Below are 56634 nucleotides of genomic sequence, written 5' to 3'. Positions count from 1 at the left end.
GCACAAGAACCCGGGCCGCTTCTTCAACGACCCGACCGCGGTCAATCCGCAGACCGGCCAGCTATTGTATCCGCCGCCGACGCCGCCAGCGCCGCCGCCGGATCCGCGGGTGCTGGCGTTGCAGGCCAAGGCACAGGCCGATCAGCTCGCCGTCGCCCATCGTGCGCAAATCGAGCAGCAGAAGGCACAGGCCGATGCGATCCATCAAAAGCTCAAAGCCAAAGCGGAGATCGAACTGGCCAAGATCAAGGCCGAGCTCGATGCCCAGATCAAGGTATTCGACGCGCATCTGAAGGCGGCGACGGAGGCGCGCAAATCGGAGCGCGCCCATATGTCGGGTGCGCGAAAGGCCAGGGACGGCCACCACTATGTTCCGGACCCGAAGCGGCCCGGAAAATTCCTGATGGTCGTTCATCATGTCTGACGTTTCCCTGGTGCCGGTGGACCATCAGCCGGATTTCGACGATGTTACTTTGATTCCGGTCGAGCACGATCCATTCGACGCAGGTGGCTTGGGTCCGCAATCCGGAACGAATTTGCCCGCGGCGGGTGCTGAGACTGACCGGATACGAGTGGGTCAACAATACGCGCAGTATGCTCCCGGGAGGCTGAGCATGCCGCCGCTGCCTCCCGTCTTCCTGCCGGGTACGCCCGAGAATGACGCGTTTGTCAGCTCGACAATCAAGGCCGGTCGCGCAGTCGGAATCGGCAACGTCCTGAATAGCGATGATGCGAGCAGACCGCCCGCCGGATCTCGCCCTGTTGATCAGACACCATGGTCGGGCGATCATGGTCAGATTAAGGATGCGATAGGAGCTGCGGCGACGGGCGATGTCAGGATCTCGCCGACAGACGAGGTTTGGTCAAGGAGCCTTGACGGCAGCTGGACAAACCACGGGCCCGCGGGCACCTTTGCGGGTTCTGGTCAGCCCAGCGGTAGACGAGGAAAGGATAAGGACCGGCGATGACCGAGGATGAAGCGGACGACATGCAGCATATGCTGAGATATACGGTCCGGATACTGATCAAGCATCCAAGCATCGATCCTGCGCGCATAACGTCGGTCCTTGGCCTGGAGCCTAGATACACGGCAATCGCTGGCGGTGTACGAAAGACCCCGACGGGGACTATTCTTTCCGGCGTGCATAAAGTCAGCGGTTGGGGGCATTCCTACGATGTCGGAGGAAAGCGACCGTTCTTCTCGGATGTTGGAGAAGTGTTGGTCAAACTGGAATCTCATAAGGCCTTTCTAGCTGAGATATCCGAGGGCGGCGGCACCATTGAATTGATCATACACTTGTCCGGGGAGATGAACATCGGCGATACCTTGTCGTGGCAGGACATGGCGCGCCTTTCCGCTCTGCACGTCAACCTGGGCATCGAGGTCTTTCCAAATTCCTGATGCGCTGGCGCCAGCGGGGTGACGTCGGCACCACGATTGCGTGACCGGTATGGCCTTTGGCGAGGTAATGACAGATTGATACTTTCGGCATGTGGTTTCCGATGTCATCCCGAAGATGCCTCGATGAAAATTATTGAGGCGGTGTGGGAAGCTGAACATTGATAGCGCCGGTGACAATCCCGACAACGATGGTGGTGCAGGCGCGAGCGTAGGACAGTGTCACGATCGTCGCGCATCAGGAGCGGCCAGGCAGCAGCACGCGCACAATGCTGCGATGAAGCGGTATACCGCGAACGATCTGGCCTTACGCGCAATGTCCCCGGCTTCATCCCGCTTGGCGGCGCTGGCAAATGAAATGCCGCTCGAACCTGTCGAATACGATCCTCTCTCTGGAGAACCTCCGCAATGACGATTGCCGATGAATCAAGACTTGATCAGGCCGTCGGCCGTGGTGTCAGGGCCGAACGCCTGCTTACCGACGAATTGCTGGTCGAAGCATTCGCGACCCTCGAGCAGGCCTACACGACCGCGTGGCGATCGACGACGATCGACGATGCGTCCGGTCGCGAGAAGCTGTTCCTCGCGATCAACGTGGTTGGGAAGGTGCGTGATCACCTGACCGCTGTGGCCACCAACGGCAAGCTGGCGAAAGCCGAGCTGAAAGAACTGGCCCAGACGGCGGAGCGAAGGAAGCGGTTTGGCATCCTGTGAGATGCGCTTGACAGCGTTCTTGTTATGTTCAATTCTGGGTTGCTTGGTGTTTCTCGTGCGAGCCTCAGGATGAATCTCTCAACATTGCAATGGTGGGCGGCGTTCATCCTGGACGTCCTGATCAAAGCCGCACTTATCTATTGGCAGGCTGCTCTCGTTACTCTTGGCATGATTACTCTTCAGGGTTTCGTGCCTTTGATCTCCATCATTTTGATGGCTGCATCGCTTTCGAGCCTTCATTTCCTTTGCCTCTTCTTTGGCAACAGGTTTGTGGGATCGCTTCAAACTGCGACCGTTCAGCGCAGCCGTCCCCTGAAGTTAGTGCTCGTGCTGATCTTCGCCAACCTCTTCTTCATCGTGAGTTTCGCTGCGGTCTTGTCCGTCTCGGGCAATGTCCTTGATCACATGCTCCTGAGCGCGATCGTGGCTGTCACCAATCTGGTGCCAATTCTGCCTGTCGCCGCCACCGGTGGTCTCCTGGATATCGCCAAGTCTCAAGCTTGATCGACTGCTGTCGATCTCTCCGCTGCAGTCTTCACTGGCCCCAAACTTGTGCCTGCAACTCATCACAGAGCGAGCCTGCAATGGATCCGACCACCCAATCTCCGATGCGAATAACCGTGCCGACGCCATTCTCCGACGGAATCGATATTCCGATTCCGAGCGGTCCGCACTTCTATTCCAACAAGACGTGGATCGGTCGCGTGTCTGATGGGATTGCGCCGAGGCAAGCATTCGAATCCCTGTCGCGGCATGCAACGCCTGGCCAAGACAGGGGCAGCGTCGATGGCGGCACGATGGACATCCCGATCTGGGGGCCAGTCCGGCAGATCGTCGACCCGGATCGCTTGATGATCGTCAATACAACGCAGCCCGGCCACGAGCTTTATCCCGGAAATGTGCACCGATCCATCGTTCAGGACGGTGATGATCTCTACGTCATGACACATGGATACGGCACGGGTAAGTTTCCTTTCGCGAACGAGATCGTCGCGCCGCTGCTTTGGAAATCTGTCGATTCCGACATCCGCCACGAACTCAATCCCGAGATCCAGCCTCCCGGCTCAGCTACAACATTGGTTCGTGACTCGGTCGCGCACAGCGGGGTTCCGATTTCCTTCGTCCAGCGCGGTGGCGACCTCCGCGGCCGCAAGAGGTGCAATTAATATCGATCACTTTGCAAGCACCGCCCCTCCGATGGGGACCTCAGACAGCGATGATCAACCGTCGATCTCACCACCGCAGCCGGACCGGCCTGTCCGCTATCTGGGTAGCACACGCGTCCGGTACTGACGTTCGGGATGGAGACAGCCGCAGCCGCGCTCGGCAATCTGCGCGTATTCGGCTCTCGAGTCGTCACACGGATGGCGTCTCGCTTCGGCGCAAAGAAAAAGATGCGATGCGTGTTGACACGTCGGGCAACTCACTAGCATAATCTCACCATCGAAAGTTTTGAGCCCGCGCCGGAAACGTCGCGGGTTTTTTCATGACGCCGACCCTGCGCGACACGCAGGCACCACGGCGGAGACGAAGGCGGGCCGAACCGGAAGCGTGCTTCCGCGCCATCGTGCAGCCGAGCGCTCAACCACCCAAGATCATCACGTCCGTTCATCACGATGCCGAACGCGTCCGCCAATCGGCGGCGCTGCCGCATGCGTTGTCGGACAGCACAAGGACCAGCACATGGCTTTGCCTACCAACACGGTGACGACCTACCAGGCGATCGGAAACCGTGAAGATCTCAGCGATATGATCTATCGAATCGATCCGACCGACACCCCGTTCATGAGCGGGGTCGACAAGGAGAAGGCCTCTGCCGTCAACCACGAATGGCAGACCCAGGCATTGGCGCCGGCCTCCAACGCCAACGCCCAGCTCGAGGGTGACGATCCCACTGCCAACGCGCTGGTGCCGACCGTGCGGCTCGGCAATCTCTGCCAGATCTCCTACAAAATGGCGCAGGTTTCGGGCACGCAGCAGGCGGTCGACCATGCCGGCCGTGACAACGAGCTCGCTTACCAGGAGATGTTGCGCGGCCTTGAGCTCAAGCGCGACATCGAGACGATCCTGGTCGGCAGCAGCCAGGCGAAGACTGCCGGCTCGACCAGCACGCCGCGCAAGACGGCGTCGGTGTTGTCGTGGATCGTGAGCAATACTTCGAAAGGAACCGCGGGCGGCGCCGCCGACCCGGCCGCAGCCGACGGCACCGGTACGCGCACCGACGGCACTCAGCTGGCGTTCACCGAAGTGCGGCTGAAGACCGTGCTGTCGTCGATCTGGACCAATGGCGGCAAGCCCGGCACCATCATGACCGGCGCCTTCAATAAGCAGGTATTCTCGACCTTCACCGGCCGCTCGACCGCGATCGAGGAGGCCAAGTCGAAGAAGATCGTGGCTTCGGTCGACGCCTACGAATCCGACTTTGGCAAGCTGAAGGTCGTCGCCAATCGCTTCCAGCGTCCGCGCGACGTTCTGGTGCTCGAGATGGACAAGTGGGCCGTCGCCTATCTCAACGGCCGCAATATGATCTCGATCCCGCTGGCCAAGACCGGCGACTCCGATCGGCGCGTCAAAGCAATCGTGATGGAAACGGTGATCGAACAGGATCGGGTGCGCCGAAGCGACATCGACGCCGTCGTGGTCAAGACCATCGCGACAGTCTTGACTTCATTTGGATTTGAGGAAGGTGACCGACGAGAATTGCGCGCGGACTTTCAGCACCTCCGGCGATGGCGACGGAGCGTGGAGCAGGCGCAAAGCTATACTTTCAAGGCAGTGATCACCGTGATCGCTACCGGATTCCTCGGCGCCGTCTGGCTGGGTATCAAGGCCACGCTTGGAAAGTAATCCGTGTTGCAGCCGGAGTGGGTGCATCTCTCTCCAGACTGGAGAGCCAAGTACGCGTGGCGGACGATAGAATCTCGAGGTGCTAGGAATGTACAGGATACGCGCGCTTGATCCGCAGGACGAAGAGGTCACGGATGCGCTCGTCGAGCTTCATCAGTTGACTTTCTGCGATGGGACGCGCGTGCCTGACTTCGAACAGGGGTATTGGTGGCTCGCCTTTCGTGGACTCAAGCCGATTGCATTCGCGGGCGTCGTTCCGTCAACCCATGTTGCCAACGCCGGATATCTGTGCCGTGTTGGGGTGGTGATGCCGCACTGCGGCCACGGCCTGCAAGTGCGGCTTACTCGCGCGCCGGAAGCGCGAGCGAGGCGGTCGGGCTGGAATGCGATCGTCTCGGACACGACCGACAATCATTTCTCGGCCAACAACTTCATCCGGCAGGGGTATCGGCTTTTCCAACCTGCCTCGCCCTGGGCATGGCAGCACACGCTGTATTGGCGGAAGGAGCTCGTCTAGTTCCTGCGAGGTGGAATTGACCGTTGCCGACAGTTTGACGACGTAGGACGCCCGGTGGCGTTTCTGGTTCGTAGGTCGCCCCCTCGGTAAGCTGCGGTTGTTAGCCGGAGCTTGGCCGCGCATCGAATTTTTTGTGGGAGAATGCTAGGGTGCCCTGTCCCGCGCGGACGAAACATGGCCGAGAGCGTTCCCGTCACTGGATGCCGGTGGCGGCAGTTGAGAGCTCTGTGCCTTGAATTCGCAGGACGCAGGCTTGCGCGTCTTGATCTCTGGTGATCGCTCGATAAACTGAGCCAAACGACCCGTTGCGCGAATGTTTCGGAGATCGAACGAAGGAAGAGACCATGGTTGAGGTTGGCCGCGGGCTCAACACCAAGATGCCGCCAGGGTCAGATCGGGATCATTATTCGCTCATGGTCGCGCGAGCCCGAGCGCTGGCACCGGCTCTGCGTGAACGGGCAGCGCGGACCGAAGAATTGCGCCGTTTGCCGCCCGAGACCGAGCGGGATCTACACGATAGTGGGCTTTTCCGAATCCTGCAGCCCAAGCGCGTCGGGGGCAGCGAGCTCGACTATGTTGCGCTGGTCGATTGTGCCGACGCCCTGGGGCAGGGCGACGCCTCGGTCTCCTGGAATTTTGCCAATCTTGCGAGCCACCACTGGATGCTGGGTATGTTCGCGTCCGAGGCGCAGAGCGCTGTGTGGGGCGAGAATCCCGATACGCTGATCGCGTCTTCCTTTGTTTTCCCGGCAGGACGGGCCAGGAAGACAAGTGGCGGTTATTTGCTGAGCGGTCATTGGCCGTTCTCGTCCGGTGTGGAAGCGTGCGGGTGGAACATGCTCGGGAGCGTAGTTGCCTCGGATGATGAGGCCGACGGCGTCGAGTATCGGCTGTTCCTGTTGAACCGACGGGACTACAACATCGACGACACGTGGAACGCAGCGGGTTTGCGCGGAACAGGATCGAACGATGTGCGAGCAACTGACGCATTCGTTCCCGAGCACATGACGGTTGCCGTTAGCGATCTTGCGGGTGGCGCAACGCCAGGCAGTGTCGTCAATCCGAACGCGCTCTACATGCTTCCCGTTTTCTCGTTGTTTCCCTATGTGCTGTCTGGGGTCGGTCTGGGAAATGCCCAGGCTTGCCTCGATGACTACGTCGAGATCGCGCGACACCGTGCCTCGACATATAATCGGGCCAAGCTCGGCGACCTGCAAAGTACACAGATCAAGATCGCCGAGGCTTCTGCGAAGATAGATGCCGCACGACTGATCATGCGCACGAGTTGCGCTGAGGTGCTTGCAGCGATTCGGTGCGGTGATATCCCCAGCATTGCAGCGAAGACGAGGCTCCGGCGCGATGGCGCGTTCGCGGTCAATTTGTGCACCGAAGCGGTCTCTCTTCTGTTTGCAGCGAGCGGGGCGCGCAGCCTGTTCACCTCGGGAGCGTTGCAGCGCCAATTTCGCGATGCACATGCAGTGAATTCGCATCTCGCCTTCAATTTCGACGCGGCCGGCACCAACTATGGGCGAGTAGCTCTTGGGCTACCGTCTGAAAACCTGACACTTTGAGGCTGGCCGGATGTCTGACGCACCCAAACGTCCGCCGGACCCGGCCAGCGAGCTCGCAAGCGACAGCTCGACAATCGATCCCCGTGACTTCCGCAATGCTCTCGGTATGTTTGCGACCGGTGTGACGATCGTCACCGCGATGTCGACCGAAGGACGACCGTACGGAATTACTTGCAATTCGTTTGCGTCGGTGTCGCTTAACCCCCCACTTGTGTTGTGGAGCCTGGGGATGTTTTCGCAAGGATTGCCGATCTTCCAGAATGCCAGCCATTTTACGATCAACGTTCTTGACGCGTCGCAGCAGACGCTGGCGATAAAGTTTGCCAGATCATCGGGTGACAAATTCGCTGGTGTGAGTTGGTCACCAGGTCTAGGGAACGCTCCCGTGCTTGCCGACGTAGTCGCAAATTTCCAATGCCGGGCTGCCAACCGCTACTACGGCGGCGATCACGTCATTTTCCTTGGGGCGGTGGAGGCCTACGGCTACAACCGAAACGATCCGCTGCTGTTCGCGCAGGGAGGTTTTGGCCGGTTCCTGGCTGACGATGACGGCAACGCATCATGAATCGAAAGATGCCCATCAAGCGAACTCGTTCCAAGCAGAGGCGGCTGTCGGCCGACGATCGTCGCAGTGAATTCGTCACCAAGGCGACAGAGCTTTTTGCGGAGGAAGGATTTGGCGGCGGCACGCGTGCTCTTGCTCGCAGGCTCGGTGTGACGCAACCGTTGCTTTATCGCTACTTTCCGAGCAAGGACGATCTCATCAAGGAGGTCTACCGCAAGGTTTATCTCGAGCCGCTTGAAATCGGCTGGGAGAAATTGCTCTCGGATCGGTCGCGTCCGCTCCGCATGCGGCTGCAGGAATTTTACGAGGTCTATACGGGCGCGATCTTCAACCGAAGATGGTTGCGGATCTATCTCTACTCAGGACTGAAGGGCCTCGATATCAATCGTTGGTATGTTGGCATGGTCAAGGACAAGATCCTGACACGTATTCTCAGGGAGTGCCGCCACGATGCCGGCCTCGTGACGCAGGCCAGGCCCAGCGCGGCCGAACTGGAGCTGGCCTGGGTGTTTCACGGCGGCATCTTCTATTATGGTGTACGCAAGTACATCTACGAAGCGCCCGTCCTGGAGGACAAGGCGCAGATGATCAGTGATGCGCTGGATATCTTTCTGGCGGGATTTGCGAGAATGGCGGAGAGCGCGACCGATCGTCGGGGGACGTCGATCAAGGTCGTCGGCTGAGCAGGATTACTTTGCTGCCATCTGATCCCGATACCAATCTCCAATCTCGCTCGCCGTCATGAGCGCGACGCCGTCATGGCCAATCACGTAATCGAGCAACGCCTCCAGGTATTTGATTCGATGTGGGACCCCCGTGATGTAAGGATGCACCGAGATTGCCATGATCCGCGCGTTCTCTGCGCCTTCGAGATATAGCCGATCGAATTGGTCGGTACAGCGCGTCAGGAACTGCTCCGAGGGCAGATGCTGCAGCGCGTGAATGACAATATCGTTGGTCTCGACGGAATAGGGAATCGTTGTCACAGTTCCGTGCGGTGTTGCGATGTCCTGAGGAAGATCGTCGATCACCCAATCGGCCACGTATTCGATCCCGTTGAGGCGCAGGAGATCCAGTGTTTCTTCGGTCTCGGTCAGGCCGGGACTTTCCCACGATCGCGGCGGCTTGCCGGCAAATGCGGCGATCGTATCGACAGCACGCTTGATCGCATCCGCCTGGTTCTCGATCTTGTGCATGGGGCCCTGCACGAACCCATGCCCCATGAATTCGAAGCCCGCCTCGCGCGCTGCCGACGCTACGCGCGGATAGCTGTTGCAGACGTTGGCGTTCGTGGCCAGCGTCACCGGTATCTTCCGGTCCGTGAGGGCCTTGAACTGCCGCCAGAAGCCGGCGCGCATGCCGTATTCATGCCACGACCAGTTCGGCACGTCAGGCAGCAGCGGTTGGCCCATCGGTGGACTCAGCACGGTGCGTGGCATCGAATTTTCGATACGCCATTCCTCGACGTTGAGGATGACCCAGACAGCAAGCTTTTTGCCATCAGGCAATGTCAGTTTCGGTCGGTCGATCTGAGCCTGGTACGGAATGCGATCAGTGAAAGCCACGTCGAAACTCCCTTCGTCACGCGGATGATCCGGTGGCGGCGTTGATCCGCGGCAAGACCTTCTCGGCCATCAGGATCATCGATTGACGGCCGAGCTCGCGATCCTTCCAATCCTTGCCGGCATAGAGCAAGGTTCCGAAGGTGCCGATCTCTTCCTGGAACGCCAGCAGTTGATCAGCCACGCTTTCGGGCGTGCCGTAGATGATCAGCCTGTCGCAAATCGACTCGAGGGTGACCTCCGCGTCGGGTTGATCCCGCCGCGTCTTGAACAGTTCGAGCCGGCCGCCGCGCTTCAGCTTCGTGAACAGCTGGTGATAATAGTACACGTAGGGGCTATCGGGCGACGTGGCATAGGCCTTCGCCGTTGCTGCGTCCTTTGCCACAAACACGCTCTTGGCGACGCGCCAGTTGGCGGGGTCCGCTGCCCGGTTCACACGCGCGCAACCCTCGACATATTTGGGCCAGTGGCTCTTCACCCAGGCAGGCATCAGGAAGTTCGCCGAGATCGGATCCCAGCCGCGCGCGGCGGCTTCCGTGACGCCTTTTGAGAACGGCGCGACCGCGGTCACCACGATCGGCGGGTGAGGGGTTTGCAATGGGCGAGCTATCAATCCTTGGCCGATGTCCTCGATCAGGGTTCGCTCGACCAAGACATTCCAATATTTGCCCCGCAAATCATAGGGCGGCTTGCCAGCCCAAATCCCCAGAACCTGATTGATCGCCTCGAGGAACATCGCATTGCGGTCGGCATCGAGATTGCCGAAAACTTCTGCATCGGACAGCAATCCGCCGGGGCTTATTCCAAATATGAAGCGGCCATCCAGCATGTGATCGAGCATGGCGACGGATGCGGCGACCGCTGCCGGATGCGTGTTCGGCATGTTGATGGTGCCGGTTCCAAGCTTGATCTGCTTGGTCGCGGCTGCGAGCCAGGCAATGAACGCAATGCTGGAGGTGATGTTCTCGGCTTTGTCGGTGACGTGCTCGCCGACATACGCCTCCGTGTACCCGAGCTCATCCGCGAGTAGGAAGGCCTCCCGATCCTCCTGGAGCGATTGCCGCCAATCCTTTTCGAGAGGATGGATCGGCATCGTAAAGAATCCGATCTTCATGATCCGCCTCCCTCCGCGTTGAACTTTAGTTGGCAAGGAACCTGCTGCCTTCCCAGGGCGAAGACAAGCCCTGCCGCACAAATAATCACTCGATAAACAAACTTGACCTTTGAAGGAGCCGGCCCTCTAATCGGGCAAACCAAAATTGGGCCGGGAGGCCACGCCACATGAAAGCTGCGGCTTTCGCCTACACCCGCGCGACCAGCGTCGTGAATGCGCTGGAGTTGCTTGCCGCGTACGGCGACAAGGCGAAGGTTCTGTCGGGTGGCCAGAGCTTGATGCCGGCCATGAACTTGCGGCTCGTCTCCCCGGACATTCTGGTCGATATCGGTGGCCTCGCCGAGCTGCGCGGCATCGCCGTGAGGGCAGGCGTGCTGATCGTTGGCGCGCTGACGCGGCATGTCGACCTGCTCAGGTCGCCGGAGATTGCGCTGCACGCGCCGCTGTTGCGGGATGCCGTTGCCCACGTTGCTCATCCTGCAATTCGCAATCGCGGAACGATAGGCGGGAGCCTCGCGCATGCCGATCCGGCATCGGAGTTGCCGGCCTGTGTTATCGCGCTTGACGCCACGATCGTTGTTCGCGGTCCCTCCGGCGAGCGCCGGATTGCTGCGACCGAGTTTTTCAAGGGCATCTACGAAACGGCGCTGTCGCCGGACGAATTGCTTGTCGCGATTGAGGTGCCCGTCGCGGGCCAGGGCTCGACATTTTTCTTTCAGGAGTATGCCCGGCGACATGGTGACTACGCCGTCGTCGGACTTGCTGCACGTGCTGTTGTTGCAGCCGGCAGGTTTACTGATCTCCGGCTCGGCTTCTTTGCGATTGGCGATCGGCCTATGCTAGCCGCGGCCGCAGGCAGGTTGATCAATGCCTCAGTGACCTCTGCCTTGCTTGCAGAAGCTGCGACAGCGTTGGCCGTTGAACTCGATCCACAGGAGGATCAGCAGGCGACCGCGGCAATGCGGCGACATCTTGCTGCGGTCTTGCTCCGGCGCTGCGTGGCCGCATTCCTGGCGCGGCCCGATCTGGAAGCGGGAGTTGCCAGGTGAGTGCCCCAGTGTCGGTTTCGCTTCTGGTCAACGGCGAGCCAATCGATGCCTTTGTCCTGCCGCGGCTCAATCTCGCTGACTTCCTCCGGGAGAACCTGAGGCTGACCGGCACCCATGTCGGTTGCGAGCACGGCGTTTGTGGTGCCTGTACGGTCCGGCTCGATGGCGAGATCGTCCGCTCTTGTCTGATGCTGGCCGTCCAGGCGCAGGGGGCGTCGGTCGAGACCATCGAGGGGCTGTCCGACAGTGGTGAAATCGCCGACCTTCAGGCGGCATTTCGCGAACGCAATGCCTTGCAGTGCGGCTATTGCACGCCTGGAATGCTGATGACGGCACAAGACTTGCTGAAGCATATGCCCGTGCCTGATCGCCAGGCGATCCGCGAGCATCTTTCCGGCAATTATTGCCGCTGCACCGGCTATCAAGCCATCGTGGATGCGGTGGAGGCAACAGCCAAGACGCGCGCGGAGCGGCCGGCATGACCGTGACCCGTGCTCCGGCAGAGACACTTTCGGTGCTCGATCGCCCGAATTCCTATATCGGCAAGACGGTGCCACGGCCGAACCTCGACAGGTTGCTGCAAGGGCGTGGACAATACGTCAGTGACCTGGAATTGCCGCGGATGGCGCATGTGGTCTTCCTGCGATCGCCCTATGCTCACGCCAGAATTGTGGCGATCGATGCCGACGCGGCACGGCGCATGTCAGGCGTTATTGCCATTGTCACAGGTCGCGAGCTTGAGGCTGTCATCACGCCATGGGTCGGGGTGCTCTCGCATCTGAAGGGATTGAAGTCGGCGCCGCAGCACGCGATCGCGGTCGATCGGGCCTGCTGGCAGGGTGAGGCGGTCGCCGCGATTGTCGCAACCAGCCGTGCGGCAGCCGAAGATGCGATGGAGCATGTTGTCGTCGACTACGAGGAGCTCGAGACGGTCACGGACATGCGTACCGCGCTCGATCCGGCGACGCCGGTCATTCACAGCGCGCTCGGTGATAACCTCGCCTTTGAACGGACCCTCAACGCAGGCGATGTCGACCAGGCATTGTCGGATTCTGAGGTGGTCGAGGCCGACTTTGTATTCGGGCGTCACACCGGCGTGACACTTGAACCGCGGGCGGTGGTTGCCGACTGGAATCCGGCCGAGGCACGGCTGACGATCTATCAGGGCACGCAGGCCCCCCACATGGTGCAGAACATCGCAGCCCTGCATCTCGGACTACGTGAGGCGCAGGTCCGGGTGGTCTGCAAGGATGTCGGCGGCTCGTTCGGCATCAAGGTTCATATCTACGCCGACGAAATGGCGACCTATGCGCTGTCCAAGCTGCTACGGCGGCCGATCAGGTTCGTGGCCGACCGTGTCGAGAGCTTCAACACGGACATTCACGCCCGCGATCATCGATGCCGGGGCCGGATCGGCGTCAGGCCGGACGGCACCATCACGGCTTTCGAGATCGACGACCTGACGGGGATCGGTCCCTATTCGATGTATCCGCGCACCAGCGCCATCGAAGCCAATCAGGTGGTCAACCTGGTCGGTGGGCCGTATGTCACGGCGAACTATCGGGCGCGAGCGCGGGTCGTCTTCCAGAACAAGAACGTGATGTGTCAGTACCGGGCGGTCGGACACCCGATTGCCTGTTCGGTCACCGAGGGGCTGGTCGACCTTGCCGCAGCGAAGATCGGCATGGACCCTGTCGAGATCCGCCGGCGCAATCTGATCCCCGACGATGCCTATCCCTGTGCATCCCCCTCCGGCATGAAATTCGAGCAGCTTTCGCATCATGCCTCGCTGGCCAAGCTGCTGCAGATGATGGATTACGACGTCTTGCGTGCCGAGCAAGCGGCATTGCGCGCCAGAAACATTCACCGGGGTATCGGAATCGCCAGCTTCATCGAGGTGACCAATCCCAGTGCCGCCTTTTACGGCGTCGGCGGCGCGAAAATCTCGTCGCAGGATGGCGTTGCGGTTCGGCTCGACGCGCAAGGCTCGGTGATCTGCCAGACCAGCATCACGGAGCAGGGGCAAGGGTCGGAATCGCTGACTGCCCAGATCGTGGGCAGCGTGCTGGGCGTCTCGATGGACCGGGTCCGCGTGACCCTGGGCGACACCGACAACACGCCCTATGGCGGCGGCACCTGGGCCTCGCGCGGTGCCGGCATCGGCGGCGAAGCCGCGTTGCAGGCCGCCAAGGCCCTGCGCCAGAATATCCTGGATGTCGCCGCGGCCATCCTGCAATCGACGCCGGCTGGACTCGATATCGTCAACAACAGCATCGTCAATGCTGTCGACGGTGCGCCGCGCATCGAGCTGAACGAGCTGGCGCGGATCGTCTATTTTCGACCGGATACCCTCCCGCCGGGCGTCCAGCCCGAGCTGATGGCGACGCGGCATTTCGTGCCACGGCAGTATCCCTTTGCGTTCACCAACGGGGTTCAGGCCGCATGGCTTGAGGTCGATACCGAGACCGGGTTCGTGACGCTGCTGAAGCATTGGGTCGTCGAAGACTGTGGCACCATCATCAACCCGCAACTGGTCGACGAGCAGATCCGGGGCGGGGTCGTGCAGGGGCTCGGCGCGGCGCTGTTCGAGAAATGCATCTATGACGAACGCGGTCAGCTGACCAACGCCAATATGGCGGACTACCTGGTCCCGATGTCCGGCGAGATGCCCGATATCGAAATTGGCCATGTGGTGTCTCCGACGCAGGAAACGGAGCTCGGAGCCAAAGGGGCGGGTGAGGCAGGTACGGCCGGCGCAGCAGCTGCGGTTGCCAACGCGGTCAATGACGCGCTGCGGCCGTTCGGCGCAACAATTACCGAGATTCCGCTCACGCCACAGGTTATCCTGACGGCCTTGGGACGGATCTGAATGGGGACGTTCCGGGCAACGATAATACGCTAAGCAAAACACAGACAGTTCTTGGGGAGGAATAGGTCATGACGAACAAGGTCACCAAAGCTGGATCGATATCGCGGCGTCGTCTGCTGACGACGGCAAGCGTCGGCGCCGCACTCGCCGTCTCACCCTTTCGCATCAATCTGCTCCAGGCTGAGGAAGCCCCCATCAAGATCGGCTTCCCGGTTCCTTTGACCGGTCCGTATGGCGCCGAGGCCCAGGACCAGGTGCGGGCGGGGCAGCTCGCTGTTGCCCAATTCAATGATGCGGGTGGCCTCAATGGCCGTAAGGCCGAGCTCGTCGTGCGCGACGACAAGCTCAATCCCGGGGAGGCCGCGACGCGGACATTGGAGCTGGTCGAGAAGGAGAAGGTGAATTTCGTCGTCGGCAGTCTGTCGGCCGCAGTTCAGCTTGCGATCAACAACGTCACCAAAGAGCGCGGCGTCATCTTCAATTCGATCAGCCAGTCCGACGCCATCAACGAGGCAGCCGACTTCAGCAAATACACCTTCCACGAAGCGCTGAACCCGCACATGACGTCAGGCGCGGTCGGCCGCTATGCCTTCGCCAAATTCGGCAAGAAGGTTGCGTTTCTCACGGCGGATTATGCCTACGGTCACGAGATGGTTCGCGGTTTCCTCGAGGTCGGCAAGGAGTTCAACGTCGAGAACCTCGGCGACATCCGCCATCCGCTGGGAACGACCGACTTCTCGACCCTGCTGCCGCGTCTCCAGGCGCTGAAGCCCGATATTCTGTGCATCAGCAATTTCGGTCGCGACCAGCAGATCGCGCTGAAGCAGGCGACCGACTTCGGCATCAAGAAGTCGATCCAGATCATCGCTCCGTTGCTCTCGCATGCCAGCCGCGTCGCGGCCGGCCCCCAGGCATTCGAGGGCGTCGTCGGCGGCTGCTCGTTCTACTGGGGTATCGAAGACAAGTTCGCCTCGACCAAGGCGTTCAACGATGCGTTCCGCAAGATGTACGACGGCAAGCTGCCCACCGATTACGGTGCGCTCGGCTATGGCGGTGTTCGGACCGTGCTGGAGGCGGTCAAGGGCGCCGGCAGCGTGGAGACCGACAAGGTCGTCGCGGCATTGGAAGCACTGAAGTACGACTACTACAAGGGGCCGCAGTATTATCGCAAGTGCGACCACCAGTCGGTGCAATCGGTGCTCGTGATCAAGTCGAAGTCCAAGGACCTGAGGAACGAGTCCGACGTGTTCGAGGTCCTGTCGACCGAAGAACCCAACGAGAAGTACTTGCGCACCTGCGAGGCGCTCGGTCACAAGAGCTGAGCTCGTGCGACGGCGCGCGCCGCGGGTGCGCGCCGTGCGGAGGGGGACAAATGGCGGGCCTGAGCTTTGACCTGATCGCGCTGCAACTGTTCGCCGGGCTGGCGCTCGGCGCCATCTACGTGTTGTTTGCGATCGGCCTCTCGCTGATCTTCGGGATGTTGACGGTTGTCAACTTTGCCCATGGCGCGTTCTACATGGTCGGCGCTTATGTCGGGCTCTATCTGATCTCGATCGGGGGCAATTTCTGGATCTGCCTCGTGGCGGTGCCGATCGCCGTCGGCCTTTTCGGCCTTGCCGTCGAGCGCGTGCTGATCCAGCCGCTTTACGGCCGCGGCATCGACTATCCGCTCCTACTGACCTTTGGGCTCAGCTACGTGATGGTCGAATGCGTGCGCATTGCCTTTGGCAAGACTGGCTATCCTTTCGATACGCCCGAGGTTCTGCAGGGCGCCGTCGACATTGGTGTCGGCTATTTCCCGCTCTACCGCCTGTTCGTGATTGGGGCGACAGCCGTCGTGCTGCTGGCGCTCTGGCTGTTTCTGGAGAAGACCAGCTTCGGGCTGATTATCCGCGCCGGGGCGCGCGATCCGCAGATCGTGCGTGTTCTTGGGGTCGATGTTTCCAAGGTCTGGTTGATCGTGTTCGGGATAGGTACCGCGATCGCGGGCTTTGCCGGCCTGTTGGCCGCGCCGCTTCAAGGCGTCATTCCGGAAATGGGCGGCACGATCCTCGCCGAAGCCTTCGTCGTGACGGTCGTAGGAGGGATGGGGTCGATCGGCGGCGCCGTACTGGCAGGCCTGCTGGTTGGTGTGGTGGTCAGCATGACCTCGCTGTTCGCACCCGAGATGGCCAAGGTTTCGATCTTTGCCTTGATGGCGGTCGTTCTGATCGTTCGTCCCCAGGGCTTCTTCGGCCGCGCCGGATTGATGAGCTGAGCCCGGCATGACCGAAACCACTCAATCGATCAAACAGCCCGGTGCTGCGACGGGTAGTTGGTACGAGTTCGCAACGCGGTATCGTGCCAGCATTGTCGCGGCGGTCATCCTCGTTTTCCCGCTGGTGATGCCGTTCACGGCCCTCGCCGTGAATATCCTGATCTATGGGTTATACGCGCTCGGCTTCAACCTCGTGTTTGGATATCTGGGTCTCCTGTCGTTCGGTCATGCGGCACTGTTCGGGACCGGTGCCTACCTCTGTGGCATCGCCATCGTGCACTTCGGCTGGCCGTGGTATGCGGCGATCGCCGCCGGGGTCGCCGGTGGATTGTTCATGGCGCTGTTGATCGGTGTGCTCGCGATCAGGACCCGCGGCATCTACTTCGCCATGGTCACGATGGCGCTGTCGCAATGTGTCTACTACCTCTTCTACCAGGCGGTTGACTTGACCGGCGGCGAGAACGGCCTTCGCGGCATCAACGTCCGCACCATCGATCTGTTCGGCCTGCGGATCGATTTCATCAATCCGATGACCCGTTACTACGTCATCGCGGCTTTTGTGATCGCCGCGTTCTTCGTGATGTCACGCATTCTGGCGTCGCCCTTTGGTGCCGTCATCGAAGCGGTGCGCGAGAACGAGGGGCGTGCCCGCGCGTCCGGCTACGACGTGACCCTGACGCGGCTGCTGACCTTCGTCCTGTCAGGCGGTTTCTGCGGCCTCGCGGGTGCGTTGCAGGCGTTGCACCTGTCGATCGTTCCGATCGAAATCCTGCATTATGAGACCTCGGGCCTGGTCGTGATGATCGCTCTCCTCGGCGGCATGGGGACGTTCTTCGGGCCGATGATCGGCGCAGCTGTCTTCCTTGTCCTGGAGAATGTGGTCTCGGTGTGGACCGTCCACTGGCAGCTCATCGTTGGAGCCATCTTCATCGCATGCGTGCTGTTCTTCCCGGCGGGCATCTGGGGCACGCTGATTGCGCGGGGCAGACGATGAGCGCCGCAGAACGCCAGGCAGGGGAAATCATTCTGCGCACCAGGGGCGTCGGCAAGACGTTCGGGAAGTTCGTCGCCCTCAACAATATCTCGGCCGAGTTTTCCAGGGGAGCGATCACCTCCATTATCGGTCCGAACGGGGCTGGAAAGAGCACCTACTTCAACCTGCTGTGCGGCGCCCTTCCGCCGACGAAAGGCAGTGTCGAGTTCGAGGGCAAGGATGTCACCGGTCTGCCGCAGCACCGTTTTGCGCATATGGGGATCGCGAAATCCTTCCAGATCACCAGTGTGTTTCCGCAGCTTACGACACGGGAGAACATCCGAGTCGGCCTGCAGGCGCTGGTGTCGCGATATGACATCTGGCGCCCCCGTGCGCGCCTGACCGAACTGATCGAGCGGGCGGACGAACTGCTGGCTCTCGTCGGGCTGTGGGAATCCCGAGAGCGTGCGGCCAAGACATTGGCCCATGGCGAGCAGCGGGCACTGGAGATCGGCATGGCGCTTGCCAGCCAGCCCCGTTTGCTGCTGCTGGACGAGCCGACGGCCGGCATGAGCCCGGAAGAAACCCGGACCATGATGGATCTCATCGTGAAACTCGCCAGGGAACGTACGGTCATCCTCGTCGAGCACAAGATGAAGTTGGTGCTGGGGATCAGCGATCGTATCCTCGTGCTGCACCACGGAGAATTGCTTGCCGAGGGAACGCCACAGGAGGTCCGGCAAAACGAGGCGGTGAAGCGTGTCTATCTCGGTCAGCGGGAGCACTGACGCGATGCTGCAGGTCAGCAAGCTCAATGCCTGGTATGGCGCTAGCCACGCGTTGCAGGACATCAGCCTCGAGGTGAACAAAGGCGAGATCGTTTGCCTGATCGGGCGCAACGGGGCCGGCAAGACGACGACGCTCAAATCGATCATGGGGTTGATGGGGCGCACGCGTGGCTCGGTCACCTTCAAGGGTGAAGAACTGTTGCGCCAGCCGGCGCATGTGCGCTTCGCGTTGGGGCTGGCCTACGTTCCAGAGGAGCGGCGGATTGTGCAGGGGCTGACCGTGCGGGAGAATTTGCGGCTCGGGCTGGTCGCCTCGAAGGAGAAGAAGCGGGAAGCCGAGCTGATCGACGAGATCGCAAAGATATTCCCCCGACTGGCCGAGCGTATGGATCAAGAGGCGGTCACGATGTCCGGCGGCGAGCAGCAGATGCTGGCGATCGCGCGGGCGATGATCGCAAAGCCCGACCTGATCATGCTGGATGAGCCTTCGGAGGGCATCATGCCGATCCTGGTCGACGAGATGTTCGAGCTGTTCCGCAGCATGAAGGCGCAGGGAACGACGGTTCTGCTGGTCGAGCAGAACGTCGAGCTCGCGCTCGGCATCGCCGATCGTGCCTATGTGCTGGATCAGGGGGCGGTGGTGCACCAGGCCTCCGCGCAGGCGCTGCTCGCCGACGACGAGATCAAGGAGCGCTACTGCTCGGTGTGAGCACGCTCTCGGATCGGCACGTACTGAACGTTACTCCGCAGCGCTTGCGATTGCTTCGGCGTTCCGATTGGTAACGACGACCTTGATCGCGTCATCCACGCGGTCCCGCGCATATCTGAGCGCCGTCGGCAGGTCGGCCAGCGGAAACGTATGGGTGTGTATCTTGGTCGCGTCGAACCGCTTCGCGGCCATCAGTTCCATCGCGCGGTGCGTGGCGCTCTTGCCTTCGCCGCGGATACCGTAAGCGTAGATGTTGTTCCGCACGAGATGCGCGACGTCCAGCGTTGCGGCCTCGTGCGGGAAGGCGGCGAGACAGATCTTGCCGCCGCGATTGGTCATGTGAATGGCCTGGTTGAGTGTCGCTTCGGTGCCGGCACATTCGACGATATAGTCCGCGCCGATCCCCCCCGTTAGTTGCTTTACGACCCCAACGGCGTCTTCGTCGTTGATGTTGATGACGCGGTCGGCCCCCAATTCCCCGCCGATCGCTAGCCGCTTGTTGCGCGTTCCGGTCAGGATGACCGGGCTTGCACCAAGCGCCTTGGCCACGGCAACTGCGAGAAGTCCGATCGGCCCCGGGCCGATTACCACGACGCTCTCGCCGGCCACCAATCCCCCCAATTCCGTCAAGCCATACATCGATGTCCCGGCAGTCACCACGAGCGTTGCTTCCGCATCGCTCATGGTATCCGGGACGCGCGCCAGCGTATTGATGTGGTTCACCGCGTATTCGGCGAATCCGCCATCGGTCGTAAAGCCGTTGGCGCGGTGACCCTTCTCCGGCTTTCCATAGTTGAGGCAAGATGTGTACATGCCCTGGCGGCAGCGTTTGCATTGGCCGCAGCCGGCATGGATCTCGACGCTGACCCGCTCTCCGATCCTGAACTCGTCGACATCAGGGCCAAGGGCAGCAACCGTGCCCATATATTCGTGACCCGGCGTAAAGTTCTTGTTGAAGGGCGCGCCGCCTTGAATGCTTGCCGGCGACCCGGCATGGATGATTTCGAGATCGGTGGCGCAGATCGCAACCGCGTCGATGCGCACCAGCACTTCGGCACGTGACGGGATCGGCGTAGGCTTCTGGCGAAGCAGGAGCTGGTCGGGATCACCAAGGACCCAGGCCTTCATCTGGTCAGGGACGGGAAGATCGGGCGATGTCTTGACGCCGGGCGGCTGGTACATGGGCGCTTCCTGTTTTGGCTCTCAGCCTAGCGCGAAACGGCGGTTTGCCGCGAGCATCCGATCGTTGGCATCCGGGCTGTTGCATTTGCTGCACGGCAGCAAGCGCGTCGCAAAACCTTCATGCGCGGCCTATACTTGGTCCCCCGTTGATGTTGAAATCCGCATTGCATCCTCTCCCAGACCGGAGCCTCCCATGAAGATCCGCCTTGTCCTTGCGTTGCTGGCGCTGACGCTGATCGCGCCGTGGCAATCCGCCAAGGCGGCCGACGTGATCTGCTACAATTGCCCGCCGGAATGGGCCGATTGGGCGTCGATGCTGAAGGCGATCAAGGCAGACCTCAATTACGACATCCCGCATGACAACAAGAATTCCGGGCAGGCGCTGGCCCAGATCCTGGCCGAGAAGAGCAATCCGGTCGGCGATATCGGCTATTTCGGCGTGACCTTCGGCATGAAGGCCAAGGCCCAGGACGCGCTCGAGCCCTACAAGCCCGCGCATTGGGATCAGGTCCGGGCCGGTCTCAAGGATCCGGACGGCTACTGGACCACGATCCACTCCGGCACGCTCGGCCTGTTCGTGAACAAGGACGCGCTCGGCGGCAAGCCGGTGCCGGCCTGCTGGAAGGACCTCCTGAAGCCGGACTACAAGGGCATGGTCGGCTATCTCGACCCGTCATCCGCGGCGGTCGGTTATGTCGGCGCGGTCGCTGTCAATCTCGCGCTGGGCGGTTCGCCCACCAATTTCGATCCGGCGATCACCTTCTTCAAGGAACTGCGCAAGAACGATCCGATCGTGCCCAAGCAGACGTCCTATGCCCGCGTCGTGTCGGGCGAGATGCCGATCCTGTTCGACTACGACTTCAACGCCTATCGCGCGAAATACTCAGAGAAGGGCAGCTTCGAGTTTGTGATTCCCTGCGAGGGGTCGGTGGTGTTTCCCTATGTCGTTGGTCTCGTGAAGAACGCGCCCGACAAGGAGAAGGCCAAGAAGGTGATGGACTATCTGCTGTCCGATAAGGGGCAGGCGATCTGGACCAATGCCTATCTGCGTCCGGCCCGCCCGATCGAACTGCCGGCTTCCGTGAAGGGCAAATTCCTCCCCGACAGCGACTATGCCCGCGCCAAGAGCGTCGACTGGGGCGAGATGGAAAACGTGCAAAAAGCCTTCGTCGACCGCTATCTCGCCGAGGTTCGCTGAGGCAATATGGTGCCCTTCGACGGGCACCATTCTTCCGATGTCGCAAAAATCCTTCGTTTGGCTCTGCCTGCTGCCGCTCGTGCTGGTCACCGCGGCGTTCTTCCTGTTGCCGATGGCACGGCTGGTGGTGGCAGGCGCCGAGGGGCCGCACGGCCTTGCCGGATATCTCGCCATCCTGACCGAAGGCCGCTATCGCGCGACGCTGATCAACACCGTGCTGCTGGCGGCGGCAACCACGGTCGTCACGCTGATCGTGGCGACGATCGCCGGAATGTTTCTGCAGCGGCACCGCTTTCCCGGGCGGGCCGTGCTGATTGCGATGCTGACCTTTCCGTTGGCGTTTCCCGGCGTCGTGGTCGGCTTCATGATCATCCTGCTGGCAGGCCGGCAAGGGCTGATCGGCGACCTCTCGAACCGGATCTTCGGCGAGAAGTTCGTTTTCGCCTATTCGATCTATGGGCTCTTCCTCGGCTATCTCTATTTCTCGATCCCGCGCGTGATCCTCACCATCATGGCGGCCGTGCAAAAGCTCGACGTCGGGCTGGAGGAGGCCGCGCGTTCGCTCGGCGCAAGCCCATGGGCCGTGCAGCGTGACGTCGTGCTGCCGGCGCTGGCACCGGCCTTCGTCGCGTCCGGTGCGATTGCATTTGCGACCGCGATGGGCGCCTTCGGCACTGCCTTCACGCTGGCGACCAATATCGACGTGCTGCCGATGCTGATCTACACCGAGTTCACGCTGGCCGCCAATTTCGCGACATCGGCAGCCTTGTCGGTCGGGCTTGGCCTGATCACCTGGCTCATCCTTGCGCTGGCCCGCACGTTCAGCGGCAGCGCGGTCGCGGCGGCTGGGTGAAAGCATGCGCGATCGCCTGATCTTCACCGGCCAGTTCATCTTCACGCTGCTCGTTGCCGCATTCCTGGTGGTGCCCGCAGCGCTCTCGATCTCCGCCGGCGTCACCGTCAATTACTTCCGGGGCATTCAGTCCGGCGTGACCCTGCAATGGGTCGCGCAGGTCTGGGAGCTCTATGCCGGGACCATCCTGCTGTCGTTCGTGATCGCCTTCGCAACGCTTGCCGTCACGCTGCTCGCCGGCGTCCCCGCGGCCTATGCCCTGCATACGCGAGGCGGTCGGCTCGCCCGCATCGTCGAGGAGGTCATCACCTTGCCGCTGGCGATCCCGGGGCTCGCGATCGCGCTCGCACTGCTGCTCTCCTATGGGAGCTTTAGCGGCTTCCGCCGCTCCTGGCTGTTCATCCTGGTCGGCCATGTGATCTTCACCATGCCGTTCATGGTGCGGTCGGTCATGGCGGTGTTTGCGACCGTGGACATCAAGACGCTCGATGAGGGGGCTGCCTCGCTCGGGGCATCGCCGTGGCGGCGATTCTGCGATGTCATCGTGCCGAACGCGCTGCCGGGAATTCTGGCTGGCGCACTGATGGTGGTCACGCTGTCGCTCGGCGAGTTCAACCTGACCTGGATGCTGCATACGCCGTTGACGAAGACGCTGCCGATCGGGCTCGCCGACAGCTACGCCTCGATGCGACTCGAAGTGGCCTCGGCCTACACGCTGATCTTCTTCGTGATGATCATTCCGCTGCTGGTCGCGATGCAACTGCTGGCCGACAAGGACCACAAGCGATGAGTACGGTGGGGCACGGTGCGGCGGTGCGGATCGAGGCATGCGGCAAGACCTTTGCCGATGGGACGCGTGCGCTCGATCCCGCGACCCTCGACATCGCGCGAGGCGAGACGCTGGTGCTGCTCGGCCCATCCGGCTGCGGCAAGACCACGATGCTGCGCATTATCGCGGGCCTCGAGTTGCCGGATGCGGGCGGCAAGGTGCTGTTCGACGGCAAGGATATGACCTCGGTCCCGATCGAGCGGCGCAATGTCGGCATGGTGTTTCAGTCCTACGCCCTGTTTCCCAACATGACGGTGGCGGACAATATCGCCTATGGCCTGAAGATCCGGGGCGTTGCCAGGGGCGAGCGTGCCGGGCGCGTCGCCGAGCTGGTTGCCCTCACGAACATCACGGGACTGGAGAACCGCCGCATCGACCAGCTTTCGGGCGGCCAGCGCCAGCGTGTGGCACTGGCGCGTGCCGTTGCGATCCGGCCCGGCATCTTGCTGCTCGACGAGCCCTTGACCGCGCTTGATGCCGCCTTGCGCGACCGGCTGCGAGGCGAGCTCAACCGGTTGCTGCGCGCACTCGGAATCACGACGATCTATGTCACCCACGATCAGGCCGAAGCCATGGAATTGGGCGACCGCGTTGTCGTGATGCGGAAAGGTGCGATCGCCCAGATCGGCACGCCGCGCGAGGTCTACTTCGCACCGAAGGACCGCTTCGTGGCGGAGTTCATCGGAGCGGCGAATATCGTGGAAGCTCCGATCGAGAACGGCGGATTGATCCTGCCCGGCGGACGATTGCCGATCGAGGGTGGCGCGACGGCTGCGAACGCGACCGTCATGATCCGTCCCGAAACCATTCGCGTGACGGATGCCGGGGCAGGGGCGCTCTCGGGAATAGTCGATTCCGTGAGCTTCATCGGCGACCGGCAGCGGCTCGTTGTGAGCGGTGCATCGAGCAAGCCGCTCAATATCGACGCGCCCAACACCATCCAGGCCAAGGTCGGCGATCGAATAGGGCTGTCCATCGCGCCCGATGCGCTTCGCCTGCTGCCGTCCGAATCTTGAGAGTCATCGATGCCTTCGAAACCGGTCCTGATCGCGCAGATATCCGACCTCCACATCAAGCCGCCGGGAGCGTTGGCCTATGGCCGGGTCGATACCGCGAAGGCGCTGGAACGCTGTGTGGCGGCGCTCAGCGCATTCGAGCCGGCGCCCGATTTCGTTGTCATTTCGGGCGACCTCGTCGACACGCCGTCGGTCGAGGAATACGACTATCTCAAGCGATTGCTCGCGCCGCTGCGCCTGCCGTTTGCCGGCATTCCCGGCAATCACGACTCGCGTCAGTGGATGCGCGAGGCGTTTCCGGCCGCGCCGTATGCTCACCCGACCGGCGCGCTCGACCAGAAGATCGAGGTGAGTGGTCTCGATCTCCTGCTGCTGGATTCAAGCGTCACCGGCAAGCCGCACGGCATGCTCGAACCGTCTACGCTGCAATGGCTGGACGCGGCGCTGGCCACGGCCGTCGACCGGCCGGCGCTGCTTTTCCTGCATCACCCGCCATTCAAGGGCGGCATCTGGCATATGGACCGGCAAGACCTCTTCAATGCCGATGCATTGGCGGAGATCGTCAGGCGTCATCCGCGTGTGCGGTTGATCGCGTGCGGGCACGTCCATCGTGCGATGCTGACCACCTTCGCCGGGATTCCCGTGACACTATGCCCCGCTCCGAACCATGCGGTCGACCTGGACCTCGGACAGTTGCGCGAACCATCGTTCAGGGTGGAACCGCCTGCATTTCATTTGCACACATGGTTTCCCGGGCAGGACTTTGGACAGCTGGTCACACACCAGATCCCGATCGGTCAGTTCGACGGGCCGCATCCGTTCTTTGGGCCGGACGGCAAGCTGCTGTGAGTGGGGCGTGTCGACCCCTCACACGGACGGGTTTCGCCAGGCGGGATTGCCAGTGACGGGCGAGTTTTCAAGACCAAGGGCGGCCGTTGCCTACAATTGAGCGTTGCAACTAGACACATATTTATTCCAAATTGTACTTTCGATGCCTTCTAGCCCGATCTCACCGGCCTGGACCTTTTGTTGCTGTAGGTCTCCGGTAGGGCTATAGTCCTCTCCGCTTTCATTGATCGATAGCTTGTCGGTGTGTCGCGCTGGTGGCGCGCCGATTGAACGCAACACAATCAGTCTGGATCACAATGACCGGTGCGCTGCCCATAGAACGAACTGCCGGCGCGCCGTTGTTTTCGAACAACAAGCTATCGGTGCTGCGCAAGCATCCTTACTTTGCCGATCTCGAGCCCGAGGCGTTCGATCAGCTCTGCCGCTATGCCAAGCACACCACGCTGAAGCGCGGAACGACGATTTTCTCCAAGGGCGATCCGGGCACCAGCCTGATCGCGGTGATCTCGGGCACGGTGAAGATCAGCATCTCTTCGCCGGATGGTCGCAACGCGATCCTGAACCTGATCGAGGCAGGAGAGATATTCGGAGAGATCGCGCTGCTCGACGGCTTGTCGCGGACGGCCGATGCTACCGCCAACTCCAATTGCGAGCTGTTCGTCATCGACCGGCGCGAGTTCATTCCGTTCGTGCGCAGCCAGCCGACGCTTGCGATGAAGTTCATCGAGCTGCTGTGCGCAAGATTGCGTTGGACCAGCGACCAGGTCGAACAGGTGATCCTGCAGGACTTGCCCGGCCGTCTGGCGAGCGCGCTGCTGCGCCTGAGCGACAAGCACAAGCCGCAGGGGCGCACCATCTCGATCACCCAGCAGGAGATCAGCGAGATGGTCGGGATGACCCGCGAGAGCATCAACAAGCAGCTCCGCGCGTGGGCGACACGCGGTTGGGTCAGGCTCGAACATGGCGCGATCGTCGTGCTGAAGCCCGAGTCGCTGCAGGCGCTGGTCGACGCCGGGGCTGATGATGGCGAGTAGTCGCTCTCCGGTCGGCGCGGTCGCTCCAACGTTTCACGAAATGGTGAACCGGACAAAGCCTGTGAAACCATTCACATCGGTCGCGCGTGCCCTGCGGTAAGTGACCCTTCGGTGGAGCACACTCGCACTGTGGAGGAATCCATGCAGGGCTCTTTCGACAACCGGCAGCAGGCCGCGCGGCAGCGGGATCCGGAAAGCAACTACAGGAGCTTCAGCATCAAGCTGATCGCTTTGCCGGTGCTCGTGATCGTTGCATTGGTCGGGATGCTGGTCAGCCACCCCGCCGCGGTCAAATGGATATCGGACGCGGCGCAAGCGGAGTTCGCGGGTACCGACGCCGTCGATGCCGATCCATTGACCAAGATCGCGCAGCCGGCGCCCACCGCGCTGCCGCGCAATGAGGCGCGGACTGTGAAGACCAACTGATCGTTGGCATCCTCGTTACGCCGCAACGCCGAGCAGCTTCGCCGCGGTCCGGCCGAGAATGTTGGCCTTGTCGTCGTCGCTCAGCGATGAGCAGGCGAAGATATGGTCGGCCGGTGCCAGTTGCCATGGATAGGGATAGTCGCTTCCCAGCACGATCTGGCCGGCGCCAACCTGGGCGGCGAGGTGTCGGATCGCCTCGGGCGTGAAGATCAGCGAGTCGAAGTAGATATGCTTGAGATATTCGGTCGGCGCCTTCTGGAGCTTGGTCTCCGGATTGCACCCTTTGGGTCCGACCAGGCAGGGGTGGTCCGAACGATCGGCATAGGAGGGGAGATAGCCGCCGCCATGTGCGGCGATGATCTTCAATCCCGGGAAGCGGTCGAGCGTGCCCTCAAAGATCAAATGGGACAGCGCGATCGTGGTCTCGAGCGGATTGCCGATGGTGTTGCCGAGCCAGCCATTGCCCGAGAGCCGCTTGTTGAGCTCGGGCACGCCCTGCGGATGGATGAACAGGGGGACGCCGAGCTCCTCGGCCTTGGCCCACACGGGATGAAACTTGGGGTCGGAGAATTCGACGCCATCGACCACGCCGCCGATCGCCGCGCCCTTCAGTCCCTGTTTCTTCACCGCCGTCTCCAGCTCCTGCACCGCAAGGTCCGGAGCCTGCAGCGTCAGCGAGGCGAAGGCCGCGAACCGGTCAGGCTTCGAGGCGCACAGCTCGGCGAGCTTTTCATTCTGGATCTTCACGATCTTGCCGGCGAGATCGCGATCGCGGTCGTACCAGAACGGATTGATCGACAGCACCTCCATATCGACGGCCTGTGCGTCCATCGCAGCAAGGCGCTTGTCGATCTCGATGAACGCTTCCGCAGCGCCGTTGACCGGCGGCAGCTGATATTTTCCGGAATCTGCCCCGAGCAGCGCACCCGCCTCGCGGAAGTGGCAATGCGCGTGAATGTCGATCGTCTTGATGCGCTTGCCGTCGACTGTGACCGGCAACTTCTGGCGCGATGCTTGCGCATGCGCGTTGTGGACGAGCCCGCAGCCGCAGAACACGATGCCTGCCGCCGCCGTCGCTCCCGCTTTCAGGAAATCCCGCCTTGTGGTCATGACGATCGCCTCCCCGGTCTTGTTTTGTTATGGGCAGGCAGCCTAGGGACGTGGGCTAGCGGTCGCAAGACCACACGCTGTGCGTGTCGCGCAATGTTGATCTGCTCAGACCGGCTTGATCCCGGCCTTGGCGATGATGTCGCGCCATTTCGGAACTTCGTCGGCGATACGCTTGCGCATGCCGTCGGGTCCGTTCGCAAGCACCTCGAAGCCGTCATTGCGCAGCTGCCCGGCGATCTCCGGTGTCTTCAGGATCGCAATCGATTTCGCCGACAGCAACGCGACAATGGAGGCGGGCGTACTCGCGGGCGCGAGAAAGCCCTGAAAGGTGTCGGAGACGAAATCCTGGTAGCCGAGTTCGATCATGGTCGGCACATCGGGCAAATCGAACCATCGATTGGTTCCGGTGACCGCCAGCGCCTTGAGCGCTCCCGACGCGATATGCGGATGGGCGGGCGGCAGCGCCGCGAACGCGACCTGGGTCGTCCCGCTCAGGATCGCCTGGATCGCTGGGCCTGCACCCGAGAACGGAACATGCGTCATCTGGATTCGGCCGATGATCTTGAACAGCTCGCCGGCGAGATGCGGCGTCGTGCCGAGGCCCGGGCTCGCATAGTTCAGTTCGTCCGGGTTGGCCCTGGCACGCGCGATCAGGTCGGCGACCGAATTGATGCCGAGCTTCGGATTGACCAGGATCACGTTCGGAGACGTGCCAAGCTCGGCGATGGGCGCGAAGTCCTTGTCGGGATCGTACGGGATCTTGGCGTAGAGGCCCGGGTTGACGACATAGGCGCTGGACGTGATCAGGAGCGTGTAGCCGTCAGGCTCGGCATGTGCCGCGATGCCGATCCCGATATTGCCACCGCCGCCGGGACGGTTCTCGACCACGATGGTGCCGCCGAGTGCCTCGCCGAGATGGGCGCCGAGGATGCGAGCCATGATGTCGGTCGGCCCGCCCGGCGCGAACGGCACGATGATCTTGATCGGACGTTCGGGATAACCGGCGGCATTGGCCCGCCCGGTGAGGCCAGCGATCGCGAGCGCGCCAACAGTCTTCAGGATCGCGCGACGCGAGGGAGGGGCCGATCCGTTTGCTGTCATCGGATGTCCCTCATCTGCATCACGCCTCTAAAGATCGAACACTGCCACCGCGCGGATCGGCGATGCCGTGCCGTCGCGCCATTTCATCGGCAGGCCAATGAAGGTGAATGGTCCCTGGCCAAGCAGGGCCTCGAGATTGCACAGGCTTTCGATGTGGGTGATGTCGAGATCGAGGCAGGCCTTGTGAACGAGCAGGTTCTCGTCGCTGTCCGGACCCGGGCGCATCGAGTCGATGCCGAAATGAACGATGTCTTGTTTGGCCAGCCACTCGGTGGCGGCGACATTCACCCCGGCATTGTCGGTCGCATATTCCTTGCGCGGAAAGGTCCGTGCATGATGGCCGGTGCAGAGCAGGACGGTGCCGCCTTTCGGGATCGGCCGTCCGGCCGCCTTCACGGCCGTATCGAGGTCGGAGGGAGTGATCTCGGCACGCGGCGCAATGTGGCGCAGGTCGAGACAGATGCCGGGCACAATGCACTTCTCCAGCGGATATTCATTGATCGGGATGCCGCTGGGACCGAAATGCCGGGGGGCATCGATGTGGGTTCCACCGTGGTCGGGCATCGAGATGAACATCGATGCTAGTCCATAGACATTCCTCGATTCCGCCAGCGCCTCCTCGTGGTTCTTCCACATCCCGTGCATGATCGGCGGGTGGCCGGGGTAGCTCGGCGTGCGGTGATAGAGCTCGCGGCTCAGGTCAACGATCCTCACGATGGATGCCCTTTCTTGACGGAGCCGGCGCAGGCGCGCTTCTGCCCATGATGCTGACGGGTTTGCCGCGGTTGTGCAAGGTGCCGCTTGCCCTCAGTGCAGCACCTGCAGTTGCCGCGGCAGCCAGAGCGAGATTTCCGGCAGATAAGTCACGCACATCAGGACAAAGAACATCACCGCATAGAACGGCCAGATCTTGCGCATGACCTGCTCGATCGTGACCTTGCCGACCGCGCAGCCGACAAAAAGGATCGCCCCGACCGGTGGATGACACAGCCCGATGCCGAGATTGAGCAGCATGATCATGCCGAAATGCACCGGATCGACGCCGAAGTTCTTCATGACAGGCAACAGGATCGGTGTCGCGATCAGGATCGACGGCGCCATGTCGACCAGTGTGCCGAGCACCAGCAGCAGGACGTTGATCAGGAGCAGGATGACGTACTTGTTGTCGGAGATCGACAGGAAGAAGGCGGTCATCTTGGCCGGCATCTGCGTCAGGGCCATGATGTAGCCAACGCTGGAGGCGCACGCGATCAGCGTCATCACCATCGCGACCGTGCGCAGCGTGCGATGGAGCAGCACCGGCAGGTCGCGCCAGCGATAGTCGCGATAGATGAACATGGTGACGAAGAAGGCCCAGATGCAGGCGACGGCACCGGCTTCGATTGCGGTAAAAATGCCGCCGAGAATGCCGCCTAGGATGATGACGAGGGTGATCAGACCCCAGGAGGCATCGATGGCGATCCGGATCGCGTCCTTGGCCGGCACGGTCTGGCCGTGCGGGTGCTTCTCGCGATAGGCGACGGCCAGGCACAGGATGATCAGTGAGAAGCCGAGCAACAGCCCGGGGAACACGCCGGCCATGAAAAGGGCGCTGATCGAGATCGTCCCGCCCGTTGCGAGCGAGTAGAGCACTGCATTGTGACTCGGCGGCACGAGAAGGGCCTGGACCGACGAGGTGATCGTCAGGTTGGTCGCGAACACGCGCGGGTAGCCGTTCTTCTCCATCTGCGGGATCATCACCGAGCCGATGGCGGACGTGTCGGCGACGGCCGATCCGGAAATGCCGCTCAAAAATGTCGTCGCCAGCACGTTGACGATCGAGAGGCCGCCACGCAGCCGGGTCAGTCCAACCAGCACGTCGGCAAACGCGACCAGGCGGCGGGCCATGCCGCCCTCCGCCATGATCGCGCCGGCCAGCACGAAGAACGGGATCGTCAGCATCGCGACCTTGCTGACACCGTCGGAGATCTTCAGCATCACCGCTTCCAGGGGAATGCCGATCCACAAGGCGCCGACGATCGCCGCCATCGCCAGCGAGTAGGCGATCGGCATGCCGATCAGGAAGCACAGCAGCATGGTCGCGAGCAGAATGAGGATGTCCATCGTGGCCTCTCGCGATCAGTCGGCGGAAAAGTCGCGGTGTGGTGCGATCGGATCGGGTGGCGCACCCAGGAAAATCCGCTCGATGATGAACAGCAGCAGACAGGCGCCGCCGATCGGAATCGGAAGATAGGTGACGCCGACCGAAAGCGACGGGAAGTCGGCGATCGTGTTGTACCAGGTCACCTCGACGAGCCGCGCGCCCCAGATGATCATGAACAGCGCGATCAGGCCCATCATCAACTGGACGACAAGGTCGGTCAGGTTGCGGAGCGGGGCAGGCAGCTTATTGGCAAAGTAGGCGACGTTCATATGCAGATTGAGCCGATATCCGGCGGCCGCACCGATGAACGTCACGACGATGGTGAGCAGCACCGCGAGCGGTTCAGGCCAGGATGCGGCGCTGTTCAGGACATAGCGCGTGAACACTGCCCAGGGGATGACGGCTGAAATCAGGATCAGCGCGACAGAGCCCGTGATGACGCAGGCAAGATACAAATAGTCCATCGCGCGGCGATATGATCCGGCCATGTCCATTTCCTGTAAGAGGACGATTTCCCGTATGGCGTAGTGTCAGGCGGACTGGATACGTCCGATCATGCCCTGGTATTTCGGGCCGTATTTGTCCCAGACCGGCTTGACCGCGTTCTGGAACGGCGCCTTGTCGGCGATCTCGATGATCTCGCACCCGGCAGCCTTCGCTTTTTCCATCGCCTGCTTCTCGTAGGCGTTCCAGAGCTCGCGTTCTTCCATCTGCGCCTCGCGGGCGAGTTTTTTGATCAGCGTCTGGTCATCGGCTGCCAGCGCGGACCAGGCGCGTTTCGAGAACACCAGCAGCTCGGGAACGATCAGGTGCTCGGTGAGCGAAAAGTGTTTCGCTGCGGTGTAGTGGTTGCTGAAGACGTAGCTCGGGGGATTGTTCTCGGCGCCGTCGATAACGCCGGTCTGCAGCGCGCTGAACACCTGGTCGTAGCCCATCGCCACGCCGTTGCCGCCAAGCGCGTTCATCATGTCGATGAAGATCGGATTGCCGATGACGCGGAACTTGAGGCCCTTGATGTCGGCGATCGTCTTGATCGCGTGCTTGATGTTGTAGAGGCTGCGCGCTCCGGAATTCATCCAGCACAGTGCGACGAGTCCGGCATTCGGGCTTGCCGTGATCTTGTCCAGCAGCTCCTGGCCGATCGGGCCATCCATCATCCGCTCGGCATGTGCCATGTTCTTGAACAGGAAGGGCATGTTGACGACGTTGATGTCATCGACGATCGGGCCGATCGAGCCGGCGCTGACGCGCAGCATCTGGATCGCACCGATCTGGGTCTGCTCGATGGTTTCCTTCTCGCCGCCGAGTTGCATCGAGGGGAACATCTGCAGCGACAGGCGGCCGTTGGTCGCCGCCGCCAGCTTCTTGCCGAGGTTTTCCGTCGCGACCACGGTCGGGTAGCCCGGCGGCTGCACGTCCGACGCCTTGAAGACGGCTTTCGACTGGGCGAGGGCGGCCTGCGTCGAGGTCGCAACGACTGCGCCAAGGCCGGCGCCGAACTTGATGACGTCGCGACGGTTGAGCCCGGTGCCGCGGCGCTGCGATCGATCTGTACGATTCATGTCATATCCTCCCAAAGTGCCTGGCCGGAGTCCGGCCGCGGTCATGCCGGCTGGCTCTGCTCGTCGAAGAACTCCGGATTGTTGTGCTGGGTGGCCGAGATGTCGGCCAGAAGGCGTTCGAGATGTCTGGCCATCGCGGCTCCGGCCGATGCCGGGTCGCGCGCCTCGATCGCGGCCATCACGGCCTCATGCTCGGCGATGACCTCGGCCATCCGCCCGCGCTGCGGCAGCGTCAGCCACCGGAAGCGATCCACGTGAACCTTGACCTGCAGGATCAGCTTCCAGATGCCGGGATGTCCGGCAATTTCGGCGATGGCGGCGTGAAAGGCCTCGTCGGCCTGATGGAATGCTTCGCGATCGGCGGCCATCTCGGCCTCGCGCTGGCGTTGGAGGATCGCATGCAGGCTGAGGATCTGGCTGGCGCTGGCGCGCTCAGTTGCCATGCGGGTCGTGGTTTCCTCCAGCGACCGGCGGACGATGATCGCCTCCGGAAGGGCGGCGAGCGGGATGCGAGATACGAAAATGCCTGATTGCGGGAAAATCTCGACCAGGCCCTCGTCCGACAGGCGCAGGATAGCTTCCCGCACCGGTGTCCGGCTGACGCCATATGCGCGCGCGATCTCGGCCTCGATGATCGGATCGCCGGGCCTGCGCTGCAGCGAGACCAGTTCGGCACGCAGCTCGGCATAGATCCGCGCCGCCGCGGTTGCGGTCCGCGGACGACCGGTGCGCCGCTGGCCGACGGGGTTGCGGAGCTCCGACTTTTTCGGCGCGCGGGCGGGCATTCGTGCTCCAATAACTAATATATTAGTATATGAAGTCGTCATAGAAGGCAAACGAACACCGGGAGGTCACATGACCGACTATCGCAAGCTATTCGATCTCACCGGCAAGACCGCCGTGGTGCTGGGCGCAGCCTCGGGCATCGGCAGATCCTCGGCTGAAGCGCTGGCATCGCTTGGCGCCCGCGTGCTGTGTGCGGATCGCACGCTGGAGGGCGCGGATGCGACCGCCGCGGCGATCCGTGAGCAGGGCGGATCGGCAACGGCCGCCGGTTGCGATGCCGCCGACCGTACGGACGTGGAGGCGCTGGCGGCGAAGGCGCTCGCGGAATTTCAGCGCGTCGACATTGCCGTCACCACGCCGGGGTTGAACATCCGCAAGACCATCCTCGACTACACCGACGAGGATCTCGATCGCGTCATCAACCTCAACATCAAGGGCACGGTGTGGTTCTTCCAGGCGTTCGGCCGCATCATGGTCAGGCAACAAGGCGGCAGCCTGATTGCCTGCTCGTCGGTGCGCGCGGTGACGATCGAGCCGGGGCTTGCGGTCTATGGTTCGACCAAGGCGGCGATCGGTCTCCTGGTGAAGGGCTTCGCGTCTGAGGTCGGGCGCTCCGGCGTCCGCGTCAACGCCATCGCGCCGAGCATTGCGGAGACCGCGTTGACCGGCCCGTTGAAGCAGCGGCCGGACATTTACAATCTCTATGCCGGCCACACCGTGTTCAATCGCTGGAGCAGCGCCGACGAGGTCGCCACCGCCGTCGCTTATCTTGCATCTGATGCGGCGAGCTATGTCAGCGGCAGCACGCTGTTCGTCGATGGCGGCTGGACGGCGGTCGACGGACCGCCGACGGGCCTCACGCAACTGACGCGGTAGAATAGGTGAGTTTATCTCGATCGAGCCACGATTGCTTTCGAATCATGCTTTGCGGCCGTTGGCATCGATCGACAGCGCCTGGGCAATGAATTTGTGCGTCGGGGTCGGTACGCCGAGCTTCTCACCCATGCGTACCAGGGCGCCCGAGAAATAGTCGATCTCGAGCGGTTTGCCGGCTCGCCGGTCGAGCAGCATGGACGTGATCATCTCGCGGGGATTGGCGTCGGCGGCCTTCATGATCGTCGCGAAGTCGGTGGGCTTGAACGGCACGCCGGCTGCGAGGCCGACGGCGATCACCTCGCGCACGGCATCCTCAAACAGGGCGCGGGTGCCGGGCGTCTCGCGCATCGGTCCGTACGACGCATTCGTCAGCGTCATCATGCCCGAACTCGGTGCGAGTGATGCGAACTTCAGCCAGACATTGTAGCGGATCTCTGGTGTGAGCACGGCATCGAGGCCGGCCTCCCTGCATACGTGTTGGAAGGCCTCGAGCTGCGGATTCGCTCGCCCATCCGGCTCGCCGAACTCGATGCGGCCGGGTTGCGCCTTGTGCTCGATCACGCCAGGCCGCGCGATGTGGCTCGAGATGCGCACCACGCCCGGCACCACGTGCGCACGCGGCAGGTGCGCCCTGATGAGGTCCGGCCCCTCGATGCCGTTCTGCAGCGAGATGATCGTGGTGTCGTCCCGAACCGCGGCCTGCAACGCTTTCGCCCCGCGCTCGGTATCGCCGAGTTTGGTTGCAAAAAGCACCATCTCCGGAGGCTCAGCCCCGGCGGGATCGCCGACGGCCTTCACCGGCTTCACAGTGCGATCGCCGCTGATACCAATGATCTGCAGCCCATCCCGAAGCATCGCGTCGAGATGTGCTCCGCGCGCGACGAAGGTGACGTCCTGCCCCGCGGCCGCCAAACGCCCACCGTAGTAGCCGCCAATGCCGCCGGCACCCATGACCAGAATTTTCATGGTCTCTCCTCGCCAAGCCGCGAACGGCAGAGAAGTGCCGATCGGCAACATTCCTGCCAATCCTGGGTTCAAGCTAGCACATTGGAACCGGCCGGATAACGACGGACCGGGTTGATTTTCGCCCTTGAGCCTGACTGCCTGGTGTCTACGGCGTTGGACCGGAAACGAATCCAGCCTGGCGGCGCAACTCCGATGTGTCCGGCGACGTCAGCAGCGCGATCAGGCGTTGCGCCTGTGATGCCGCCGACGCCTGCGTCGCAACGGCAGCCGTGTACATGGTTGCGAGCCCGCATCCCGGCGGCAGCGTGCCCGATAGCACGACACCCGGCGTGCTGATGATCTCTGTGGATTGCGTGCAACCGATCGGCCGCCGGTCACTGGACTCGGCCAGATGCCGCATGGCCGTCGCGCCGTTCGGAAAGACCTTCAGCCGCTCGGCGACGACATCGGCGATGTCGAGTTGCGCCAGCACCTTGGCGACATGAATTCCGGCGGTTGATGCCTTGGTGTCGGGCACGAAGATCGCATCTGCATCGAGCAGCACTGCGCGCAGGCCGGCGGCGTCCTCAGCGCTTGCCGGCGGATCGCCGGTGCGGACCGCAAGCGCCGTTTCAACGCGGCCGATGTCGGCGATCGAGCTGCGCAGCACCAGCCCTTCATCGGCGAGCTTCGCGATCAGCGCAGCGGTCAGGATGACGATGTCGGTCGGAACACCGGCACGCAATCTGTCGGCCATGGCGCCCACTGCGCCGAAATCACCGGCAATGCCGAAGCCGGTTTCGGTTTCAAACGCAGGCGCAAGGCTGCGCACCAGTCCTTGCGCTGCGCCGCCGCTCAGGATGTTCAACGTCTTCATTTGCACCTGTTCCGTCACCACGGTCTTGGCCGCTACGTGTCTATTCGTTCTTGTCCAGCCTTCTGACGACGTCTGCCCACTTCACGATATCGGCGCGCAGAAATTTGTCGAAGGCTTCCGGCGTCATGGTCATCGGCACCGCGCCCTGTTCGGCCCAGAGCTTCTCGACTTCCGGCCGCCTCACCGCTGAATTCACGGCCGCATTGAGTTTGTCGATGATCGGCTTCGGTGTACCCATTGGTGCCATCAGGCCAAGCCAGATCGTGGCTTCATAACCGGAAACGCCCGCCTCGACGACCGTGGGAACGTTCGGCAACACCGCGGAGCGCGTCTTGCCGGTTGTTGCAAGCGCGCGCACCTGGTTCTCGGCAACATTCGGCGCCATCGCTGGAACGGCGTCGATCATCATCTGGACCTGACCGCCGATGACGCCGCTGCGGGCCTCGCCGCTGTTGCGGTAGGGCACATGCACGATATTGATCCCGGCCATGGCTTTGAACAGCTCGCCCGCCATGTGATACGGCGTGCCCTGACCCGACGACGCGTAGTTCAGCTTTCCAGGCTCTGCTTTTGCAAGCGCGATGAATTCCTGCAGGGTCTTGGCCGGCACGGCGGGGTGGACCACGATCACCAGATCCGAAGTGTTCAGGGATGCGACCGGCGTCAGGTCGCGCATCAGCTCATATTTGCGCTGAGGCACCAGCGATTCATTGGCGGTCTGGGTGTTCGACATCACCAGGAGGGTGTAGCCATCGGGCAGCGCCTTCGCGACCTCGAGCGTGCCGATCACGCCGCCGGCGCCGGTGCGGTTCTCCACAACGAAGGGCTGGCCGAGGCTTTCCTGCAGGATGATGCCGATCTGGCGCGCCACGACGTCGGCCGGGCCGCCGGGACCAAAGGGAACGATGATCCTGACCGGCCGCGCAGGGTAATCCTCGGCGGCCGTATGTGCGCCTGACATCGACACGGTCAGCAATGCCGCGACACACATCAAGGCGTACCGAAAGCCCGCCATTGATCGTCTCCCCCAACTTTAGTCTTCTTTCTTGACCAGAAGTCTAGCTGCAACCTGAACCATCTGTCGACGACAGACATCGTCTTCGCGCATCGGAATAAGGGCGGGAGGACGGTGTACTCAAACTTCGCCATCGCGTGCGGGGAATCAAATGAGGAAACATCCTGGGCTGTCGCGCCGCGATCTGCTGAAGGGCACCAGCGCCGTGCTGGCAGGGACCGCCTTTTCAACGCGAGTGATGGCCGCCGCGCCACCCGCGGAACCGGTGACGCCGACCTTGATCGAGGCGGCGAAGAAAGAGGGACAGGTCGTCTATTACACCTCGACCGATCTGCCGGTCGCCGAGAAACTGGCGAAGGCGTTCGAGGCGAAATACGCGGGGATGACCGTGCGCGTCGAACGCACCGGCGCGGAACGTGTGTTCCAACGGGTCGGCCAGGAATATTCCAGCAACATCCACGCCGTCGACGTCGTCAATTCCTCCGACGCCGCACATTTCATCGTGTGGAAGCGCGACGGCATTCTGGCGCCCTACGTTCCGGAGGAGGTCGCGAAATACTATCCGGACGAGCATCGCGATCCGGATGGCCAGTTCGCAAGCTTCCGGGTGTGGCTTTCGATCATCGCCTACAACACCAATCTCGTGAAGGCCGAGGAGGCGCCGAAGAGCTTCGCCGATCTGCTCGATCCGAAATGGAAGGGCAAGATCGTGAAGGGGCACCCCGGCTACAGCGGCACCATCATGACCGCGACCTATCAGATGCAGCGCGATCTCGGCTGGAGCTTCTTCGAGCAGCTCGCAAAGCAGAACATCATGCAGGTGCAGTCCTCGACCGATCCACCGAAGAAGCTCGACCTCGGCGAGCGCGCGGTGATGGCCGACGGCAACGAGTACAACATCTTTCAGCTGAAGGAGATGGGCCGCCCGGTCGAGCCGGTCTACGCCACCGAAGGCTCGCCGATCATTGTCGGCCCCAATGGAATCTTCAAGGACTGTCCGCATCCGAATGCGGCAAGGCTGTTTCAATCGTTCGCGCTCGGACGCGAGGGGCAGCAGCTCAACGTCGAGATCGGTGGCCTCAGGTCGGTCCACGCGCAGGCCCAGGAGAAGGCCGGGCGCAAGCCGCTCAAGGACATCAAGACGATGAAGGATGACCCGGACGCGGTGGAGCGGGAAGGGGAATCGATCAAATCCCACTACACCCGTATCTTCCGAGTCTAGCGGACGGAGTGGGCTGGTGGCCGAGCATTTGGGCGTTTGCCGCATGGCTTATGCGCGGTTTTCGCCCGGATTGGGTCAATAATGCCCCTCGGCGGAGCGGATATTTGATGTTACCAATTTGGCATGAACCAGCATGCCAAGATCGACATCCGCCATTCCACCTGTCCGCACGACTGCCCCTCGGCTTGTGCGCTCGACGTCGAGGTGATCGAAGGGCGCTCGATCGGCAGGGTGCGTGGCTCGAAGCGGCAGACCTACACGGCCGGCGTGGTCTGCGCCAAGGTCGCGCGCTATGCCGAGCGGATTCATCATGCCGAACGGCTGATGCATCCGCTGCGCAGGACCGGCCCGAAGGGCTCCGGCCAATTCGCGCGGATTTCCTGGGATGAGGCGCTGGACGAGATCGCGGCGCGTTTCGACGCCGCCGAGCGACAATTCGGCGCCGAGTCGGTCTGGCCCTATTACTACGCCGGCACCATGGGGCTGGTGATGCGCGACGGCCTCAACCGGCTGTCGCATGTGAAGAAGTATTCGCGCTTCTATGGCACGATCTGTTCGACCATCGCGCGCATCGGCTTCGCCGCCGGGACCGGCAAGATCGCCGGCGTCGATCCGCGCGAGATGGGCGTCTCCGATCTCGTCGTGATCTGGGGCACCAATCCGGTGAACACCCAAGTCAACGTGATGACGCATGCATCGCGCGCGCGGAAGGAGCGCGGCGCGAAGATTGCGGCGGTTGACGTTTACAACAACGAGACCATGAAGCAGGCCGACATCAAGATCCTGCTGCGGCCGGGAACCGATGGCGCCTTCGCCTGCGCCGTGATGCACGTGCTGTTCCGCGAGGGATTTGCCGATCGCGATTATCTCGCGCGCTATACCGATTGCCCGGACGAACTGGAAGCGCATCTGAAGACCCGCACGCCGCAATGGGCCTCAGCGATCTCGGGTGTGCCGGTCGAGGAGATCGAGGCATTCGCGCGGCTGGTCGGGACGACCCAGCGCTCGTTCTTCCGCCTTGGTTATGGGTTCACCCGCAGCCGCAACGGCGCCGCGCAGATGCATGCCGCGCTGTGCATTCCTGCGGTGACCGGCGCCTGGCAACATGAGGGCGGCGGCGCATTCTTCAACAATGCCGGCATCTGGCGCTTCGACGAGTCGATCATCGAAGGCCACGACGCGATCGATCCCACCACCCGGGTGCTCGACCAGTCGAAGATCGGCCGCATCCTGACCGGCGATGCCGAGGCGCTGAAGGGCGGCGGGCCGGTCAAGGCGATGCTGATCCAGAACACCAATCCGATGACGGTGGCGCCCGAGCAGGCGCTGGTGCGCCAGGGCTTTGCCCGCGAGGATCTGTTCGTCGCGGTGCACGAGCAGTTCATGACCGAGACGGCGCAGATGGCCGACATAGTGCTGCCGGCGACGATGTTCATGGAGCACGACGACCTCTATTACGGCGGCGGTCATCAGCATATCTCGGTCGGCCCGAAGCTGATCGATCCGCCCGGCGAGTGCCGCTCCAACCACGAGGTGCTGCAGGGGCTCGGCCGCCGGCTCAATGCGGTGCATCCCGGTTTCGACATGACGCCGCGCCAGCTGATAGACGCAACTTTGAAGAAAAGCGGGCACGGCGATATCGAGACGCTGGAGGCCGATATCTGGCGCGACCTGCAGCCGGATTTCCGCACCTCGCATTATCTCGACGGCTTTGCCCATGCCGACAAGAAGTTCCACTTCAAGGTCGATTGGGGCAAGGTCCCGGTCGGCGCGGGCGGGCTGATGGGCGCGTGGGACAAGATGCCCTCGCTGCCCGACCACTGGACCATCATCGAGGAGGCGGACGCGCAGCATCCGTTCCGGCTCGCGACGTCGCCGTCGCGCAGCTTCCTCAACACCAGCTTCAACGAAACGCCGTCGTCGCAGGCCCGCGAGGGCGCGCCGACCGTGATGATCCACCCCGATGATGCGGCCGCGCTGTCGATCGCTGACGGGGAGGCCGTGACGCTGGGCAACATGCGCGGCGAGACCACGCTGACTGCAAAACTGTTCGATGGCGTTCGCCGCGGCGTGCTGATCGCCGAGTCGATCCATCCGAACAAGTCCCACATCGGCGGGCGCGGCATCAACATGCTGACCGGGGCGGAGGCCGTCGCACCGCTCGGCGGCGCCGCGTTCCACGACAACAAGGTCTGGATCAGGAAGGCGTCCGCCGCCGCTTAATTCCTGCTTGCAGTCGGCGCCGATCCTGCCGCAAATGTGCGCTAGCAATAGCGCACAGGCAAAAACAGGCAGGAAACATGACCGACAACAGCGTTCTTCTCGAGAAGCGCGGGCAGGCGTTCTGGATCACCATCAACCGCCCGGACAAGCGCAACGCGCTCAATGCCGGTGTGATCGCGGGCATCGCCAAGGGCTATCGCGAGGCGCATGACGACAAGGACGTGCGCGTCATCGTGCTGACGGGTGCAGGTGACAAGGCGTTCTGCGCCGGCGCCGATCTGCAGAACAGTGGCGCCGCGTTCTCCATGGATTTTTCGCGTCCGAATGTCGACTACGCTGATTTGTTGCGGCTGTCGCAGAACGCGACCAAGCCCGCGATCGCGCGGGTCGGCGGCGTCTGCATGGCCGGCGGCATGGGCCTGCTGTGCATGACCGACATGGCGGTGGCCGCCGATGGCGTGATCTTCGGCTTGCCGGAGGTGAAGGTCGGCGTGTTTCCGATGCAGGTGCTGAGCCTGCTGCAATCGATCGCCCCCGCACGTTTGATCAACGAATGGGCGCTGACCGGCGAGCCGTTCGATGCGAAGACCGCGCAGGCCGCGGGTCTGCTCAACTACGTCGTGCCGGCGGCCGAGCTCGACGCCAAGGTCGATTGGCTGATCGGCCGCATCGTCGACAAGTCGCCGACCGCGATCCGCCGCGGCAAATACGCGATGCGGGCGATCGCGTCGATGTCGTTCGACGAGAGCATCGCCTACACCGAAAGCCAGATCGCGCTGCTCGCGATGACCGAGGACGCCAAGGAAGGCCTCAAGGCCTTCGGCGAGAAGCGCAAGCCGACCTGGACGGGGCGCTGAGGCATCACTGTGCCGCTTCGCCTCGCTGCATACGGCCGCTCAGGGTGACGGAATTGGCTTGGTCAGTGTCATCACCCGCGCATGCGGGTGATCCAGTATTCCAGAGACGGTTGTGCTTGAGCCGATAGGCCGCGGCGTACTGGGTCGCCCGGTCCATGTGCGCAATTTGCGCACAGGCCGGGCCACGACAACAGTGGATGAGGACAAAGCTTCACGTCCTCTCAGCCGCGCAGTATCAAAATATCGAAAACAACCCCATGCACAGTAGCCGGGCGGCTGCCGGCGTTCGACGCGGCAGCTTGACACGTCGGGCAAATCAGCGGCATTATTCTATTATACCGAAATTGCGCGAGCGCGCCGCGCACCCGTTCCCCGGGAGAACGAGGTGAGGGAGCGCGATGGCCATCGCACGCTAGAGCCTATACGGTTCCGATTGAATCGGAACGGGGCTCTAGATTCTTGTTTTGACGCGTTTTCTTCACGCGAACCGGTATCCACTTCGCTCGAAAACGCTCTAACCCGCGTTGGCCTTCAGGCCGGCGGCTTCGATGCCGGCCACGGCGCAGATCTCGTCATTGTCCGAGGTGTCGCCGCTGACGCCGACGGCGCCGAGCAGGGTCGAGCCGTCCATGATCAGGACGCCGCCGGGGACCGGCACCAGCCGGCCCTGCGCCAGCGTGTTCACGGAATCGATGAAATAGGCCTGCTCCTGCGCGCGCTGATACAGCGCCCGCGATCCCATCCCGAGCGCCAGCGCGCCATAGGCCTTGCCATGGGCGATCTCGGCCCGCATCAGGCTGGTGCCGTCCTGCGCCGCCGTCACCTTCACCGCGCCGCGCGCGTCGAGGATGGTGACCACCAGCGGCTTCAGCTTCTTCTCGACGCCCTTGGCGAGTGCGGCATCCAGAATCTTGCGGGCGGTGTCGAGAGTGAGCTCAGCCATGGGCCTTTTCCTTTGTCGGCAATAATTGGTCGGATTTCGATGTCGCACGTTTCAGGCTCATCGCCAATACGCTGGCAACGTGCAGCGGCGTACGCCCGCTGCCGTCCTTGATCTGGTGCCGGCAGGAGGTGCCGTCGGCCACGATCAGCGTGTCCGGATCCGCGCTGCGCACCGCGGGGAGCAGCGACAGCTCGGCCATCTCGATCGAGGCCTGATAGGTGTCGGCGCCATAGCCGAATGCGCCGGCCATGCCGCAGCAGCTCGACTCGATGGTCTTGACGTCGAGGCCCGGCACGAGGCGCAGCACCTTCTCCACCGGCTTGAACGCGCCGAAGGATTTCTGGTGGCAATGGCCGTGTACGACGGCCTTGCCGGCGACCGCGCCGAGCGGCAGAGCGAGGCGCCCGGCCTCGGCCTCGTGCACCAGGAATTCCTCGAACAGCAGGGCGTGGGCGCTGACGGTCTTGGCGGCGTCGTCCGATCGCAGCGACAACAGCTCGTCGCGCAGGGTCAGCAGGCAGCTCGGCTCGAGGCCGATGATCGGCACGCCGCGCGCCGCGAACGGCGCGTAGGTCGCAACCAGCCGCTCGAGTTCGGCACGGGCCTGCTCCACCAGACCCGCCGACAGGAACGTTCGCCCGCAGCACGGCGGGCGGCCGCCGCCTGATGGCCGAGGCAGATGCACGCGGTAGCCGCCGGCGACCAGGACCTCGACCGCGGCGTCGAGATTTTCTCGTTCATAGCCGCGGTTGAACGTATCGGCGAACAGCACGACTTCGCGCCCCTCAGGCGGACCCAGCACCTCGGCGTCCGGCCGGAAGGTGTCGCGGCGAAATTCCGGCAGCGCGCGTTTCGCGCTGATGCCGGCGAGTGCCTCGAACAGCGCACGCAGCAGCGGGCTCTTGTTGCGCCAGTTCGCGAGCGGCGCAAAGCGCGAGGCGAGATCGACATAGCGCGGCAGATAGCCGACCAGCCGGTCGCGCAGCGACAGGCCGTGCGACGCGGCGCGGGCGGCCAGCACCTCGATCTTCATCTTGGCCATGTCGACGCCGGTCGGGCATTCATGGCGGCAGGCCTTGCAGGACACGCAGAGTTTCAGGGTGTCCATCATCTCGTCGGAGGCGAGCGCGTCCGCACCCAACTGGCCCGAGATCGCCAGCCGCAGCGTGTTGGCCCGACCGCGGGTGACGTCCTTCTCGTTGCGCGTCGCGCGATACGAGGGGCACATCACGCCGCCTTCGAGCTTGCGGCAGGCGCCGTTGTTGTTGCACATCTCGACCGCGCCCTGGAAGCCGCCGCCGGCGCCGGGATAGGCCGACCAGTCGAGCGCCGTCTTGAATTCGCCGACGCGATAATCCGGCGAAAAACGAAACAGCGAGCGGTCGTCCATTTTCGGTGGATCGACGATCTTGCCCGGGTTGAGCGTGTTGTCCGGATCGAAGCGCTGCTTGACCTCGCGGAAATCGGCGACGATGCGCGCGCCGAACATGGTCTCGTGGAATTCCGAGCGCACCAGGCCGTCGCCGTGCTCGCCGGAATGCGAGCCCTTGTATTCGCGCACCATCGCGAAGGCTTCCTCGGCAATGGCGCGCATTGCCTTGACGTCCTTATCGAGCTTGAGGTTGAGCACCGGGCGCACATGCAGGCAGCCTTCGGAGGCATGCGCATACATCGTGCCGCGGGTGCCGTGCTTGGCAAACACGGCATTGAGCCGTTCGGTATAGTCGGCGAGATGCGGCAGCGGCACCGCGCAATCCTCGACGAACGAGACCGGCTTGCCCTCCTGCTTCATCGACATCATGACGTTGAGCCCGGCCGCGCGGAAATCTGCGATGCCGGCCTGCAGCGCGGGCTCGACGATCTCGACCACGCCGCCCCATTTGCGCTGCGGTCTGTCCCAGCCGAAGCCGAGATCGCCCATCAGTTCGTCGAGCTGCTTCAGGCGGGCGAGGTTTTCGGCCTGATCCTCCTCGGCGAACTCGACCACCAGGATCGCGTCCGGATCGCCGCGCACGGCGGCGGAAATGATCGGCTGGAACATCGCGATCTCGCGGCCGAGCGCGATCATGGTGCGATCGACCAGCTCGACCGCGATCGGCCGCAGCTTGACCAGATGCTGGGCCGCATCCATCGCCTCGTAGAAGCTGCCGAAATGGCAGACGCCGAGCGCCTTGTTGCGGATCACAGGCCACAGCTTCAGCTCGACCTGCGTCGTGAAGGCGAGGGTGCCTTCCGAGCCGACCAGAAGATGCGCCATGTTGTTCGGCGCATTGCGCGGCACCAGCGCGTCGAGGTTATAGCCGCCGACGCGGCGCTGCACCTTGGGGAATTTGTCCGCGATCTCGGCCGCCTCGCGCTCGCCAAGATCGAGCATGTCGCGAAACAGCCTCTCACCGCTGTCGGGAGCATTGACCCGCGTCAGGTCGCGCGGCACCTCGCCGAAATGCAGCAGCGTGCCGTCGGCGAGCGCCGCGTCCATCGATAGCGTGTTGTCGCGCATGGTGCCGTAGCGCAACGAGCGGCCGCCGCAGGAATTGTTGCCGGCCATGCCACCGATCGTGGCGCGCGACGCAGTCGAGACGTCGACCGGAAACCACAACCCGTGCTGCTTCAGCTGACGGTTGAGGTCGTCGAGCACGATGCCAGGCTCGACCACGCAGATGCGGTTCTCGACGTCGAGCGAGAGGATCCGATTCAGGTGCTTGGAAAGGTCGACCACGATGCCGTCATTGACGGTCTGGCCGCATTGCGAGGTGCCGCCGCCGCGCGGGGTGACGATCCGCCCGGCGTCGCGGACGATCGCCAGCGTCCGCAGCGCCTCGTCGACGGTGCGCGGCACCACCACGCCGGCCGGCATGATCTGGTAGAACGAGGCATCGGTCGCGTAGCGGCCGCGGTTGAAGGCATCGAAAAACACGTCGCCGGTCAGGTCGGACCGCAGGCGCTGTTCGAGCGAGGAGGCGTTCTTCATCCCAGATCCGATGTGATCCGCGGCGCAATCCATATTGCCCGGGAATTATTCATTCGATTGAGCCGATAATTATATTATGAATTCAAAATGAGCAACTAGCTGCCCTGAGGCGTCGCCTCTGGGGCGGCGTCCGGCCCCTCGGCGAGGTGCTCGAGGGCGGCGCCCCGCTTGTTGCGCAGATGGGCGAACAGGATGTCGCTGAGCTCGCTGCCGGCGCGGCGGCGCAGCGCATCGAGGATCGCCTCGTGCTCGCGCATCGCCTCGGCCCAGCGCTGCCGCTTGCGGGCGAAATTGGCGGAGTAGCGCACACGCCGGATCCGGCCCGCGAAGTTGGCGTAGGTCGTCTTCAGCGTCTCATTGCGGGCGGCCGCGACGATGCTCTCGTGGATCTGCTGGTTGGTCTGGAAATAGCCGTGCATGTCGCGGTGCAGATAGTGGCCGTACATCTCGTAATGCAGCCGCTCGATCGCGGCGATCTCCTCGTCCGTAATGGCCTCGCAGGCCAGCCGTCCGGCCAGGCTTTCCAGCCCGGCCATGACGTCGAACAGCTCCTCGAGGTCGCGTTGGCTGAGCTGGCGCACCCGCGCGCCGCGGTTGGGTAACAGCTCGATTAGGCCCTCGGCGGCCAGCACCTTGAGGGCCTCGCGCAGCGGCGTCCTGGAGATCCCCAGCATTTCGCACAGCTGGCGTTCCGGAACGCGAGCACCTTCGGGAATGTTGCCTTCCACCACATAGTCGCGCAGCCGCAGCAGGATCTCGCCGTGAAGCGAGACTTCATGGCGGTCGCTGCCGCTGCCGGCGGCGGGTTGGGTGATTGGAACCCCGGTCTCGGGAATCGCAGATTTCATATTCTGAACAATAATTTGCCGGCGCGGTCGCGTCGATCTCCACAATCGAATACCAAAATTCGATTGATAATACAAAAAATGAATGCAAAATGGTTACCCGAGGAGCCGAAATCCGGCGATTGGGAGGTTCTCATGCATCAAGGACGCCATTTTCTGCAGATTCCGGGGCCGAGCCCCGTTCCGGATCGCATTCTTCGCGCGATGGACATGCCGGTCATCGACCATCGCAGCGCCGAGTTCGCCGAGCTTGGCCGCATTGTGCTCGAGGGAAGCGGCAAGGTCTTCCAGACCGCAGGCCCGGTGGTGATCTTCCCGTCGTCGGGTACCGGCGCCTGGGAAGCCGCGATCGTCAACACGCTTTCGCCCGGCGACAAGGTCCTGATGGTCGAGACCGGGCACTTCGCCACGCTGTGGCGGCAGCTCGCCGGCCGTTTCGGCATCGAGGTCGACTTCATTGCCGGCGATTGGCGGCGCGGCGCCGATCCTGCGTTGATCGAAGCAAGGCTCGCCGCGGACACCGCGCACAGCATCAAGGCGGTGATGGTCGTCCACAACGAGACCTCGACCGGCACGACCAGCCGGATCGCCGACATCCGTTCCGCCATCGACCGCACCGCCCATCCGGCGCTGTTGATGGTCGACACCATCTCTTCGCTCGGCTCGGTCGACTACCGGCACGACGAGTGGAAGGTCGATGTCAGCGTCAGCTGCTCGCAGAAGGGTTTCATGCTGCCGCCCGGCCTCGGCTTCAACGCCATTTCGGAAAAGGCCCGCGCCGCGTCGCGCACCAACAAGATGCCGCGCTCCTATTTCGATTGGGAGGAAATGCTGAAGCCGAACGCCAAGGGCTTCTTCCCCTATACGCCGGCGACGAACCTGCTCTACGGGCTGCGCGAGGCGATCGCGATGCTGCTGGAAGAGGGGCTCGACAACGTGTTCGCCCGCCATCGGCGGCTCGCCGCCGCGACGCGCGCGGCCGTCAACCAATGGGCGCTCGAGAATCTCTGTCAGGAGCCGTCGGAGTTTTCGCCGGTGCTGACCGCGGTGATGATGCCGCCCGGCCATGATGCCGATGCGTTCCGCAAGGCTGTGCTCGACAATTTCAACATGTCGCTCGGTGCCGGCCTGTCGAAGGTCGCCGGCAAGGTGTTCCGCATCGGTCATCTCGGCGAGTGCAACGAGCTGACGCTGCTCGGCGCGCTCACCGGCGTCGAGATGGGGCTGTCGGTTGCCGGCGTGCCGCACCGCTCGGGCGGCGTCGAGGCGGCGATGCGGCTGCTCGAGCAGCGCGATCAACGCAACGCCGCGTCGCATCTGAAGGTGGTCAGCACGTAGCGACACCAACAACTAAAAAATCGCGGATCAGGGAGGGGAAGGATATGAGGCTTCGGTTCAAGGCCACCCATGTCGTGTTGGCCATGCTCTGCGTGATGTATTTCATCACCTATGTCGACCGCGTCAACATCGGCACCGCGGCCAGCGAGATCCAGAAGGAGCTCGGTCTGTCGAACACCGAGCTTGGCTTGGTGTTCTCGGCCTTCGCCTATCCGTATCTGCTGTTCCAGGTGATCGGCGGCTGGGTCGGCGATCGTTTCGGGCCGCGCAAGACCTTGTTCTGGTGCGGCATGATCTGGGCTGCGGCGACCATCATGACCGGCTTTGTCCATGGTCTCGCCGCGCTGTTCGTCGCGCGCTTCGCGCTCGGCTTCGGCGAAGGCGCGACGTTCCCGACTGCGACCCGCGCGATGCAGTACTGGACGCCCGCGAACCGCCGCGGTTTCGCGCAAGGCCTCACACACGCCTTCGCACGGCTCGGCAACGCGGTGACCCCGCCGGTGGTCGCGCTCCTGATCCTCTGGCTGACATGGCGCGGCGCCTTCGTCGCGCTCGGCATCGTCAGCCTGATCTGGGGTGTTGTGTGGGTCTGGTACTTCCGCAACCAGCCGGCCGACCATGGTTCGATCACCGCGGCCGAGCTTGCGACGCTGCCGCCGCGGCCGAAAGGCGAGCGGCCGAAGGTGCCGTGGGGCCCGCTGTTGCAGCGGATGTGGCCGGTGACCTTGACGTACTTCTGCTACGGCTGGTGCCTGTGGCTGTACCTCAACTGGCTGCCGCTGTTCTTCAAGAACAACTACAGCCTCGATCTGAAGAACTCGGCCCTGTTCGCATCCGGCGTGTTCTTTGCCGGCGTCGTCGGCGACAGCATCGGCGGTGTCATCTCCGACCGCATCCTCGAACGCACCGGCAATGTGCGGCTGGCGCGACTCAGCGTGACTGTCGTGGGTTTCGCGGGCGCGCTGCTCTCGCTGATGCCGATCCTGTTCGTTCACGACATCACGGTGGTCGCGCTCTGCCTGTCGGCCGGCTTCTTCTGCGCCGAGCTCGTGATCGGCCCGATGTGGTCGATCCCGATGGACATCGCGCCGAAATATTCCGGCACCGCGGCTGGGCTCATGAACAGCGGCTCGGCGTTTGCGGCGATCGTCTCGCCGCTGGTTGCCGGCTTCGTCATCGACGCCACCGGGAACTGGTACCTGCCGTTCCTGATGTCGATGGGGCTGCTGCTGCTCGGTGGTTTCTCGGCGTTCCTGATGCACCCCGAGCGCCCGTTCGAGGAGGCAAACGAATCGGTGGTGCCGGGCAAGGTGGTGGCCGCCGAATGAGCGGCTGCCGGCCTCCGCGGAGCGCCGTCAGATATGCATGACGGCCCCCCGCCGGGCCTAGGACAAACCCGGCGAATAGTGATATGCGAGCGGCTTACCAAGACCAAGGCAAGACCGGGAAAGACGCTCATGACCGTGCATACTGGAAGGCATTTTCTGCAGATTCCGGGACCGACCAACGTGCCGGACCGGGTGCTGCGGGCGATGGACATGCCGACCATGGACCATCGCGGCGCCGAATTCGCCGAGATCGGCTTTGCCGTGCTTGCCGCGATGCAGCGTGTGTTCCGCACCAAGCAGCCCGTGATCATCTACCCCTCGTCGGGGACCGGCGCCTGGGAAGCCGCGATCGTCAACACGCTGCAGCCGGGCGACAAGGTCCTGATGTGCGAGACCGGCCAGTTCGCGATGCTGTGGCACGGCATCGCCGACAAGTTCAAGCTCGACGTCGATTTCATTCCGGGCGACTGGCGCCACGGCGCCGATCTCGAGCAGATCGAGGCGAGGCTTGCCGCCGACAAGGCGCACAAGATCAAGGCGGTCTGCGTGGTCCACAACGAGACCTCGACCGCCTGCGTCACCTATCCGCGCGACGTCCGCAAGATTCTCGACACCCTGAAGCATCCGGCGCTGTTGATGGTCGACACGATCTCGGGCCTCGGCTCGCTCGAATACGAACACGATGCCTGGGGCATCGACGTCTCGATCGCCGGCTCCCAGAAAGGGCTGATGCTGCCGCCCGGTCTCGGCTTCAACGCCGTGTCGGAAAAGGCGCTGGCGGTGGCCAAGGCCAATCCGGGGATGCGCTCCTATTGGGATTGGCAGGAGGTCATCAACATCAACAAGGCCGGCACCTGGCCGTATACGCCCGCCACCAACCTGCTGTTCGGTCTGCGCGAGGCCGTGAAGATGCTGGAGGAGGAGGGGCTGGACAATGTCTTCGCCCGCCACAAGCGCCACAGCGAAGCGACCCGTGCCGCCATCAAGGTCTGGGGGCTGGAGACGCAGTGCCAGGAGCAGGGCGCGCATTCGCCGGCGCTGACCGCGGTACGCGTGCCCGACGGCCACGATGCCGACCACTTCCGCAAGGTCGTGCTGGAGAATTTCGACATGTCGCTCGGCACCGGCCTCAACAAGGTCAAGGGCAAGGTGTTCCGGATCGGGCACATCGGCCACTTCAACGATTTGATGCTGATGGGCACGCTGTCCGGCGTCGAGATGGGTCTTGATCTCGCCAAGGTGCCGCATCGCAGTGGCGGCGTGCTGGCGGCGATGGAGGTCCTCAAGGGACGCGACCCGTCGCAGGCGTCGAAAGCCGTTGCTTGAGTAGGCTGGCCTGAAACCTCATCGCAAAGAACAGAAAGAGCGAGACATGAACGCGCCCGTCGCACCGACCGAAGACCTGATCTACTCCGTCGCGGATGGGATCGCGCGCATCACGTTCAACCGGCCGCAGGCCCGCAACGCGCTGACCTTTGCGATGTACGAGCAGATGGCCACCATCTGCGAGAACATCAATCAGGATCGCTCCATCAAGGCGCTGATCCTGACCGGCGCCGGCGACAAGGCGTTCGCCTCGGGCACTGACATCTCGCAGTTCCGGGCGTTCAAGACCGCGCAGGATGCGCTGGACTACGAGGCGCGGATCGACCGCGTGCTGGGAACGCTCGAACAGTGCCGCGTGCCTGTCATCGCGGCGATTGCCGGCGCGTGCACCGGCGGCGGCGCCGGCATTGCCGCATGCTGCGATATCCGCATCGGTACCGAGGCGACGCGGATCGGCTTCCCGATCGCGCGTACGCTCGGCAACTGCCTGTCGATGTCCAACATCTCGCGGCTGGTCTCGCTCGTCGGTCCGGCGCGGACCAAGGACCTGATCTTCAAGGCGCGCCTGGTCGAGGCGCCCGAAGCCCTGGCGCTCGGGCTGCTGAACGAAGTCGTCCCCGATGTGGAAACCTTGCAACGCCGCGTCACCGAGACCGCGCAGCTCGTCGCGAGCCATGCGCCGATCACGCTCGAGGTGACCAAGGAAGCGGTGCGTCGCATCCGCCGCACGCTGTCGCGCGACGAGGGCGAAGACCTGATCCTGCGCGCCTACATGAGCGAGGATTTCCGCGAAGGCATGGACGCCTTCCTCAACAAGCGCGCGCCGAACTTCAAGGGCAAGTAACGGCTGCGAGGATCGTCCCCATTTCATCTGTCATCGCCCGGCCTGTGCGCAATTGCGCACATGGACCGGGCGATCCAGTACGCCGCGGCCCATCGGTTCAATAGCGACTGCCTTTCAACAGCGACTGCCTCTGGAATACTGGATCGCCCGGTCAAGCCGGGCGATGACACCGTTTGTCGATGCGAGCGAAGCAACGACACCCGCCTCATTCCAAAGTCATAGGTCATGCGGCAGTTCGGCGGCTTGAACTCACCTGCATTCTCGGCACAATGACGCCAAACTCGCCACCTCGACGGTTTTGCGAAGCCGAACAAATAGATAAGGAAGAACACGTGGGACAGATTGTGAAAACCACGGCGGCCATCGCGGCCTTGCTGCTGAGCACGCCGGCCTTCGCCGGCTGGGAGCCGAGCAAGCCGGTCGAGATCGTGGTTGCGGCGGGCGCTGGTGGCGCGTCCGACCAGATGGCGCGCATGATGCAGGCGGCGATCCAGAAGAACAATCTGATGAAGCAGCCGATGGTGGTGTCGCTGAAGGGCGGCGCATCGGGTGCGGAAGCGCTGATGTACATGAAGTCCAGCGAGGGCGATGCCAACAAGGTGCTGATCGCCTATTCGCTGATCTACATGCTGCCGCTGTCGGCCAAGATTCCGTTCAACTGGCGCGACCTCACGCCGGTGTCGGTGATCGCGCTCGACCAGTTCGTGCTGTGGGACAATGCCTCCGGCCCCAAGACGGTGAAGGATTTCATCGCGGCCGCCAAGGCGGCGAGCGCGCCGTTCAAGATGGGCGGCACCGGCTCCAAGCGCGAGGATCACGTGCTGACCGTCTTCATGGAGCAGAAGACCGGCGCGAAATTCTCCTATCTGCCCTACAAGTCCGGCGGCGAGGCCGCGACCCAGCTGGTCGGCGGCCACACCGAGTCCAACGTCAACAATCCCAGCGAAAACCTCGAAGTCTGGCGTGCCGGACAGGTTCGCGCGCTCTGCGTGTTCGACAAGGAGCGCATCTCCTACAAGACCAAGGTCACCGACACGCAATCCTGGAACGATATCCCGACCTGCAAGGAAGAGGGGCTGGACGTGCAGTATCTGATGCTGCGCGCGATGTTCCTGCCGGGCAAGGTCACGCAGGAGCAGCAGGCATTCTATGTCGACCTGTTCCAGAAAGTGACGCAGACGGCCGAATACAAGGACTACATGGAGAAGCAGGCCTTGAAGCCGATCTTCCTCACCGGCAAGGACATGGTCGAGTTCCTCGAGGATGACGACAAGCAGAATGCCTCGCTCATGAATGCCGCAGGCTTCGTCGCGAAATAAGGTTGCCGTTGTCGTACATTTCTACGTCGTCATTCCGGGGCACCCGAAGCGTGAACCTCAGATGCGCAAGGCGCATCGGGGAATCTCGAGATTCCGGGTTCGATGCTTTCGCATCGCCCCTGAATGACCCGTCTGATTGCTTTACCTTCCGTTCGAAATCGCCTTGCATCGCGTCGCCGCCCCATCGATATTGCGCCGCAGTATGGCCGAACGTCCGGCGAGCCCGATCGGGCTGGGTCACCCCTCCGTCGCCGTTGCGGGACTGTGAGGAGCGATCATGACCAAAGCCGTGTTGGGGATCATCGGCGGATCCGGCATCTACGACCTGCCGGGCCTGGAAAATGTCCGGGATGAAACCATCGCAAGCCCGTGGGGCGAGCCGTCGGCGCCGCTGCGCCGTGGCGAGATGGCGGGACTGCCGATCGTGTTCCTGCCGCGGCACGGCCCGGGACACGCGCTGTCGCCGTCCGACATCAATTATCGCGCCAATATCGACGTGCTGAAGCGGGCCGGGGTCACCGACCTGGTCGCGCTGTCGGCGTGCGGCTCCTTCAAGGAAGAGCTGCCGCCGGGCACCTTCGTGCTGGTCGACCAGTTCGTCGATCGCACGCACAAGCGCGAGAGCTCGTTCTTCGGCAGGGGCTGCGTCGCGCATGTGTCGATGGCGCATCCGGTGTCGCCGCTGCTGGTGATGCACCTCGCCGCCGCGGCCGAAGCCGAGCGCATCGCGTTCGCGCGCGGCGGCACCTATCTCTGCATGGAGGGGCCGCAATTCTCCTCGCTCGCCGAAAGCCTGACCTACAAGGCGCAGGGCTATTCGGTGATCGGCATGACCAACATGCCCGAAGCCAAGCTCGCCCGCGAGGCCGAGATCTGCTACGCCAGCGTGGCGATGGTCACCGATTTCGACTGCTGGCATCCAGCGCATGATGCCGTGACGGTGCAGGATATCATCCGCGTGCTGAACTCGAACGCCGAGAAGGCCAAGGCGCTGGTCGCGCGTCTGGCGCGGGATTTCCCGCGCGCGCACGAGCCGTGTCCGATCGGTTCGGACCGGGCGCTGGACACCGCGCTGATCACGGCGCCCACGGCGCGCGATCCGCAGCTGCTTGCCAAGCTCGATGCCGTCGCCGGAAGGGTGTTGCGCGCATGAAAGTCGACGGTCGCCATTTTCGCAGCATCTGGCTCGAACCCGACGGCTGGTCGGTCGGCGCGATCGATCAGCGACGATTGCCGCACGAGTTCATTGTTGCGAAGATCACGACGGCGGAGGAGGCCGGCGAGGCCATCAGCTCGATGCTGGTGCGCGGTGCGCCGCTGATCGGCGCGACCGCAGCCTATGGCATGGCGCTTGCGATGCGCGCCGATGCCTCCGATGCGGCGCTCGACCGGGCCGGCAAGATGTTGGCCGCGACCCGGCCGACCGCGATCAATCTGAAGTGGGCTGTTGACGAGATGCAACGCGCGCTCGCGCCGCTCGCCGCGTCCGCCCGCGCGGAAGCGGCCTATGCCCGCGCCCGCGAGATCGCCGATGAGGATGTCGAGATCAACCGCGAGATCGGCCGCCACGGCCTCGGCCTGATCGAAAAAATCGCCGCGACCAAGAAGCCGGGCGAGCCGGTCAATGTGCTGACGCATTGCAATGCCGGCTGGCTTGCAACCGTCGATTGGGGAACGGCGACGTCGCCGATCTACCAGGCGCATGACCGCGGTATTGCGGTCCATGTCTGGGTCGACGAGACGCGGCCGCGCAACCAGGGCGCCTCGCTCACCGCATGGGAACTCGGTCACCACGGCGTGCCGCATACCGTGATCCCCGACAACACCGGCGGCCATCTGATGCAGCATCGCATGGTTGACCTTGCGATCGTCGGGACCGACCGCGTCGCCGCCAATGGCGATGTCTGCAACAAGATCGGGACTTATCTGAAAGCGCTCGCGGCGCACGACAACGAGGTGCCGTTCTATGTCGCGCTGCCGTCGCCGACCATCGACTTTAGTATCGACGATGGCGTCAGGCAGATTCCGATCGAGCAGCGTGCGGCCAGTGAGGTAACGCACCTTACCGGGCGCACGGCGGACGGACGGATCGAGACCGTGCGCGTGGTTCCGGACGGCTCTTCGGTGGCCAATTTCGGCTTCGACGTCACGCCGGCGCGGTTGGTGACGGGATTGATCACCGAGCGCGGCGTCCTCGGCGCTACTCGTGCTGCGCTTGCGAGCGCATTTCCCGAACGTTCCACTGCTTAGCTGAAGGCTGCATTGACGGTGATTGGTTCAGCACGCTATCCCAATCGTTGCCCTCGCAACCCAGACCGTCCAGTCCATGTCCAACACCGAACTTGAGATCGTCGTCGACGATCCGACCGCGCCTGAAGAGAACTCGCCCGCCGTCGTCTCTACCGGCGCGGTCGACGTCATCGTCTCGCTGCTGCTGCTCGCGCTCGCCTTGGTGCTCGGCTGGGATAATTGGCGCACCGGCGCATCGTGGGATTCGACCGGGCCGCAGCCGGGCTATTTTCCGTTCTATCTCTCGGTGATTCTCGGCGCCGCCAGCCTCTATGGTCTCGGCGCGGCCTTCGTCTCGCGCCGGGAGGCTGCCGAGACCTTCGTCACCCGCGCCCAGCTTCGCCGGGTGATGGCGGTGTTCGTGCCGACCTTCCTGTTCTGCTTCGCCACCCAATATCTCGGCCTCTATGTCGCGAGCTTTCTCCTGATCGCGGGCTTCATGCGCCTGGTCGGCAAGATCGCGCTGTGGAAGTCGCTGCTCACCGCCTTCATCTTCACCGCCGCGATGTTCGTGACCTTCGACATCGCATTCGACGTCATCATGCCGAAGGGGCCGCTCGAAGCGGCCTTCGGCTACTGAGCTAACCGACGGGATTTCGAGACATGGAAGCCTTCGGTCTTCTGCTACACGGCTTTGCCGTCCTTTTGACGTGGAAGACGCTGCTGTTGATGATGGTCGGGCTCGTGCTCGGCATCTTCGTCGGTGTGCTGCCCGGACTGGGCGGTCCCAATGGCGTCGCGATCCTGCTGCCGCTGACCTTCACGATGGATCCGACATCCGCCATCGTGATGCTGTCGTGCATCTATTGGGGCGCGCTGTTCGGCGGCGCCATCACCTCGATCCTGTTCAACATCCCGGGCGAGGCCTGGTCGGTTGCGACCACGTTCGACGGCTATCCGATGGCGCAGCAGGGCAGGGCGGCCGAAGCGCTCACCGCGGCGTTCACCTCGTCGTTCATCGGTTCGCTGGTCGCGGTGCTGCTGATCACCTTCCTGGCGCCGATGATCTCATCGTTCGCGCTGAAGTTTGGTCCGCCGGAATTCTTTGCCGTCTACCTGCTGACCTTCTGTTCCTTCGTCGGTCTCGGCCGCGAAGCCAAGCACAAGACCGTGATCTCGATGTCGCTCGGGCTGCTGCTTGCCGGCGTCGGCATGGATACGGTGTCCGGGCAGCTGCGCATGACGTTCGGTTCTGCGGAGCTGCTGCGCGGCATCAACTTCCTCGTCGCCGTCATCGGCCTGTTCGGCATCAGCGAGATCCTGCTCACGATGGAGGAACGCCTGGCGCTGCGCGGACACGCCGCCAGTATCAGCCTGCGCGTCGTGCTCTCGGTGTGGAAGGACCTGCCGAAATACTGGGTGACGCTGCTGCGTTCGTCGGTGATCGGCTGCTGGCTCGGGATCACGCCGGGCGGTGCGATCGCGGCCTCCTTCATGGGCTACAACCTCGCCAAGCGTTTCGCCAAGGATCAGGAGAGTTTCGGCAAGGGCCGTATCGAGGGAGTGTTCGCGCCGGAGACCGCGGCGCATGCGTCGGGCACCGCGGCCTTGCTGCCGATGCTCGCGCTCGGCATTCCCGGTTCGGGGACTGCGGCGATCCTGCTTGGCGGCCTGATGGTATGGGGCCTCAATCCAGGTCCGCTGCTGTTCGTCGAGCACAAGGATTTCGTCTGGGGCCTGATCGCCTCAATGTATCTCGGCAACGTCGTCGGCCTGGTCCTGGTGCTGACCACAGTGCCGATCTTCGCCTCGATCCTGCGCGTGCCATTCGCGGCCGTCGCGCCCATGATCGTGGTGTCCTGCGCGATCGGCGCCTATGCGATCCAGAACGCGATGTTCGATATCTGGCTGATGCTGGGCTTCGGTGTCGTCGGCTACGTCTTCAAGAAGATCGGGATCCCGCTTGCGCCGTTCACGCTCGCTTTGGTGCTCGGCAGCCGCGCCGAGGACGCGTTCCGGCTCTCGATGATCGGCTCCGGCGGCGATATGAAGGTGTTCTGGTCGAACGGCCTCGTCGGCTCCATCACGACCTTGGCGATCGTGCTGCTGTTCTGGCCGGTGATCGATCGGGCCTTTGCCGGCGTCGCGCGTCTGGTGCGGCCGGCAAAGGCGTGAGGCTATAGAGCGTTTTCGAGCGAAGTGGATACCGGTTCGCGTGAAGAAAACGCGTCAAGACGAGAATCTCTAGACGACCTTGCGCTGGCGCAGCTCGGCGATCTCGTCCTGGCCGAAGCCGAATTCGGCCAGCACTTCCTCGGTCTGCTCGCCGAATTCCGGCGGGCGCGCCGCCATCTTGCTCGGCGTCCGCGACAGCGTCACGGGCTGGCTGACCAGCTGGATCTGCCGGTTCTCGTCATTCGGCACGTGCTGGGCCATGCCGAGATGCTTGACCT

At 63.0% G+C, this 56634-nt stretch carries 55 protein-coding genes and 1 pseudogene (2 of these 56 running past the window's edge); 39 read left to right on the top strand and 17 right to left on the bottom strand.

The features are described from left to right. The 11 genes and pseudogenes from ACE103_RS28640 to ACE103_RS28590 all read left to right on the top strand — a co-directional run. On the top strand, window positions 1-424 hold the 3' portion of the coding sequence (locus tag ACE103_RS28640; protein ID WP_375775792.1) for a hypothetical protein. Its footprint begins 1232 nt before the window's first position; 424 of the gene's 1656 nt are visible here — the last part of the coding sequence; the start codon falls outside the window, past its left edge; its stop codon occupies window positions 422-424. Window positions 425-964: 540 nt separating this feature from the next. Continuing rightward, the gene (locus ACE103_RS28635; protein ID WP_375775791.1) at window positions 965-1402 is read left to right on the top strand and encodes a DUF4279 domain-containing protein; all 438 of its coding nucleotides are present in this window, start codon (window positions 965-967) and stop codon (window positions 1400-1402) included. A 405-nt stretch (window positions 1403-1807) separates the two neighbouring features. Further along, complete coding sequence (locus ACE103_RS28630) at window positions 1808-2113, top strand: hypothetical protein (RefSeq protein WP_375775790.1); 306 nt, start codon at window positions 1808-1810, stop codon at window positions 2111-2113. Window positions 2114-2182: 69 nt separating this feature from the next. Beyond that, the gene (locus tag ACE103_RS28625) at window positions 2183-2617 is read left to right on the top strand and encodes a hypothetical protein (protein ID WP_375775789.1); all 435 of its coding nucleotides are present in this window, start codon (window positions 2183-2185) and stop codon (window positions 2615-2617) included. Window positions 2618-2697: 80 nt separating this feature from the next. Continuing rightward, window positions 2698-3279, top strand: a complete 582-nt coding sequence (locus tag ACE103_RS28620; RefSeq protein WP_375775788.1) for a hypothetical protein — start codon at window positions 2698-2700, stop codon at window positions 3277-3279. A 517-nt stretch (window positions 3280-3796) separates the two neighbouring features. After that, window positions 3797-4624: pseudogene (locus ACE103_RS28615) on the top strand (DUF5309 domain-containing protein); the annotation flags it as partial. 12 nt (window positions 4625-4636) lie between these two features. Further along, window positions 4637-4960, top strand: a complete 324-nt coding sequence (locus tag ACE103_RS28610) for a hypothetical protein (RefSeq protein WP_375781198.1) — start codon at window positions 4637-4639, stop codon at window positions 4958-4960. An 88-nt stretch (window positions 4961-5048) separates the two neighbouring features. After that, window positions 5049-5477, top strand: a complete 429-nt coding sequence (locus ACE103_RS28605; protein ID WP_375775787.1) for a GNAT family N-acetyltransferase — start codon at window positions 5049-5051, stop codon at window positions 5475-5477. Window positions 5478-5854: 377 nt separating this feature from the next. After that, window positions 5855-7048, top strand: coding sequence for an acyl-CoA dehydrogenase family protein (locus tag ACE103_RS28600; protein WP_375781197.1), 1194 nt, complete (start codon window positions 5855-5857; stop codon window positions 7046-7048). Window positions 7049-7058: 10 nt separating this feature from the next. After that, window positions 7059-7613 (top strand): flavin reductase family protein, encoded by a 555-nt coding sequence (locus ACE103_RS28595; RefSeq protein ID WP_375775786.1) that lies wholly within the window; start codon window positions 7059-7061, stop codon window positions 7611-7613. Window positions 7614-7621: 8 nt separating this feature from the next. Beyond that, on the top strand, window positions 7622-8296 hold the full coding sequence (locus tag ACE103_RS28590) for a TetR/AcrR family transcriptional regulator (RefSeq protein ID WP_375775785.1): 675 nt from the start codon (window positions 7622-7624) through the stop codon (window positions 8294-8296). 6 nt (window positions 8297-8302) lie between these two features. On the opposite strand, the gene ACE103_RS28585 is transcribed toward ACE103_RS28590, so the two are convergent. Together ACE103_RS28585 and ACE103_RS28580 are read right to left on the bottom strand one after the other, a co-directional pair. Then, complete coding sequence (locus tag ACE103_RS28585) at window positions 8303-9178, bottom strand: polysaccharide deacetylase family protein (RefSeq protein WP_375775784.1); 876 nt, start codon at window positions 9176-9178, stop codon at window positions 8303-8305. Window positions 9179-9194: 16 nt separating this feature from the next. Then, entirely contained in the window at window positions 9195-10289 is a 1095-nt protein-coding gene (locus ACE103_RS28580) for an LLM class flavin-dependent oxidoreductase (protein ID WP_375775783.1), read from the bottom strand. A 167-nt stretch (window positions 10290-10456) separates the two neighbouring features. On the opposite strand from ACE103_RS28580, the gene ACE103_RS28575 reads away from it, so the two are divergent. From ACE103_RS28575 to ACE103_RS28540, 8 genes are all read left to right on the top strand, one after another. Continuing rightward, entirely contained in the window at window positions 10457-11338 is an 882-nt protein-coding gene (locus tag ACE103_RS28575) for an FAD binding domain-containing protein (protein ID WP_375775782.1), read from the top strand. Beyond that, on the top strand, window positions 11335-11820 hold the full coding sequence (locus tag ACE103_RS28570; RefSeq protein ID WP_375775781.1) for a (2Fe-2S)-binding protein: 486 nt from the start codon (window positions 11335-11337) through the stop codon (window positions 11818-11820). Before ACE103_RS28575 ends, ACE103_RS28570 begins: the two co-directional genes overlap by 4 nt. Next, entirely contained in the window at window positions 11817-14207 is a 2391-nt protein-coding gene (locus tag ACE103_RS28565) for a xanthine dehydrogenase family protein molybdopterin-binding subunit (protein ID WP_375775780.1), read from the top strand. Before ACE103_RS28570 ends, ACE103_RS28565 begins: the two co-directional genes overlap by 4 nt. Before the next feature lie 68 nt (window positions 14208-14275). Continuing rightward, window positions 14276-15529, top strand: coding sequence for an ABC transporter substrate-binding protein (locus tag ACE103_RS28560; protein WP_375775779.1), 1254 nt, complete (start codon window positions 14276-14278; stop codon window positions 15527-15529). Between the two features lie 50 nt (window positions 15530-15579). Further along, the gene (locus ACE103_RS28555) at window positions 15580-16464 is read left to right on the top strand and encodes a branched-chain amino acid ABC transporter permease (RefSeq protein ID WP_375775778.1); all 885 of its coding nucleotides are present in this window, start codon (window positions 15580-15582) and stop codon (window positions 16462-16464) included. Window positions 16465-16471: 7 nt separating this feature from the next. Further along, complete coding sequence (locus tag ACE103_RS28550; protein ID WP_375775777.1) at window positions 16472-17458, top strand: branched-chain amino acid ABC transporter permease; 987 nt, start codon at window positions 16472-16474, stop codon at window positions 17456-17458. Then, a complete protein-coding gene (locus ACE103_RS28545; RefSeq protein WP_375775776.1) occupies window positions 17455-18225 on the top strand; it encodes an ABC transporter ATP-binding protein in 771 nt (256 codons plus the stop codon). Before ACE103_RS28550 ends, ACE103_RS28545 begins: the two co-directional genes overlap by 4 nt. Window positions 18226-18229: 4 nt before the next feature. Beyond that, window positions 18230-18934 carry an ABC transporter ATP-binding protein gene (locus ACE103_RS28540; RefSeq protein WP_375775775.1) on the top strand — a complete coding sequence of 235 codons (705 nt, stop codon included), beginning with the start codon at window positions 18230-18232 and terminating at the stop codon, window positions 18932-18934. A 30-nt stretch (window positions 18935-18964) separates the two neighbouring features. Here ACE103_RS28540 and ACE103_RS28535 read toward each other — a convergent pair whose 3' ends face one another. Beyond that, the gene (locus ACE103_RS28535; protein ID WP_375775774.1) at window positions 18965-20116 is read right to left on the bottom strand and encodes a zinc-binding dehydrogenase; all 1152 of its coding nucleotides are present in this window, start codon (window positions 20114-20116) and stop codon (window positions 18965-18967) included. Window positions 20117-20309: 193 nt separating this feature from the next. Here ACE103_RS28535 and ACE103_RS28530 point away from each other — a divergent pair, with 193 nt between their 5' ends. From ACE103_RS28530 to ACE103_RS28500, 7 genes are all read left to right on the top strand, one after another. Next, window positions 20310-21314 (top strand): ABC transporter substrate-binding protein, encoded by a 1005-nt coding sequence (locus ACE103_RS28530; RefSeq protein ID WP_375775773.1) that lies wholly within the window; start codon window positions 20310-20312, stop codon window positions 21312-21314. Between the two features lie 37 nt (window positions 21315-21351). Further along, window positions 21352-22167 (top strand): ABC transporter permease, encoded by an 816-nt coding sequence (locus ACE103_RS28525; RefSeq protein ID WP_223969093.1) that lies wholly within the window; start codon window positions 21352-21354, stop codon window positions 22165-22167. A gap of 4 nt (window positions 22168-22171) precedes the next feature. After that, window positions 22172-22957: an ABC transporter permease gene (locus ACE103_RS28520; protein ID WP_375775772.1), complete on the top strand. Its 786-nt coding sequence runs from the start codon at window positions 22172-22174 to the stop codon at window positions 22955-22957. Continuing rightward, a complete protein-coding gene (locus tag ACE103_RS28515) occupies window positions 22954-24012 on the top strand; it encodes an ABC transporter ATP-binding protein (protein WP_375775771.1) in 1059 nt (352 codons plus the stop codon). Before ACE103_RS28520 ends, ACE103_RS28515 begins: the two co-directional genes overlap by 4 nt. Before the next feature lie 9 nt (window positions 24013-24021). Continuing rightward, complete coding sequence (locus ACE103_RS28510; RefSeq protein ID WP_375775770.1) at window positions 24022-24861, top strand: phosphodiesterase; 840 nt, start codon at window positions 24022-24024, stop codon at window positions 24859-24861. Between the two features lie 296 nt (window positions 24862-25157). Continuing rightward, complete coding sequence (locus ACE103_RS28505; RefSeq protein WP_375775769.1) at window positions 25158-25895, top strand: Crp/Fnr family transcriptional regulator; 738 nt, start codon at window positions 25158-25160, stop codon at window positions 25893-25895. Between the two features lie 141 nt (window positions 25896-26036). Then, window positions 26037-26321, top strand: coding sequence for a hypothetical protein (locus ACE103_RS28500; RefSeq protein ID WP_375775768.1), 285 nt, complete (start codon window positions 26037-26039; stop codon window positions 26319-26321). 15 nt (window positions 26322-26336) lie between these two features. On the opposite strand, the gene ACE103_RS28495 is transcribed toward ACE103_RS28500, so the two are convergent. From ACE103_RS28495 to ACE103_RS28465, 7 genes are all read right to left on the bottom strand, one after another. Then, window positions 26337-27431, bottom strand: coding sequence for an amidohydrolase family protein (locus tag ACE103_RS28495; RefSeq protein WP_375775767.1), 1095 nt, complete (start codon window positions 27429-27431; stop codon window positions 26337-26339). 105 nt (window positions 27432-27536) lie between these two features. After that, complete coding sequence (locus ACE103_RS28490; protein WP_375775766.1) at window positions 27537-28532, bottom strand: Bug family tripartite tricarboxylate transporter substrate binding protein; 996 nt, start codon at window positions 28530-28532, stop codon at window positions 27537-27539. A 27-nt stretch (window positions 28533-28559) separates the two neighbouring features. Next, window positions 28560-29246 carry a cyclase family protein gene (locus ACE103_RS28485; protein ID WP_375775765.1) on the bottom strand — a complete coding sequence of 229 codons (687 nt, stop codon included), beginning with the start codon at window positions 29244-29246 and terminating at the stop codon, window positions 28560-28562. A 93-nt stretch (window positions 29247-29339) separates the two neighbouring features. Continuing rightward, entirely contained in the window at window positions 29340-30635 is a 1296-nt protein-coding gene (locus ACE103_RS28480) for a TRAP transporter large permease (RefSeq protein WP_176530067.1), read from the bottom strand. A gap of 15 nt (window positions 30636-30650) precedes the next feature. Further along, entirely contained in the window at window positions 30651-31163 is a 513-nt protein-coding gene (locus tag ACE103_RS28475; protein ID WP_375775764.1) for a TRAP transporter small permease, read from the bottom strand. 42 nt (window positions 31164-31205) lie between these two features. After that, the gene (locus ACE103_RS28470) at window positions 31206-32237 is read right to left on the bottom strand and encodes a TRAP transporter substrate-binding protein (protein ID WP_375775763.1); all 1032 of its coding nucleotides are present in this window, start codon (window positions 32235-32237) and stop codon (window positions 31206-31208) included. A 41-nt stretch (window positions 32238-32278) separates the two neighbouring features. Then, window positions 32279-33022 (bottom strand): GntR family transcriptional regulator, encoded by a 744-nt coding sequence (locus ACE103_RS28465; RefSeq protein WP_375775762.1) that lies wholly within the window; start codon window positions 33020-33022, stop codon window positions 32279-32281. A 70-nt stretch (window positions 33023-33092) separates the two neighbouring features. Between ACE103_RS28465 and ACE103_RS28460 the strand changes: the two genes are divergently transcribed. After that, on the top strand, window positions 33093-33899 hold the full coding sequence (locus ACE103_RS28460) for an SDR family NAD(P)-dependent oxidoreductase (RefSeq protein WP_375775761.1): 807 nt from the start codon (window positions 33093-33095) through the stop codon (window positions 33897-33899). A 42-nt stretch (window positions 33900-33941) separates the two neighbouring features. Here the strand turns inward: ACE103_RS28460 and ACE103_RS28455 are convergent, their stop codons facing one another. From ACE103_RS28455 to ACE103_RS28445, 3 genes are all read right to left on the bottom strand, one after another. Then, window positions 33942-34916 carry a 2-dehydropantoate 2-reductase gene (locus ACE103_RS28455; RefSeq protein ID WP_375775760.1) on the bottom strand — a complete coding sequence of 325 codons (975 nt, stop codon included), beginning with the start codon at window positions 34914-34916 and terminating at the stop codon, window positions 33942-33944. Window positions 34917-35010: 94 nt separating this feature from the next. Further along, window positions 35011-35721: a molybdate ABC transporter substrate-binding protein gene (locus ACE103_RS28450; protein WP_375775759.1), complete on the bottom strand. Its 711-nt coding sequence runs from the start codon at window positions 35719-35721 to the stop codon at window positions 35011-35013. A 40-nt stretch (window positions 35722-35761) separates the two neighbouring features. After that, entirely contained in the window at window positions 35762-36712 is a 951-nt protein-coding gene (locus ACE103_RS28445; RefSeq protein WP_375781196.1) for a Bug family tripartite tricarboxylate transporter substrate binding protein, read from the bottom strand. A gap of 175 nt (window positions 36713-36887) precedes the next feature. On the opposite strand from ACE103_RS28445, the gene ACE103_RS28440 reads away from it, so the two are divergent. The 3 genes from ACE103_RS28440 to ACE103_RS28430 all read left to right on the top strand — a co-directional run bounded on the left by ACE103_RS28440 (window position 36888) and on the right by ACE103_RS28430 (window position 41038). Continuing rightward, window positions 36888-37958 (top strand): ABC transporter substrate-binding protein, encoded by a 1071-nt coding sequence (locus ACE103_RS28440; RefSeq protein WP_375775758.1) that lies wholly within the window; start codon window positions 36888-36890, stop codon window positions 37956-37958. Window positions 37959-38081: 123 nt separating this feature from the next. Next, window positions 38082-40181, top strand: a complete 2100-nt coding sequence (locus tag ACE103_RS28435) for a molybdopterin oxidoreductase family protein (RefSeq protein WP_375775757.1) — start codon at window positions 38082-38084, stop codon at window positions 40179-40181. A 77-nt stretch (window positions 40182-40258) separates the two neighbouring features. Then, the gene (locus ACE103_RS28430) at window positions 40259-41038 is read left to right on the top strand and encodes an enoyl-CoA hydratase/isomerase family protein (protein WP_375775756.1); all 780 of its coding nucleotides are present in this window, start codon (window positions 40259-40261) and stop codon (window positions 41036-41038) included. Between the two features lie 514 nt (window positions 41039-41552). On the opposite strand, the gene ACE103_RS28425 is transcribed toward ACE103_RS28430, so the two are convergent. The 3 genes from ACE103_RS28425 to ACE103_RS28415 all read right to left on the bottom strand — a co-directional run bounded on the left by ACE103_RS28425 (window position 41553) and on the right by ACE103_RS28415 (window position 45800). Next, the gene (locus tag ACE103_RS28425; RefSeq protein WP_223969127.1) at window positions 41553-41981 is read right to left on the bottom strand and encodes a heme-binding protein; all 429 of its coding nucleotides are present in this window, start codon (window positions 41979-41981) and stop codon (window positions 41553-41555) included. Continuing rightward, window positions 41974-44952: an FAD-binding and (Fe-S)-binding domain-containing protein gene (locus ACE103_RS28420; RefSeq protein WP_375775755.1), complete on the bottom strand. Its 2979-nt coding sequence runs from the start codon at window positions 44950-44952 to the stop codon at window positions 41974-41976. The genes ACE103_RS28425 and ACE103_RS28420 overlap by 8 nt, the downstream gene beginning before the upstream one ends. Window positions 44953-45047: 95 nt before the next feature. Continuing rightward, on the bottom strand, window positions 45048-45800 hold the full coding sequence (locus tag ACE103_RS28415; protein ID WP_375775754.1) for a GntR family transcriptional regulator: 753 nt from the start codon (window positions 45798-45800) through the stop codon (window positions 45048-45050). Window positions 45801-45932: 132 nt separating this feature from the next. Between ACE103_RS28415 and ACE103_RS28410 the strand changes: the two genes are divergently transcribed. The 9 genes from ACE103_RS28410 (at window position 45933) to ACE103_RS28370 (ending at window position 56356) form a co-directional block, all read left to right on the top strand. Beyond that, the gene (locus ACE103_RS28410; RefSeq protein WP_375775753.1) at window positions 45933-47135 is read left to right on the top strand and encodes a pyridoxal-phosphate-dependent aminotransferase family protein; all 1203 of its coding nucleotides are present in this window, start codon (window positions 45933-45935) and stop codon (window positions 47133-47135) included. A gap of 44 nt (window positions 47136-47179) precedes the next feature. Further along, window positions 47180-48463, top strand: a complete 1284-nt coding sequence (locus ACE103_RS28405; protein ID WP_223969133.1) for an MFS transporter — start codon at window positions 47180-47182, stop codon at window positions 48461-48463. Window positions 48464-48592: 129 nt separating this feature from the next. Next, a complete protein-coding gene (locus ACE103_RS28400) occupies window positions 48593-49789 on the top strand; it encodes a pyridoxal-phosphate-dependent aminotransferase family protein (RefSeq protein WP_375775752.1) in 1197 nt (398 codons plus the stop codon). A 46-nt stretch (window positions 49790-49835) separates the two neighbouring features. Then, a complete protein-coding gene (locus tag ACE103_RS28395) occupies window positions 49836-50633 on the top strand; it encodes an enoyl-CoA hydratase/isomerase family protein (RefSeq protein ID WP_375775751.1) in 798 nt (265 codons plus the stop codon). A gap of 341 nt (window positions 50634-50974) precedes the next feature. Next, entirely contained in the window at window positions 50975-51952 is a 978-nt protein-coding gene (locus tag ACE103_RS28390) for a Bug family tripartite tricarboxylate transporter substrate binding protein (RefSeq protein ID WP_375781195.1), read from the top strand. Window positions 51953-52229: 277 nt separating this feature from the next. Continuing rightward, the gene (locus tag ACE103_RS28385) at window positions 52230-53105 is read left to right on the top strand and encodes an S-methyl-5'-thioadenosine phosphorylase (RefSeq protein WP_375775750.1); all 876 of its coding nucleotides are present in this window, start codon (window positions 52230-52232) and stop codon (window positions 53103-53105) included. Then, window positions 53102-54202, top strand: a complete 1101-nt coding sequence (mtnA, locus tag ACE103_RS28380) for an S-methyl-5-thioribose-1-phosphate isomerase (RefSeq protein ID WP_375775749.1) — start codon at window positions 53102-53104, stop codon at window positions 54200-54202. The genes ACE103_RS28385 and mtnA overlap by 4 nt, the downstream gene beginning before the upstream one ends. 76 nt (window positions 54203-54278) lie before the next feature. Beyond that, window positions 54279-54821, top strand: coding sequence for a tripartite tricarboxylate transporter TctB family protein (locus ACE103_RS28375; protein WP_375775748.1), 543 nt, complete (start codon window positions 54279-54281; stop codon window positions 54819-54821). 23 nt (window positions 54822-54844) lie between these two features. Then, window positions 54845-56356, top strand: a complete 1512-nt coding sequence (locus ACE103_RS28370; RefSeq protein WP_375775747.1) for a tripartite tricarboxylate transporter permease — start codon at window positions 54845-54847, stop codon at window positions 56354-56356. 69 nt (window positions 56357-56425) lie between these two features. Here ACE103_RS28370 and ACE103_RS28365 read toward each other — a convergent pair whose 3' ends face one another. Then, window positions 56426-56634, bottom strand: partial view of a CaiB/BaiF CoA transferase family protein gene (locus ACE103_RS28365; RefSeq protein WP_375775746.1) — the final stretch only. The gene runs 985 nt beyond the window's last position; the window shows 209 of its 1194 coding nt (coding positions 986-1194); the start codon falls outside the window, past its right edge; it ends in the stop codon at window positions 56426-56428.

Origin of the sequence: Bradyrhizobium sp. ma5, from assembly GCF_042258955.1 — a bacterium.
In the GTDB taxonomy this organism is placed as follows: Bacteria; Pseudomonadota; Alphaproteobacteria; order Rhizobiales; family Xanthobacteraceae; genus Bradyrhizobium.
This window is presented reverse-complemented; position numbering and strand designations above follow the sequence as displayed.

Bases quoted from the DNA above. Each gene is read 5' to 3' on its own strand.
- ACE103_RS28635 (WP_375775791.1), top strand. From the start codon at position 965: ATGACCGAGGATGAAGCGGACGACATGCAGCATATGCTGAGATATACG.
- ACE103_RS28630 (WP_375775790.1), top strand. From the start codon at position 1,808: ATGACGATTGCCGATGAATCAAGACTTGATCAGGCCGTCGGCCGTGGT.
- ACE103_RS28625 (WP_375775789.1), top strand. From the start codon at position 2,183: ATGAATCTCTCAACATTGCAATGGTGGGCGGCGTTCATCCTGGACGTC.
- ACE103_RS28620 (WP_375775788.1), top strand. From the start codon at position 2,698: ATGGATCCGACCACCCAATCTCCGATGCGAATAACCGTGCCGACGCCA.
- ACE103_RS28610 (WP_375781198.1), top strand. From the start codon at position 4,637: ATGATCTCGATCCCGCTGGCCAAGACCGGCGACTCCGATCGGCGCGTC.
- ACE103_RS28605 (WP_375775787.1), top strand. From the start codon at position 5,049: ATGTACAGGATACGCGCGCTTGATCCGCAGGACGAAGAGGTCACGGAT.
- ACE103_RS28600 (WP_375781197.1), top strand. From the start codon at position 5,855: ATGCCGCCAGGGTCAGATCGGGATCATTATTCGCTCATGGTCGCGCGA.
- ACE103_RS28595 (WP_375775786.1), top strand. From the start codon at position 7,059: ATGTCTGACGCACCCAAACGTCCGCCGGACCCGGCCAGCGAGCTCGCA.
- ACE103_RS28590 (WP_375775785.1), top strand. From the start codon at position 7,622: ATGCCCATCAAGCGAACTCGTTCCAAGCAGAGGCGGCTGTCGGCCGAC.
- ACE103_RS28580 (WP_375775783.1), bottom strand. From the start codon at position 10,289: ATGAAGATCGGATTCTTTACGATGCCGATCCATCCTCTCGAAAAGGAT.
- ACE103_RS28575 (WP_375775782.1), top strand. From the start codon at position 10,457: ATGAAAGCTGCGGCTTTCGCCTACACCCGCGCGACCAGCGTCGTGAAT.
- ACE103_RS28565 (WP_375775780.1), top strand. From the start codon at position 11,817: ATGACCGTGACCCGTGCTCCGGCAGAGACACTTTCGGTGCTCGATCGC.
- ACE103_RS28560 (WP_375775779.1), top strand. From the start codon at position 14,276: ATGACGAACAAGGTCACCAAAGCTGGATCGATATCGCGGCGTCGTCTG.
- ACE103_RS28555 (WP_375775778.1), top strand. From the start codon at position 15,580: ATGGCGGGCCTGAGCTTTGACCTGATCGCGCTGCAACTGTTCGCCGGG.
- ACE103_RS28550 (WP_375775777.1), top strand. From the start codon at position 16,472: ATGACCGAAACCACTCAATCGATCAAACAGCCCGGTGCTGCGACGGGT.
- ACE103_RS28545 (WP_375775776.1), top strand. From the start codon at position 17,455: ATGAGCGCCGCAGAACGCCAGGCAGGGGAAATCATTCTGCGCACCAGG.
- ACE103_RS28540 (WP_375775775.1), top strand. From the start codon at position 18,230: ATGCTGCAGGTCAGCAAGCTCAATGCCTGGTATGGCGCTAGCCACGCG.
- ACE103_RS28535 (WP_375775774.1), bottom strand. From the start codon at position 20,116: ATGTACCAGCCGCCCGGCGTCAAGACATCGCCCGATCTTCCCGTCCCT.
- ACE103_RS28530 (WP_375775773.1), top strand. From the start codon at position 20,310: ATGAAGATCCGCCTTGTCCTTGCGTTGCTGGCGCTGACGCTGATCGCG.
- ACE103_RS28525 (WP_223969093.1), top strand. From the start codon at position 21,352: ATGTCGCAAAAATCCTTCGTTTGGCTCTGCCTGCTGCCGCTCGTGCTG.
- ACE103_RS28520 (WP_375775772.1), top strand. From the start codon at position 22,172: ATGCGCGATCGCCTGATCTTCACCGGCCAGTTCATCTTCACGCTGCTC.
- ACE103_RS28515 (WP_375775771.1), top strand. From the start codon at position 22,954: ATGAGTACGGTGGGGCACGGTGCGGCGGTGCGGATCGAGGCATGCGGC.
- ACE103_RS28510 (WP_375775770.1), top strand. From the start codon at position 24,022: ATGCCTTCGAAACCGGTCCTGATCGCGCAGATATCCGACCTCCACATC.
- ACE103_RS28505 (WP_375775769.1), top strand. From the start codon at position 25,158: ATGACCGGTGCGCTGCCCATAGAACGAACTGCCGGCGCGCCGTTGTTT.
- ACE103_RS28500 (WP_375775768.1), top strand. From the start codon at position 26,037: ATGCAGGGCTCTTTCGACAACCGGCAGCAGGCCGCGCGGCAGCGGGAT.
- ACE103_RS28495 (WP_375775767.1), bottom strand. From the start codon at position 27,431: ATGACCACAAGGCGGGATTTCCTGAAAGCGGGAGCGACGGCGGCGGCA.
- ACE103_RS28490 (WP_375775766.1), bottom strand. From the start codon at position 28,532: ATGACAGCAAACGGATCGGCCCCTCCCTCGCGTCGCGCGATCCTGAAG.
- ACE103_RS28480 (WP_176530067.1), bottom strand. From the start codon at position 30,635: ATGGACATCCTCATTCTGCTCGCGACCATGCTGCTGTGCTTCCTGATC.
- ACE103_RS28475 (WP_375775764.1), bottom strand. From the start codon at position 31,163: ATGGCCGGATCATATCGCCGCGCGATGGACTATTTGTATCTTGCCTGC.
- ACE103_RS28470 (WP_375775763.1), bottom strand. From the start codon at position 32,237: ATGAATCGTACAGATCGATCGCAGCGCCGCGGCACCGGGCTCAACCGT.
- ACE103_RS28465 (WP_375775762.1), bottom strand. From the start codon at position 33,022: ATGCCCGCCCGCGCGCCGAAAAAGTCGGAGCTCCGCAACCCCGTCGGC.
- ACE103_RS28460 (WP_375775761.1), top strand. From the start codon at position 33,093: ATGACCGACTATCGCAAGCTATTCGATCTCACCGGCAAGACCGCCGTG.
- ACE103_RS28455 (WP_375775760.1), bottom strand. From the start codon at position 34,916: ATGTTGCCGATCGGCACTTCTCTGCCGTTCGCGGCTTGGCGAGGAGAG.
- ACE103_RS28450 (WP_375775759.1), bottom strand. From the start codon at position 35,721: ATGAAGACGTTGAACATCCTGAGCGGCGGCGCAGCGCAAGGACTGGTG.
- ACE103_RS28445 (WP_375781196.1), bottom strand. From the start codon at position 36,712: ATGTGTGTCGCGGCATTGCTGACCGTGTCGATGTCAGGCGCACATACG.
- ACE103_RS28440 (WP_375775758.1), top strand. From the start codon at position 36,888: ATGAGGAAACATCCTGGGCTGTCGCGCCGCGATCTGCTGAAGGGCACC.
- ACE103_RS28435 (WP_375775757.1), top strand. From the start codon at position 38,082: ATGAACCAGCATGCCAAGATCGACATCCGCCATTCCACCTGTCCGCAC.
- ACE103_RS28430 (WP_375775756.1), top strand. From the start codon at position 40,259: ATGACCGACAACAGCGTTCTTCTCGAGAAGCGCGGGCAGGCGTTCTGG.
- ACE103_RS28425 (WP_223969127.1), bottom strand. From the start codon at position 41,981: ATGGCTGAGCTCACTCTCGACACCGCCCGCAAGATTCTGGATGCCGCA.
- ACE103_RS28420 (WP_375775755.1), bottom strand. From the start codon at position 44,952: ATGAAGAACGCCTCCTCGCTCGAACAGCGCCTGCGGTCCGACCTGACC.
- ACE103_RS28415 (WP_375775754.1), bottom strand. From the start codon at position 45,800: ATGAAATCTGCGATTCCCGAGACCGGGGTTCCAATCACCCAACCCGCC.
- ACE103_RS28410 (WP_375775753.1), top strand. From the start codon at position 45,933: ATGCATCAAGGACGCCATTTTCTGCAGATTCCGGGGCCGAGCCCCGTT.
- ACE103_RS28405 (WP_223969133.1), top strand. From the start codon at position 47,180: ATGAGGCTTCGGTTCAAGGCCACCCATGTCGTGTTGGCCATGCTCTGC.
- ACE103_RS28400 (WP_375775752.1), top strand. From the start codon at position 48,593: ATGACCGTGCATACTGGAAGGCATTTTCTGCAGATTCCGGGACCGACC.
- ACE103_RS28395 (WP_375775751.1), top strand. From the start codon at position 49,836: ATGAACGCGCCCGTCGCACCGACCGAAGACCTGATCTACTCCGTCGCG.
- ACE103_RS28385 (WP_375775750.1), top strand. From the start codon at position 52,230: ATGACCAAAGCCGTGTTGGGGATCATCGGCGGATCCGGCATCTACGAC.
- mtnA (WP_375775749.1), top strand. From the start codon at position 53,102: ATGAAAGTCGACGGTCGCCATTTTCGCAGCATCTGGCTCGAACCCGAC.
- ACE103_RS28375 (WP_375775748.1), top strand. From the start codon at position 54,279: ATGTCCAACACCGAACTTGAGATCGTCGTCGACGATCCGACCGCGCCT.
- ACE103_RS28370 (WP_375775747.1), top strand. From the start codon at position 54,845: ATGGAAGCCTTCGGTCTTCTGCTACACGGCTTTGCCGTCCTTTTGACG.